Origin of the sequence: Pseudomonas sp. AMR01, assembly GCF_041946035.1 — a bacterium.
GTDB lineage: Bacteria > Pseudomonadota > Gammaproteobacteria > Pseudomonadales > Pseudomonadaceae > Aquipseudomonas > Aquipseudomonas antarctica_B.
Map to the genome: position 1 here is coordinate 224,925 of NZ_JAUTYR010000004.1, position 54,214 is coordinate 279,138.

Below are 54,214 nucleotides of genomic sequence, written 5' to 3' on the forward strand. Positions count from 1 at the left end.
CTCGCCTGTTTTTGCCTTGCCTGATCGCCGCTCGGCGAGTTTTATAACGCATTCCGGAACGCTATGGCCCGCCCGTCACATCAAACGCTTACGCTCGCTGGAAGGCGCGATCCCGAGGGACTCGCGGTACTTGGCGACGGTTCGACGGGCGACCTGAATGCCTTGTGCCTCCAGTAAACCAGCGATCTTACTGTCACTCAATGGCTTTTTCTGATTTTCCGCGGCAACCAGTTTTTTGATGATCGCGCGGATCGCCGTGGACGAGCATTCGCCGCCTTCGGAGGTGCTGACGTGGCTGGAGAAAAAGTATTTCAACTCATAAATACCGCGCGGGGTATGCATGAATTTCTGGGTGGTTACCCGGGAAATCGTCGATTCGTGCATGCCCACCGCTTCGGCGATGTCGTGCAGAACGAGCGGCTTCATCGCTTCGTCGCCATATTCCAGGAAGCCGCGCTGATGCTCGACGATCTGGGTAGCCACTTTCATCAATGTTTCGTTACGGCTTTGCAGGCTCTTGATGAACCAGCGCGCCTCCTGCAACTGGTTGCGCATGAAAGTGTTGTCGGCGCTGGTGTCGGCGCGGCGCACAAAACCTGCGTATTGCGGGTTGACCCGCAGGCGCGGCACCGATTCCTGATTCAGCTCCACCAGCCAGCGTTCGTTGTGCTTGCGCACGATCACATCAGGGACGACGTATTCGGCTTCGCTGGACTCAATCTGCGAGCCTGGGCGTGGGTTCAGGCTTTGTACCAGCTCGATAACCTGGCGCAGGTCATCTTCCTTGAGCTTCATGCGGCGCATCAACTGGCTGTAGTCACGGCTGCCCAGCAGGTCGATGTAGTCGGTAACCAGGCGCTGAGCTTCGCTGAGCCACCGCGTCTTGGCCGGCAGTTGGCGCAATTGCAGCAACAGGCACTCGCTGAGGGTGCGCGCGCCAATACCGGCGGGCTCAAATTGCTGGATGCGGTGCAGGACAGCTTCGATTTCGTCCAGCTCGATATCCAGTTCCGGGTCGAATGCCTCAAGAATTTCCTCAAGGGTTTCGTCCAGGTAACCCTGATTATTGATGCAGTCGATCAGGGTGACAGCGATCAGGCGATCAGTGTCCGACATCGGTGCCAGGTTCAGTTGCCACAACAAGTGGCTTTGTAGGCTCTCTCCGGCAGACGTACGGGTGGTGAAGTCCCACTCGTCATCATCATTGCTGGGCAGGCTGCTGGCGCTGGTCTGGTAAACGTCTTCCCACGCGGTGTCCACGGGAAGCTCGTTGGGAATGCGTTCGTTCCATTCGCCTTCCTCAAGGTTGTCCACCGTAGGGGCGGTTTCCTGGTAGGAGGGTTCCTGCACGTCGGGATTGGGTTTTTGCTCGATGTTGTCGGCCAGCGGGTCTGCATTATCGAAGTCGTCGCCTTCTTCCTGGCGTTCGAGCATCGGATTGGATTCCAAGGCCTCCTGGATTTCCTGTTGCAGGTCCAGGGTCGACAATTGGAGCAGGCGGATGGCCTGTTGCAGCTGCGGTGTCATCGTCAGCTGCTGGCCCATTCTCAGGACTAGCGATGGTTTCATGGCAGGGGCTTAACACCTTATTCGCCGGCGCAATGCGCCATCCACGACAGGGCGCGTGAGCGCCAAACATAAGCAAATTATATGCCTGATATCGGGTGCTTTGCCTAGAGCGCGGTAACAATAAAAAAACCGAGGTTTTTATTGACTCCCGCGCACTCCGGCAAACAACCGCAACACCACACTGCTTACAGGCGGAACTCGTGGCCCAGGTACACTTCCTTGACCAGTTCGTTGGCCAGGATAGTCGCGGAATCGCCTTCGGCGATCAGCTGGCCATCGTTGACGATGTAAGCCGTTTCACAGATATCGAGCGTCTCACGGACGTTGTGGTCAGTGATCAACACGCCGATGCCCTTGGCCTTGAGGTGATGGATGATCTGCTTGATGTCGCCGACCGAGATAGGGTCGACGCCGGCAAACGGTTCGTCCAGCAGGATGAACTTGGGTGCGGTGGCCAGGGCGCGGGCGATTTCCACACGGCGACGCTCACCGCCGGACAAGCTCATGCCGAGGTTGTCGCGAATGTGGTTGATATGGAATTCCTGCAGCAGGCTTTCCAGCTCCTGGCGACGGCCATCACGGTCGAGTTCCTTGCGGGTCTCCAGGATCGCCATGATGTTGTCGGACACCGAGAGCTTGCGGAAGATCGACGCTTCCTGAGGAAGATAGCCGATACCTGCGCGAGCACGACCGTGCATCGGCTGGTGGCTGACGTCCAGGTCGTCGATCAATACGCGACCTTGGTCAGCCTGCACCAAACCGACAATCATATAGAAGCAGGTGGTCTTGCCGGCACCGTTGGGGCCGAGCAGACCGACGATCTGGCCGCTGTCGATCGACAGGCTGACATCGCGCACGACTTGACGGCTTTTATAGGCCTTGGCCAGATGCTGGGCTTTCAGGGTTGCCATTAATTGGCCTTCTTCGCAGCGGGTTTAGGCGCGGGAGCAGCGCCTTCTTTCTGCTTCGGCTGGATAACCATGTCGATGCGCGGCTTCGGAGTACCGATTTTTGCGCCGGTGGCACGACCGGCCTGAGCAATCTGCTTCACGGTGTCATAGGTGATTTTTTCACCGTCAGTGGTGTTGCCATCACTGCTGACTACCCGGGCCTGATCGATCAGGATGATGCGGTTCTGCTGGGCGTGATACTGGATGGTCCTGCCGTAGCCCTTCATTGGCGCAGGGTCTGCAGCGGCCTGCTTCTGTTCGAAGTAGGCGAGGTTACCCACCGAGGTCACCACATCAATGTCGCCAGCCGGGGTGCGCGTGAGCGTCACTGTGTTGCCAGTGATTTTCATCGAGCCCTGGGTGATGATCACGCCGCCCGTGTAGGTCGCGACACCTTGCTTGTCATCCAGCTGAGCATCGTCAGCCTGAATGTGGATAGGTTGCTCGCTATCGTTCGGCAGAGCCCAGGCGCTCACGCTTCCCAGTGCTGCGCCCAGACTGAGCAAAATAGGGAGAGTTTTAACGAGCCTCATACTGTCCTCTTACGTTCGATAGCAGGTGTATCCTGCTTTCTTTCAAATACGCTTTCATTCCCTTGCCAGTCGATACACCGCCAGCGCCGTCGATTCTAACGTCTTGCTCGGTCTGCGCATATTGCTGTTGTGGGAAAACGGTCATGCGACTGCTGGTAATAATGGTGTCGCGGTTCTTCTCGTCGGTGCGCGCAACGCGAACCGAGTCAATCAGTTCAACCTGGGTACCGTCCGGGTTGACCTCGCCACGCTTGCTGGTGACGTGCCACGGAAATTCGGTGCCCTTGTACAGGTTCAGGTCCGGGTTGGTCAGTAAAGAGACCTCGGAGGACTTCACATGATCGACTCTATCGGCCGTCATTTCGTACTGAACCTTGCCGTCAGGCAGGAACTGCACGCTGTAGGCATTGGTGGCGTAATAGTCGATAACGCTTTCATCAACCTTTGCAACAGGCTTGTCGAGGAAGCGTTCCGGGCTGATATTCCAGTAGCCTACCGCCAGGAACAGCGCGGCGATGACTCCGAACAGCAGGAAGTTACGAATCTTTTTGCTCAGCATAAAACGCTCTATAGGTAGGCGGCGTGGGCCGCTTCAAGACTGCCTTGGGCGCGCAGGATCAACTCGCAGAACTCGCGTGCGGCGCCTTCACCGCCACGGGCGGTAGTGATGCCATGTGCGTGTTCGCGAACAAAAGACGCAGCGTTTGCAACGGCCATGCCCAGGCCCACTCGGCGAATCACCGGCAGGTCGGGCAGGTCGTCACCCAAGTAGGCGACCTGCTCATAGCTTAGATTGAGTTGGCCAAGAAGCTCGTCCAGAACCACCAGTTTATCCTCGCGGCCTTGATACAGGTGAGGAATCCCCAGGTTTTGTGCGCGACGTTCAACTACTGGTGTCTTTCGACCGCTGATAATCGCCGTTTGCACACCCGCCGCCATCAACATTTTGATGCCTTGGCCGTCGAGGGTATTGAACGTCTTGAATTCACTGCCATCTTCGAGGAAGTAAAGGCGGCCATCGGTCAGCACGCCATCCACGTCGAAAATCGCCAATTTGATGTGTTTGCCGCGTTGCAGCAGGTCGGCTGTCATTTACATCACTCCCGCACGCAGCAAGTCGTGCATGTTCAGGGCGCCAATCGGGCGGTCGTCGCGATCTACAACTACCAGCGCGAGAATTTTATGGTCTTCCATGATCTTCAAGGCTTCGGCCGCGAGCATGTCAGGGCGTGCGGTCTTGCCGTGCGGGGTCATGACCTCATCGATTCGGGCGGTTTGAATATCCAGGTTGCGGTCCAGGGCGCGGCGCAGGTCGCCGTCGGTGAACACCCCGGCGAGGCGGCCGTCGGCTTCCAGGATGGCGGTCATGCCCAGGCGCTTGAGGCTCATCTCCATCAAGGCCTCCTTGAGCAAGGCGCCGCGCTGCACATTGGGCAGTTCGTCACCGCTGTGCATCACATTTTCGACTTTCAGCAGCAGCCGACGGCCAAGGGCGCCGCCCGGGTGCGAAAACGCGAAATCTTCAGCAGTAAAGCCACGTGCGTCCAGCAACGCCACGGCCAGGGCGTCGCCCATGACCAGCGCGGCGGTGGTGGAGGAGGTCGGCGCCAGGTTCAAGGGGCAAGCCTCGTGGTCCACGTGAACGTTAAGGTTCACTTCGGCAGCCTTGGCCAGCGTTGAGTCGGGGTTGCCGGTGACGCTGATCATCTGGATGCCCAGGCGCTTGATCAGCGGCAGCAGGGTCACGATTTCATTGGTGGTGCCGGAGTTGGACAGCGCCAGGATGATGTCATCCTTGGTGATCATGCCCATGTCGCCGTGGCTGGCTTCGGCCGGATGCACGAAAAACGCTGTGGTCCCGGTGCTGGCCAATGTGGCGGCGATCTTGTTGCCGACGTGGCCGGATTTGCCCATGCCGACCACGACAACGCGGCCCTTGCTGGCCAGAATCATCTCGCAGGCACGTACGAAATCCGCGTCGATATGGGCCAGTAAACCTTCTACGGCTTCAAGCTCGAGGCGGATGGTGCGTTGTGCGGATTGAATGAGGTCGCTGGATTGGCTCATGTCTGGAATCGTATAGCCTGACGAAAAGTCGGCGATTATAGCGGTAATGAACAATTCCCTCACATAAGTTCGTCAGCCTTTATTCGGCACGTGTATTAGATTCATGATCTGTAACACAGTCAGCAACGTTTTTTCCCTGTCCAAAATCTGAACAAGCACAGTTCCGCCCTTGGGGGCTCTGCATCAGCAGTGATATAGTTCGCCGCCAGTTCGGCCCGCCCAACCCATGTCGCCAAATTATTGCGCATTCGTAACTAAACGAAAGTCGCACACATGGTGTCTGAGTGAAAGGCTGCATCCCAAGGAGATTAGATGAGTGCCGATAACGCCTACGCGGTCGAGCTGAAGGGCCTTACCTTCAAGCGCGGGACGCGCAGCATCTTCAATAACGTCGATATTCGCATTCCCCGCGGCAAAGTCACGGGCATCATGGGGCCTTCCGGTTGCGGCAAGACCACTCTGTTGCGCTTGATGGGCATGCAATTGCGGCCCAATGCCGGTGAAGTGTGGGTCAACGGCCAGAACCTGCCGACGCTGTCGCGCAGCGATCTGTTCGATGCCCGCAAGCACATGGGCGTGCTGTTCCAGAGCGGTGCGCTGTTTACCGACCTCGACGTTTTCGAAAACGTGGCTTTTCCGCTGCGGGTGCATACCCAGCTGTCCGATGAAATGATTCGGGACATCGTGTTGTTGAAGCTGCAGGCCGTGGGCCTTCGCGGCGCCATCGACCTGATGCCCGACGAGTTGTCCGGCGGGATGAAGCGCCGTGTGGCCCTGGCGCGAGCCATTGCCCTCGATCCGCAAATCCTTATGTACGACGAGCCGTTCGTAGGCCAGGACCCGATCGCCATGGGTGTGCTGGTGCGCCTGATCCGCCTGCTCAACGATGCGCTGGGAATTACCAGTATCGTGGTCTCCCACGACCTGGCCGAAACCGCGAGCATTGCCGACTACTTATATGTGGTGGGCGATGGTCAAGTGTTGGGGCAGGGCACGCCGCAAGAGCTGATGAACGCTGACAACCCGCGCATTCGCCAATTCATGACCGGCGATCCCGATGGCCCGGTGCCTTTTCATTTTCCGGCAGCGGACTACCGCTCAGATCTTCTGGGGAAGCGCTGATGCGCAAGAAATCTTTACTCGAGAAGGTGCGCCTTTTTGGTCGCTCCGGTATCGACTTGATCGAAGTGCTGGGGCGCTCGACCATATTCCTGTTTCACGCCTTGCTTGGCCGTGGCGGCATTGGCGGCGGTTTCGGCTTGCTGCTTAAACAGTTGCACTCAGTGGGCGTGATGTCCCTGGTCATTATTGTGGTGTCCGGGATTTTCATCGGCATGGTGCTGGCGTTGCAGGGGTTCAATATCCTCTCCAGCTACGGTTCCGAGCAGGCTGTGGGGCAGATGGTTGCCCTGACGCTGCTGCGAGAACTGGGTCCGGTGGTTACCGCCTTGCTGTTTGCTGGTCGCGCAGGTTCTGCACTGACGGCTGAAATCGGCAATATGAAATCCACCGAGCAGTTGTCCAGCCTTGAAATGATTGGCGTGGACCCGCTCAAGTACATTGTTGCCCCGCGCCTGTGGGCCGGCTTCATTTCCCTGCCACTGCTGGCGATGATTTTCAGCGTGGTAGGCATTTGGGGCGGTTCATGGGTCGCGGTTGACTGGTTGGGCGTCTATGACGGCTCTTACTGGGGCAACATGCAAAACAGTGTGACCTTCAGCGGCGACGTGCTCAACGGCATCATAAAAAGCATCGTTTTCGCCTTTGTTGTGACCTGGATCGCCGTATTCCAAGGCTACGACTGTGAGCCCACTTCCGAAGGGATCAGTCGTGCCACCACCAAGACCGTTGTGTACGCCTCGCTGGCGGTACTGGGCCTTGACTTCATTTTGACCGCCTTGATGTTTGGAGATTTCTGATGCAAAACCGCACTGTGGAAATCGGTGTCGGCCTTTTCTTGCTGGCTGGCATCCTGGCTTTACTGTTGCTGGCCCTGCGAGTCAGCGGCCTTTCGGCCAGCCCCACCGCCGATACTTATAAACTTTACGCGTACTTCGACAATATCGCTGGTTTGACTGTCAGAGCTAAAGTGACCATGGCCGGTGTAACCATCGGCAAGGTCACGGCAATCGATCTGGATCGCGACAGCTTCACCGGGCGAGTGACCATGCAAATAGACAAGAAGGTAGATAATCTGCCGACTGACTCTACTGCATCTATCCTCACTGCGGGTCTGCTGGGCGAGAAGTACATCGGTGTCAGCGTGGGTGGGGAAACAGCCCTGCTCAAGGATGGCTCGACAATCCACGACACACAGTCGTCGCTGGTGCTTGAAGACCTGATCGGTAAATTCCTGCTTAATACGGTCAATAAAGACGCCAAATGAGGAATCTGTTCATGATCTCTACCTTGCGACGTGGCCTGCTGGTACTGCTTGCAGCGCTGCCGCTGATGGCCAACGCGGCGGGTTCTGCGCACGATCTGGTGCAGGACACGACCAACAAAATGTTGGCTGACCTGACCGCCAATAAAGAGCAGTACAAGCAAGACCCCACCAGGTTTTACGAAGCGCTCAACACGATTGTTGGCCCTGTGGTCGATGCCGAGGGTATTTCCAAAAGCATCATGACGGTCAAGTATTCGCGCAAGGCTACCCCTGCGCAAATGCAAACATTCCAGGAAAACTTCAAAAAGGGCCTGTTCCAGTTCTACGGTAACGCCTTGCTGGAGTACAACAACCAGGGCATCACCGTTGCACCGGCTGGTGACGAGTCGGGTGATCGCACCAGCGTTAACATGACTGTTAAAGGCACCAACGGCGCGGTCTACCCTGTGCAGTACACGCTGGAGAAGGTCAACGGCGAGTGGAAACTGCGCAACGTGATCATCAACGGCATCAACATTGGCAAGCTGTTCCGTGACCAGTTTGCCGATGCGATGCAGCGTAATGGCAACGATCTGGACAAGACCATTAATGGTTGGGCCGGCGAAGTTGCCAAAGCCAAGGAAGAAACCGATAAGCAAGCTGCCGGGAAGCCTGCGCAATGACCGAGTCGGCTGTTCGTCTTGGCGACGCCGGTGAGTTGTTTCTCAGCGGCGTGCTCGATTACCGCTCCGGGCCTGATCTGCGCAAGCAGGGCCAGGCCCTGATCAATGCCAGTACCGCGCCTGCGCTGGTGCTGGATTGCTCAGCGGTGACCAAGTCGAGCAGCGTTGGCTTGTCTTTGTTGCTGTGCTTCATGCGTGACGCAGAGGCGGCAAAGAAGCCGGTCAGCATCCGCGCATTGCCCGAAGACATGCGTGAAATCGCAGAAGTTTCCGGTTTGACCGAGTTGTTGGCGCATCCTTAATACACATTATTAAAGAAGCCCCCCGTCAGAGTCCTGCTATGCGGGGTTCGCAGGCGCGGGGCTTTTTTGTATGATGTGCGACCCGCGCGCACTGGGCGCCCATAGAGGTTGATCATGCAGGCCCTAGAAGTTAAAAGCTTCCTTGAAGGAAAGCTGCCCGAAACCAAGGTTGAAGTTGAGGGCGAAGGCTGCAATTTCCAGCTGAACGTGATTAGCGATGAACTGGCGGCTTTGAGCCCGGTCAAGCGTCAACAGCAGATCTATGTCCATTTAAACCCGTGGATCACCGATGGCAGCATCCATGCGGTCACTATGAAATTTTTCAGCCGCGCGGCCTGGGCCGAGCGCACCTGAGCCCCCAAGGCGTCGAGATTCTTATGGATAAATTGATTATTACCGGCGGTGTTCGTCTTGATGGCGAGATCCGCATTTCCGGTGCTAAAAACTCCGCCCTGCCGATTCTGGCAGCGACCCTGCTGTGCGATGGCCCGGTAACCGTGGCCAACCTGCCGCACCTGCACGACATCACCACCATGATCGAGCTGTTCGGTCGCATGGGCATCGAGCCGGTGATCGACGAAAAACTTTCGGTCGAAATCGATCCGCGCACCATCAAGACCCTGATCGCTCCGTACGAGCTGGTGAAAACCATGCGTGCCTCGATCCTGGTACTCGGCCCAATGGTTGCCCGTTTCGGCGAGGCTGAAGTGGCTCTGCCTGGCGGTTGCGCCATCGGCTCGCGTCCGGTTGACCTGCACATCCGTGGCCTCGAAGCCATGGGCGCGACCATCGACGTGGAAGGCGGCTACATCAAGGCCAAGGCGCCGGAAGGCGGCCTGCGTGGCGCGAACTTCTTCTTTGATACCGTCAGCGTAACCGGTACCGAGAACATCATGATGGCGGCTGCATTGGCCAACGGCCGCAGCGTTTTGCAAAACGCTGCGCGCGAGCCGGAAGTGGTCGACCTCGCCAATTTCCTCATCGCCATGGGTGCCAACATCACTGGCGCCGGCACTGACACCATCACCATCGACGGTGTTAAACGCCTGCACTCGGCCACCTATAAAGTGATGCCGGACCGCATCGAGACCGGCACCTACCTGGTCGCTGCTGCTGTGACCGGTGGCCGCGTCAAGGTCAAGGACACTGATCCGACCATCCTTGAGTCTGTGTTGGAAAAACTCAAGGAAGCCGGTGCTGAAATCACCACGGGTGAAGACTGGATCGAGCTGAACATGCACGGCAAGCGGCCAAAAGCCGTCAACTTGCGTACCGCTCCGTACCCGGCGTTCCCGACCGACATGCAAGCGCAGTTCATTTCCCTGAACGCAATTGCCGAAGGCACCGGTGCGGTGATCGAGACTATCTTCGAAAACCGCTTCATGCACGTGTATGAACTGCACCGCATGGGCGCGAAGATCCAGGTTGAAGGCAATACGGCCATCGTTACCGGTATCGACAAGCTCAAGGGCGCGCCAGTTATGGCCACCGACCTGCGTGCTTCGGCCAGCCTGGTAATCTCGGCGCTGTGCGCTGATGGCGACACCTTGATCGATCGCATCTACCACATCGACCGTGGTTATGAGTGCATCGAAGAGAAGCTGCAGATGCTCGGCGCGAAAATCCGCCGCGTACCGGGCTAGTAACACTGTCATTGTGGCGCGGGAGAGAGCTCCCTCGCCACAGGACTGCGTTTGCTGCCAACGGATTTGTTTCAAATCGAGGCTGTAATGGCCTCGATCTGTGTCTGGCGCCGTTTGCGACCGGACAGCAATAGCCTGATGAAGGACTGACGTTTCCCATGTTGACCATCGCACTGTCCAAGGGCCGCATCCTTGACGACACTTTGCCGCTTCTGGCTGAATCGGGCATCGTGCCAACCGAGAATCCGGACAAGAGCCGCAAGCTGATCATCCCCACGACCCAGGACGACGTTCGCCTGTTGATCGTGCGGGCTACCGACGTACCGACCTACGTCGAGCACGGCGCGGCCGACCTTGGCGTCGCCGGTAAGGACGTGCTGATGGAATACGGTGGCCAGGGCCTCTACGAGCCTTTGGACCTGCGTATCGCCCTGTGCAAGCTGATGACTGCCGGCCGTGTAGGTGACGTTGAACCCAAAGGCCGCCTGCGCGTGGCCACCAAGTTCGTCAACGTTGCCAAGCGCTACTATGCCGAGCAAGGCCGCCAGGTCGACATCATCAAGCTCTACGGCTCGATGGAATTGGCCCCGCTGATCGGCTTGGCCGACAAGATTATCGACGTGGTCGACACCGGCAACACCCTGCGTGCCAACGGTCTCGAGCCCCAGGATTTCATTGCAGACATCAGCTCCCGTCTGATCGTCAACAAAGCATCGATGAAGATGCAGCACGCCCGTATCCAGGCGTTGATCGACACCCTGCGCAAGGCAGTGGAGTCTCGACACCGCGGTTGACTCACCCGCGTAGCTGAAAGGCTACGCCCGTCTATCCGCCGCATAGCCAGAATTCTCAGGTGCCCAAGCGGAGCAAACGGTAGTTTAGGGCGCCTGAGTTTTTGCCAATTCTATTGAGGCCCTCGCTATGACCACGTCCACTGCAATTGCCCGACTCAACGCTGCCGACCCGGATTTCGCCGATCATCTGGATCATCTGCTGAGCTGGGAAAGTGTGTCTGACGACTCGGTCAACGGGCGAGTCCTCGACATCATCAAGGCTGTGCGTGAGCGCGGCGATGCTGCTCTGGTGGACTTCACCCGTCAATTCGACGGCCTGGACGTAAAGTCCATGTCCGATCTGATTTTGCCGCGTGAACGCCTGGAGCTGGCCCTGACGCGCATCACCGCGCCGCAGCGCGAAGCCCTGGAAGTGGCGGCGGCTCGCGTACGCAGCTACCACGAAAAGCAGAAACAGGACTCCTGGAGCTACACCGAGGCCGACGGCACCGTGCTGGGCCAAAAAGTCACGCCGCTGGACCGTGCCGGGTTATACGTGCCCGGCGGCAAGGCCTCTTACCCGTCATCGGTACTGATGAACGCGATTCCGGCCAAAGTGGCGGGCGTGCTCGAAGTGGTCATGGTCGTGCCGACTCCGCGCGGTGAAATTAATGAGCTGGTATTGGCCGCGGCGTGCATCGCCGGTGTCGACCGCGTGTTCACCATCGGTGGCGCCCAGGCCGTTGCAGCCTTGGCCTACGGCACCGAAAGCGTGCCGAAAGTCGACAAGGTGGTTGGCCCTGGCAACATCTATGTCGCCACCGCCAAGCGCCATGTGTTTGGTCAGGTCGGTATCGATATGATCGCCGGTCCTTCGGAAATTCTGGTGGTGTGCGACGGCCAGACCGACCCGGACTGGATCGCCATGGACCTGTTCTCCCAGGCCGAGCACGACGAAGACGCCCAAGCGATTCTGGTCAGCCCTGATGCCGAGTTCCTCGACAAGGTCGCCGCCAGCATCGACAAGCTGCTGCCGACCATGGACCGCGCCGAGATCATCGAGAAGTCGATCAATGGCCGCGGCGCGCTGATCCTCGTGCGCGACATGGAACAAGCCATTGAAGTGGCCAACCGCATCGCCCCGGAACACCTGGAGCTGTCTGTCGCCGACCCACAAGCCTGGCTGCCGTCGATTCGCCACGCCGGTGCGATCTTCATGGGTCGCCACACCAGCGAAGCCCTGGGCGACTACTGCGCAGGTCCCAACCACGTGTTGCCGACATCCGGCACCGCGCGTTTCTCATCGCCGCTGGGCGTGTATGACTTCCAGAAGCGTTCGTCGATCATCTTCTGCTCGCCACAGGGCGCCTCCGAGCTGGGCAAGACCGCTTCGGTGCTGGCTCGTGGTGAATCGCTGAGCGCGCACGCGCGCAGCGCCGAATATCGCATTGTTAAGGGGGAATAAGGCATGAGCAGATTCTGGAGCCCTTTCGTCAAGGACCTCGTGCCTTACGTGCCCGGCGAGCAACCGAAACTGACCAAGCTGGTCAAGCTCAACACCAATGAAAACCCGTACGGCCCATCGCCCAAGGCGTTGGCCGCCATGCACGCCGAGTTGAACGACAACCTGCGCCTGTACCCGGACCCCAACAGCGACCTGCTTAAGCAAGCGGTCGCCAGGTACTACGGGATCGACGCAGGCAAGGTGTTCCTCGGCAACGGTTCCGATGAAGTCCTCGCGCATATTTTCCACGGCTTGTTCCAGCACGATTTGCCACTGTTGTTCCCGGACATCAGCTACAGCTTCTATCCAGTGTACTGCGGCCTGTATGGCATCAAGTCTGACCCGGTGCCGCTGGACGAGCATTTCCAGATCCGTGTGGCGGACTATGCCAGGCCCAACGGCGGGATCATCTTCCCCAACCCGAACGCGCCGACCGGCTGTGTGCTGGCGCTGGATGCGGTGGAACAGATCCTCAAGGCCAGCCCGGATTCGGTGGTCGTGGTCGATGAAGCCTATATCGACTTTGGCGGCGAAACGGCCATTAGCCTGGTGGATCGCTACCCGAACCTGCTGGTAACGCAGACCCTGTCCAAATCGCGCTCCCTGGCCGGTTTGCGCGTGGGCTTGGCCGTGGGCCATCCAGACCTGATCGAGGCGCTGGAGCGGGTCAAGAACAGCTTCAACTCTTACCCACTGGATCGCCTGGCGATTGTCGGCGCTGCGGCGGCGTTTGAGGACCGTGAGTATTTCGAGAAGACCTGCCAGTTGGTCATCGACAGCCGCAACACGGTGGTCGCGCAGCTGGAGGCCAAGGGGTTTGAAGTGTTGCCATCGGCGGCGAACTTTATCTTTGCGCGTCATCCGCAGCACGACGCTGCCGGCCTGGCGGCCAGGTTGCGAGAGAAAGGCGTGATCGTTCGGCACTTCAAGCAGGAGCGGATTGCCCAGTTCCTGCGGATCAGCATTGGTACGCCGGAGCAGAACCAGGCGCTGATTGATGGCCTGGGTGAGCTGTAACATCCGCTGAAAAGCAAATGTGGGAGGGGGCTTGCTCCCGATGGCGGAGTGTCAGTCGACATCTAATTGACTGATTTACCGTCATCGGGAGCAAGCCCCCTCCCACATTTGGTTTGCGGTGTTAGCTAGAGCAACGGTTCGTCAGGCTTCTTGTTCTTCCAGCCATCATTACCCGGCAGCAGCAGGTTCAGCGCAATCGCCACCACTGCACACAGGGCGATGCCCTTCAGGCCAAAGTCATCCGGGCCCGTGCCGGTGCCGACCAGCACGCCACCAATACCAAACACCAGGGTCACCGACACAATCACCAGATTGCGCGCCTCGCCGAGGTCGATCTTGTGGCGGATCAGCGTGTTCATCCCCACCGCGGCAATCGAACCAAACAACAGGCACAAAATGCCGCCCATCACCGGGATCGGAATGCTCTGCAGCAATGCGCCGAACTTGCCGATAAACGCCAGGCTGATGGCAAATACCGCCGCCCAGGTCATGATTTTCGGGTTGTAGTTCTTGGTCAGCATCACCGCGCCGGTGACTTCGGCGTAGGTGGTATTTGGCGGGCCGCCGAACAGGCCGGCTGCCGTGGTGGCGATGCCGTCGCCAAGCAAGGTGCGGTGCAGGCCAGGCTTCTTCAGGTAGTCGCGACCGGTCACGCTGCCGACCGCAATCACACCGCCGATATGTTCAATCGCCGGCGCCAGGGCCACCGGGACGATGAACAGAATCGCCTGCCAGTTGAATTCCGGCGCGGTGAAGTGGGGCAGGGCGAACCAGGGGGCGGCGGCAATCTTCGCCGTGTCGACCACGCCGAAGTAGAACGCCATGGCAAAACCCACCAGCACGCCGGAGATGATCGGCACCAGGCGGAAGATGCCTTTGCCGAACACCGCCACAATCAACGTGGTCAGCAGCGCCGGCATCGAGATCAGCATCGCGGTCTGGTAATGAATCAACTCGCTGCCGTCGCCGTTCTTGCCCATCGCCATGTTGGCGGCAATCGGTGCCATGGCCAGGCCGATGGAGATAATGACCGGGCCGATGACCACTGGCGGCAGCAGCCGGTCAATGAAACCGGTGCCCTTGATCTTCACCGCCAGGCCCAGAAACGTATAGACGAAACCCGCCGCCATCACGCCGCCCATGGTCGCCGCGAGGCCGAATTGGCCCTTGGCGAGAATGATCGGGGTGATAAAGGCAAAGCTCGACGCGAGGAAAACCGGTACCTGGCGACCTGTCACAACCTGGAACAACAACGTGCCCAGGCCCGCAGTAAACAATGCAACGTTTGGATCAAGACCTGTGATCAGTGGCATCAACACCAGCGCACCAAATGCTACGAAGAGCATTTGTGCGCCAGACAGGATCTGGCGCCAAAGCGGGTCGTTGAAATCATCCTGCATGCTCAAGCGTCCTTCTGCTTGGTACCGAAGATCTTGTCACCGGCATCGCCCAAGCCTGGGATGATGTAACCGTGTTCGTTCAAGCGTTCATCAATGGACGCGGTGTAGATCTGCACATCCGGATGCGCCTTTTCGACAGCGGCAATCCCTTCGGGGGCAGCCACCAGCACCATGGCGCGAATGTCTTTGCAGCCGGCTTTTTTCAGCAGGTCGATGGTGGCGACCATGGAGCTGCCGGTCGCGAGCATCGGGTCGATGATCATCGCCAGGCGCTCGTTGATTTCCGGAACGAGTTTTTCCAGGTAGGTGTGAGCCTGCAAGGTTTCTTCGTTGCGGGCCACGCCTACGGCGCTGACTTTGGCGCCGGGAATCAGGCTGAGCACGCCCTCGAGCATGCCGATACCGGCGCGCAGGATGGGCACGACCGTGATTTTCTTACCGGCGATTTTCTCGACCTGGACGGTACCGCACCAGCCCTCGATTTCGTAATTTTCCAGGGGCAAATCTTTGGTGGCTTCGTAAGTGAGCAACGCTCCGACTTCCTGAGCAAGCTCACGGAAATTCTTCGTGCTAATGTCGGCACGGCGCATAAGGCCGAGTTTGTGTCGGATCAGCGGGTGGCGGATCTCGCGAGTGGGCATGGGAAAGGCTCCGGCGGCGGGCAAAAAAACCGGCCTAGATTAATCTATCCGAGGGTGTTGTCCTATAGACATCTAGTACGTTAGTCCATTAAGGCTTGATCGTTGCGCCCCACATGCGTACCTTTGCCCGCTTTTCTTGCCACAGCATCCCCTTGGAGAGCGCCATGTCCGCTGATCTTGAGCATATCCGTCAAATCATGCGTGAGGCTGATTGCCTGTACACCGAAGCGCAAGTCGAAGAAGCGATCGCCAAGGTTGGCGCACACATCACTCGCGAAATGGCTGACACCAACCCGGTGGTCTTTTGCGTGATGAACGGCGGCCTGATTTTCGCCGGCAAATTGCTCACTCATCTGCAATTTCCGCTGGAAGCGTCTTACCTGCACGCCACGCGTTATCGCAACGAAACCACAGGCGGCGACCTGTTCTGGAAAGCCAAACCGGAAGTCTCGTTCATCGACCGCGACGTGTTGATCATCGACGACATTCTCGATGAAGGTCACACCTTGGGCGCCATCATCGACTTCTGCAAACACGCTGGCGCACGCAAGGTTCACACCGCCGTGTTGATCGACAAAGACCACGACCGCAAAGCCCGTCCGGACTTGAAAGCCGATTACGTCGGCCTGCCGTGCATCGACCGCTATATCTTTGGTTACGGTATGGACTACAAAGGCTACTGGCGTAACGCTAATGGCATCTACGCCGTTAAAGGAATGTAATTCATGACCCGCTTTCTTGATAACACGCTGTTTGCTGAACTGGCTGAGAAAGCGGGCGCAAGCCCCCGTGGCCGGCACCACCACAACTTTCATCAGATGGAAGAGCCTTGCCATCGGCTGGCGGTAAGTTTGCAACCCAATACCTATGTGCCGCCCCATCGGCACCTGAGTGCAGACAAAGCAGAAACGCTGTTGGTGCTCAAAGGCCGCCTGGGGCTGCTGGTATTCAGTGAGACTGGCGAGGTGCTTGCCAAGCGCGTGATGCAAGCGGGCGGCGAGTGTTCGGGCGTCGATCTGCCTCCGGGAGTATTCCATGGCCTGGTGGTGCTGGAGCCCGACACGGTGATGTTCGAATGCAAAGCCGGCCCTTATCGGCCGGTGGGCGAGGGCGAACTGGCTGATTGGGCGCCGCGCGAAGGCGACGCCGATGTGGCCGAGTATCAGCGCTGGATGCTTGCTCAGTTCGATTGAGCCACAGCTCGGCCACCTCTCACAGAGAGATTCGCCAGCCGCTAAAAGTTGTGTAGATACCTATGGCTATCGCAGGCAAGCCAGCTCCAACATGAGTTCGGCGTGGCTTCCGCCGCTCGCGCCCCACAGGTAGACTTCAAACCCCGTGTAAATGTCTGCAGGCTGGAGTCGGTAATGCGTAAAGATAAGAAACAGGTGATTGGCGACGAGATTGGCGACGATCAAATCAAGTTGTTCCTGGACTTCGAGCCGGTTGACGCAACTTCACCGTCCCTGCACAAACTGATCAAGGCCTACCGTGGCCTGCGTATCGACGACTTCGAGCGCTTCCTGGGCTTTTTCAAGGAAGCCGGTCTGGACATTGACGGCAAAGACGAGCACGGCCAAACCTTCGTCGACCTGATCAAGGACCAGCGCAACGCGCCGGATTACATCGAGCTGATCGACAAAACGCGCGGCTGATTATCCAGGCACAAAAAAACGCCCCGCTCTCATCACGAGAGCGGGGCGATCGTTTCTACGTGACGCTCTGCGTCACGACCTCAAGCGTAGCTCTCGGTCTCTGCGGCAGGCTCAACCAGTTCCAGGCTGATGTTGTTCTGCGCATTGATCTTGCGATACAGCTCGGCGTCGGTCTCCAGAACCTTTTCCCGCGCCGGGAAGATCTCGTGCAGCTTGGCTGCCCACTCACCCGCAGCTTTCTCGGGGAAGCAGCGCTCGATCAACTCCAGCATGATCGACACGGTCACAGAAGCCCCTGGAGACGCGCCCAGCAGGGCCGCCAACGAACCGTCCTGGGCCGCGACCAGCTCGGTGCCAAACTGCAGCACGCCGCCTTTTTTCGGGTCTTTCTTGATGATTTGCACCCGTTGGCCGGCCACTTCCAGGCGCCAGTCTTCGGCTTTCGCTTCCGGGTAGAAGCGACGCAGTGACTCCAGTCGCTGTTCCATGGACTGGCGCACTTCACTGACCAGGTACTTGGTCAAATCCATGTTGTCGCGGGCGACAGCCAGCATCGGGCCGATGTTGCCGGCACGGATCGACAGCGGCAGGTCGAGGAACGAGCCGTGCTTGAGGAATTTGGTGGTGAAACCGGCGTAAGGCCCGAACAGCAGGGACTTCTTGCCATCCACTACGCGGGTGTCCAAGTGCGGCACCGACATCGGTGGCGAGCCCACGGCGGCCTGGCTATAGACCTTGGCCTGGTGGTGCTTGACCACGTCCGGGTTGTCGCAACGCAGCCATTGGCCACTGACCGGGAAACCGCCGAAGCCTTTGCTTTCTTCAATGCCCGAGGCTTGCAGCAATGGCAGCGCCGCGCCGCCTGCGCCGAGGAAGACGAACTTGGCGTCCACCTCACGACTGTTGCCGCTGTTGACGTCCTTGACGCTCACGGTCCAGCCGGCGCCGTTGCGCTTGAGGCCGGTCACGCGCTTGCTGTACTTGACCTGGGTGTCGGGCGAGCTGGTCAGGTGGCTGAGCAACTGGTTGGTCAAGGCGCCGAAGTTGACGTCGGTGCCGTTCATGACGCGGGTGGCCGCAATTTTTTCGTCGAGCGGGCGGCCCGGCATCATCAGCGGCATCCACTCGGCCATCTCGCTGCGGTCTTCGGTGTAATGCATGTCCGAGAACGCATGGTGCTGGCTGAGGGTTTCAAAGCGCTTCTTGAGGAACGACACGCCTTTTTCGCCCTGCACGAAGCTCAGGTGCGGTACCGGGCTGATGAAGGATTTGGACGAGCCAAAGGTGCCTTTTTGGGTCAGGTACGCCCAAAACTGCTTCGACACCTCGAACTGAGTGTTGATGTGCACGGCTTTCTTGATGTCGATGGAGCCATCACCCGCCTGCGGGGTGTAGTTCAGCTCACACAGCCCGGCGTGGCCGGTACCGGCGTTGTTCCACGGGTTGGAGCTCTCCGCGGCACCCGAATCCATCAGCTCAACAACTTCCAGCGTCAGGCCGGGGTCGAGCTCTTTGAGCAGTACGGCCAGGGTGGCACTCATGATGCCGGCCCCTACCAGTACTACGTCGACTGCTTCGTTATGCGCCATTTAACGCGTCTCCAAAATCTGCAGCACCAAATTGACGGCATGGCTGCCAGGAGTGACGGGGCGGTTCACATGTTGCCCCAGATTACCCATGGCCAGGATCGCCATGTCCGATTCTTCGCAATTTTTTGCAACGTCAGCGCACGCTTCCTGCCGCTAATGTGCCTATGAACGCATTCATGGGCGCCTGTGGCAATTCGACTTATGGTCAAAGCGTGCAATTCGTGCAACCAAATCCGTAGCGGACAGGCTTCAAGCTCCGGTTTTTGAGGCCTGCTCGGTCCTGTGTGGTTGGGCTGTTCCAGACGCTGATGGTGCTTGTACAAACGCAAAACTATTCATTTGCTCGCCACACTCTTGTGAAGTTGTGAAAACCCGTTTTTTCACGCTCTTTTGAAGACGTGAACCTCAAAAAAGGGCTGCCCCAGCCTGGCACCTGGCCCGCAAAACCTTACCGACACGCGGCAAAACGGGCAAACAACACAAGTGGCCGAGCGCAATGGCAGCTCTGGCAGATTCGGTAAAGAGGGAGGTTTGCAAAGAAAACAGCAAGCGCGCCAGCTTCACTCGATCTGTGTGGGCGGCTCTCTGTGGGCGATTCTTGAAGTTATTGCCGAGGCATTAACGATGCTGCGAGGCCCGATCAGGAGACGTCCTTATAATCGGGGGGAGATTGTAGCGAAGAACGCCAAGGAAATGGGCGTGTTTTATGACTTTTATTAGTGCTTCGGTCAGGAGGCCAACGCGTGCCGCGAATGCGCGTGTGAAACCTTGGGGCTGAGCCGGGCGCTGGCCGGTAGCGGGCGGTGCATCCAGCCCAGATTTACCTCGGCAACTTCCACCCAGCCATCACCGACGGGCGGCAGGCTGCATCGCTTGAACGCCAGGCAATAGCCGCGGTTATCGAGCAGGGCGTAGTGGCGATGACGAGCATTTGTCATGAACAACGATTTGAGAAGGCGCATGGCTTTGTACCGGTTGCGTTACATGCTTGAAGATTGCCAGTGTGCCATGACACTGAAGTGACGAAATTATGTGAAATTGTAATTTGAGCCTGACTTCAGCTGCGGTTCAGGATTACTGGTGAGAGGCGCGCATGCACCGTTATACTGGCCGCCTGTTTGCACCCAGTCCTGGAGAAATGAGTATGTTGCAACGCCTGTTGTTCGGTTTGATCACTGTGACCAGTTTGACCTTGGTTGGCTGCGCCAACAGCCCGCAACAACTCAGCCCGCAACCTAAAGTTACCGCGCAGCTGGCGCCGGTAGGTCATGGTCAGCCGGTGTCGGTGCGTGTGGTCGATGGTCGTCCATCGCCAACCCTGGGTTCGCGCGGTGGCCTCTACCCGGAGACCGCGCTTATTTCGGTAACGGGCCAGGACGTGCTGCCCAAGCTGCAAGCCCAGGCCGAGGCCGCCGTGCGCCTGCTGGGCTTCACCCCGGCCAACTCGCCGGGCGCACCTCAACTGACCATCACCCTGGCAGAGCTTAAGTATCAGTCGCCTAAAAAAGGCCTGTACGTGACCGAAGCCTCGATCGGCGCGACGTTCAAGTCCGACGTGAGTGCCGGCACCCGTCGCTACAGCGGTCGCTACGCTGCCTCGCTGGACCAGCGCTTCGGCATGTCGCCGAACGAGGAAACCAACACCAAGCTGGTCAGCGATGTGTTGAGTGATGCCCTGACTCGCCTGTTCAAAGACCCAAGCATCGGCCAACTGCTCAGTTCGCAGTAACCTTCGCTCACAAAAAACCGGGCTCAGCGATGAGCCCGGTTTTTTTGTGCCTGGAGCATTCATGCAGCCGTTTCGACATAAAAGTCCAGCACACTCACACCGGTGAGAAAGTCCATTTCCGGCAGGTCGGCATGCTGGTGCCCACCAAGGGCGCAATACACCAGCCAGTGACGATCCTGGACGTTGAATGCAAGGGCGCCGACCAGCGCCTCTTGCTCATCGTTTTGGGCGATCAGGTACAGCCGATCCTGGTTTTGCGCATGCAACATGACAAGCTCCCGGGCGTTCGAAGGGCAACAGAGTGGCTTGTTAAGGTGACGTTCAGGTGACGCTGTAAATTACTGGATACATTAAGTGCACATGGGGGATGGAGCTTTTCCGGCGCAGGACGCGACTATTGTTCAGGTTTGTATCTGAATCGATACCAAGGCACTGATCGACCGAGGTTTGCGATGGCGCTTCCCGCACTGTTCATTAATGCTGTGGCTCTACTGGTGGCCTGCCCGGGTGCAGCGCTGCTGTTCATTACTCGCCTGCGCGAGCAACGCGCGATGGCCGACCTGACCGCTCAAAGCGAAGATCGCGCGATCGACCAACCCATGTTGTTTCTGGATGTGCGCACCGAACGGGCGCATCGTTTTGCTTATCGCGTCGGGTTCGCCTGCCTGATGCTGGCACTGGCCGTCTCCTGGCTCAGCACCCACCTGTAGTAACAACTCAAAACAAATGTGGGAGCGGGCTTGCTCGCGAACGCGGTGGTTCAGTCACTGATGTACTGAATGACACACTGCATTCGCGAGCAAGCCCGCTGCCACATTTTTTGCCTGTGTGTTACAGGGGAATCCCGGCCTTCACCCGGTATTGATTGCGCACGGGTGTCGCATACTGCACCACCAAAAACGGCCGATGCTCCGCCGGGCATTCATTCAATCGCCGCTCCCACTCCGCTTTGGCTTTGGCCAGCTCATCCGCCGGGAACACCTCGGCTGCCTTCGGCACCTGCAATTGCGGGTCGGCGTCGCTCCACTGCGCATAGGCCAGGTAATGCACCGGGAATAAGCGATAACCGCCGAGAATCTGCCGATCCATCTCCACCGCCAGCAATTTGGTGTCTTCAAAACGCTCGGTGATCGGCGGTGCAAAGTTCACGTGCACCCGGCCCTTGTAGCCGGTGATGCCCAGCGCAATACTCACGTCATCTTCGCCCGGCGCCTTGCTGTAGGTGCCGGTGGTGGCGCGGATGTAGAGTTCGCGCGCCTTGGCCGAATCGCACGGGTCGTACTCGTAACTGATCGACACCGGTGTCAGGTTCAGCGACTGAATCACCTCGGCAAACGGCTCGTCCTTGCGGCTGACATGGAACATCTTGAGGATCGCCGACTCGGTACGGTCATCCCCATCCTTGGCCCGGCCTTCGGCCTGGGCGATCCAGATCGACTGGCAGTCGTTGCGGATCGAATGGTTGATGTAGGCCGACAGCAGGTTGAACGCCGCCATCTTTTCCTTTCGCCCGGTGATCGAGCGGTGCACGATAAAGCTCTTGTTCAAGCGCATCAGGTCGCTGACAAACGGCTTTTGCAGCAGATTGTCGCCGATGGCGATGCGCGGCGTCGGCAGGCCGGCGTGGTACACGGCATAGTTGACGAAGGCCGGGTCCATCACGATATCGCGGTGGTTGGCCAGAAACAGGTAAGCGGTGCCAGACTTGAGCTGCTCGACGCCGGTGTAGGTTACGCCGTCAGTCGCTCGGTCGATGGTGTGGTCGACGTAATACTCGACCTTGTCCTGCAGCGTCGCCACGGTGGTGACGTCGGCGAACTCACGGCGTAACTTGCGAGCGATCATCGGCTTGAGCAGCCAGCCGAATGCGCCGGCAAAGCGCGGGAAGCGGAAGTGGGTCAGGATGTCCAGAAAGGCCTTGTCACTGAACAGACGCGCCAGCACTGCCGGGACTTCGCTGTCGTTGTAAGGTCGGATGGTATCGAATTCGCCCATCATGCTCTCTTGTTAGAAACGGCTAGGGTAAGTAAAGGAAATAGCAGGGTGCGGCCGCAGTATTGGCGTTGCCGAGAATAGCCCTGTAAATAGACCGGCGATTATACGCACAACTCACCTGGGAGACCGCGATGCTGGAAACCGAGTCGTACGATTGTCCTTATTGTGGCGAGCCCGCCGAGGCGGTGCTGGACCTTTCCGGCGGCGATCAGTCATACATAGAAGACTGCCCGGTGTGCTGCCGGCCGATCACTTTTGAGCTGCAGGTGGACGGTAGCGAATGGATGCTGAACGTTCGCAGCGAAAACGAATAACGGGGTCGCCCATGCAGCGAATCTACGAACCGGAAAACCTGATGGAAGGCGAGCTGCTGCAGCACATGCTCGCCAGCGAGGGCATCGAGGCGCATCTGGTGGGCCGCCATTTGCTCGGCGGCACCGGTGAACTGCCGATTTTCGGGGTGCTGGGGCTGGAAGTGGATAACGACCGGGCGGCCTACGCCCGCGAGCTGATTCTGGCTTACATCGGCGCGCAGCCGCTGCCCGGCGATGAACCCGACAGCTTGCCCGACGTGTTGGTCTGTTAGGCTGTCGGTCGGTTTATCCAAGAGTCGTGTTACCCCATGTGTGGACGTTATGCCCTGTTTCGCTGGAATCCTGCCTTTGCGGCCTTGCCCGGCTTCCCGGCTGATCAGCAGGCCCAGTGGAACATCTCCCCCAATGATTCGGTGCTGATCCAGCGCCTGAGCGAAGGCCAGCGCACTCTGGCCCGCGCCCGCTGGGGGCTGACACCGCCCTGGCTCACCGACCTTTCACGCACGCCGGCCCATGCCCGTGCTGAAACCCTGGCCGAGCAGCCGATGTTTCGCGAAGCCTTCCGTCAGCGCCGCTGCCTGCTGCCCGCCAATGGTTTTTACGAATGGCGCGGCACCCAGCGCAAACGCCCGTATTGGTTGACGCCGGGGGAGGGCTCCACGCTGTTTTTTGCGGCTATTTGGGAAGCGTATCCGGTGCAAGAGCAGGTGTGGCTGAGCACTGCAGTGGTGACACAGGCCGCGCAAAGCCAGCGCCGGCCGTTGATTCTGGATGCGGCGGGGCAAGAGGCCTGGTTGAACCCTGAAACGCCGTTGCATCAATTGCAGGCGCTGCTGGCCGGCGAGCCTGTGGCGTTGCGCGAGCGGGTGCTGGCCAATATGGTCAATGATCCCAAGCTTAATGGGCCTGAATGCCTGACCCCGGGTTGATTCAGTGAGTGTGCGGTTGGAGTGATGGGCCCCATCGCAGGCAAGCCAGCTCCAACAGTGAATTCAGTCTATGTGGGATGTATCTGAAACTAAGCGGTTACACGTCTGTTGTATCTGGCGCCGATACAAATGACCGCCTACGATACGCGCCATGTTTTCACGGCGTGGTATTCAGGGAGAGCTTCATGAAAAAGTCATTGGCGGTAAGTGGCTTGGTTGCAGCGATGCTGCTGGCGGGCTGCCAGTCGGTAAACACCACCAGCGGCGGCGCCGTTGGGGTCGAGCGCAAGCAGTACATGTTCAGCATGCTGTCGAGCCAGGAAGTCGACCAGATGTATGCGCAGTCCTACCAGCAGACGCTGGGTGAGGCGAGCGGCAAGGGCATGCTGGACAAGACCAGCGCCAACGCCAAGCGTGTGCAGGCGATTGCCAATCGCCTGATCGCCCAGGCCCCGACTTTCCGCCCGGATGCGGCGCAGTGGAAGTGGGAAGTGAACCTGATCAAGAGCGACGAGATGAACGCCAACTGCGGGCCTGGCGGCAAGATCTTCGTGTACAGCGCCTTGATCGATAAACTCAAACTCACCGATGACGAGCTGGCGGCGGTGATGGGCCATGAAATCGCCCACGCCTTGCGCGAGCACGGGCGTGAGGCCATGTCCAAGGCATACGGCATCCAGATGGCCAAGCAGGGCGCCGGTGCGTTGTTCGGCCTCGGCCAGGACAGCCTGGCGCTGGCCGATACCGTGGCCAACTACGGCATGACCTTGCCCAACAGCCGCGCCAACGAAAACGAAGCGGACCTGATCGGCCTGGAGCTGTCGGCCCGCGCCGGTTACAACCCGAATGCCGCCATCACGTTGTGGAACAAGATGGCCAAGGCGTCGGAAGGCTCGCCGCCGGAGTTCATGAGTACGCACCCGGCCTCCGACAGCCGAATCGCCTCGTTGCAAGCGGCGATTCCGAAGGTAATGCCGCTGTACCAGCAGGCGAAAAAATCCTGATATTCCAGATTCGCTGATGCTCCAAATGTGGGAGCTGGCTTGTGTGGGAGCTGGCTTGCCTGCGATGCAGACACTTCGGTATCTCAGGCAGACCCGGTTGATGCTATCGCAGGCAAGCCAGCTCCCACATGGGTTTGGGTTTACAGGTTTAGATCCACCCGCTGCTCTGCATGGCCTTGTACACCGCCACCACCGCCAGCACGAAAAACGCCGTGGCCGCCAATCGGCGAATCAGGGTCAGTGGCAGTTTGTCCGCCGCAAAATTCCCCGCCAATACCACCGGCACGTTGGCAATCAGCATGCCCAGCGTGGTGCCGATAATCACCAGCCACAATTCCGGATATTGCGCCGCCAGCATCACCGTGGCGATCTGCGTCTTGTCACCGATCTCCGCGAGGAAGAACGCAATCAGCGTGGTCAGGAACGGCCCGAACTTGCGCGAGGTACTGGCTTCGTCATCGTCGAGTTTGTCTGGCACCAGGGTCCACAACGCCGTGGCGCAGAAGCTCGCCGCGAGAATCCAGTGCAACACCGCATCCGAGAAGAAACTTCCGAACCAGGCCCCCACAGCACCGGCAGCCGCATGGTTGGCGAGGGTCGCGGCAACGATGCCGGCGATGATCGGCCAGGGTTTGCGAAAGCGTGCGGCAAGGATGAGCGCGAGCAGTTGCGTCTTATCGCCGATTTCGGCCAAGGCAACGATTGCGGTAGGAACGAGTAATGAATCCAGCATCAGGTAGGTTTCCAGGGGCGGGTCGACACGGCTATGACACGTACAGCCTTCCCGCCCCGGGTAAGGTGTTCGTGTCATAGGTCTTGTCAAACCCCGGTCCGTCTGTGCGGACTCCTGGGTCGCATACGCCATGGTCTGTTGACCAAGTATGTTGACGTATGCCGGACGAGCGTGGCGCTCGTGGGAGACTACTCCCCTAGGACGGAGCGGATTCTGCCTAGGCAAAATCCATTCGGCAAGCCTTCTTTTTCAAACGCGCGTCAGCTGCGCTTGGCACGGTAAATGCGGAACCCATTGCCTTCGGCCTTGACTGCACACACGCCCAGATGCTCTTCGATCAACGGCTGATACTTGAGGAAGCTGTTGGCAACCAAACGAAGTTCGCCGCCTTTTGCCAGGTGTTTCGCCGCTTTTCGCAACAAGTTCTCGGTGGCGAAATAATCGGTGTGCACCCCGACATGGAACGGCGGGTTGCTCAAAATAGCGTTTAAACCCATCGGCGCAGCATCAATACCATCACCGGTCAGCACCTCGGCTTCCAAGCCATTGGCAGCCAGCGTCAGGCGACTGCTGGCGGCGGCAAACGCGTCCACATCAAGCATCGTCACCGTGTTGTGCGGGTAGCGACGTTTCACCGCCGCGCCCAGTACGCCCGCGCCGCAACCGAAGTCCAGCAAATGGCCGCTGGGCAACTTGTCCAAGTGCTCAAGCAGCAATTCGGTACCGCGATCCAGGCGACCATGGCTGAACACGCCCGGCAAACTCACCACCTTCAGTGGCCCTTCTGCCAGCGGCACGTCGAAGACCTGCGCCAGGCTTTCCAGCTCAACCGCCTGCGGGGCGTTGGCCACGGTGATTTGCCACAGCTGGCAGTGGCGCGCGTTATCGAGCTTGCGCGGTTTGCCATAGGGCAGCATCTGCTTGGCAGCGCTTTCGATGCCGCCTTTTTTCTCGCCGACCAAAAACAGCTCGGCGCCTGGCAGGCGCGCGGCCACGGCGTTGAGCAGGTAATCGGTGAGGTCCTTGGACTTGGGCAGGAAGATCACCGCCGCATCGAACCCACGCTCCGGCACGTTTACGCCGAACTGGCTGCGCTCGGGGAAGCGCGCATCCAGCGCGGCCTGGTCGCCGGCATGCCAGCACCAGCCGTGAGCGTTGGGCAGGCGGCCAAGCAAATCATCGGCGGGCAGGCCGACCAACAGCACGTTGCCCTGAAAAAGTTCGGTCTGACGAAGCAGTACTTCACTGCGCGGATCCATGGTCTGCTCCTTGAAAAGGGGCGCAGTTTATCAACTGACGACGCGCAGCGGGGCGCCGCTGAAAAAGCCTCGGGCGTTTTCCGCCAGTTGGCCGACGATGCGCTGCCGCGCTTCGCGGCTACCCCAGGCATTGTGGGGCGTGACGATCAGGCGCGGAATGTCGCCCGCCAGCAGCGGGTTGCCATTTACCGGCGGTTCCACACTCAGCACGTCGGTCGCCGCGCCGCCCAAATGGCCGCTGCGCAAGGCATCCGCCAGGGCCTGTTCGTTGATCAAACCGCCGCGCGCCGTGTTGACGATGAACGCACCGGGCTTGAGCAGCGCCAGTTCGCGCGCGCCGATAAAGTCGCGGGTGTGCTCATTGAGCGGGCAGTGCAGGGTCAGTGCATCCACCTGCGCGAGCAATTCATCCAGCGGCACGCGGTCAGCGCGGGCAGGGCGCCCTGGAATCGCGCCGAGCAACACGCGCATCCCAAAGGCTTCCGCCAGGCGCGCCACGGCGCTGCCCAGTTCGCCATGGCCGAGCAAACCGAGGGTTTTGCCTTGCAGTTCGACAATCGGGTAATCCAGCAGGCAAAACTGTTTGGCCTGTTGCCATTTGCCCGCGTTGACATCCTGTTGATAGTCCTTCAACCGCGTCGCCAGGTTGAGCAACAGCATGATCGTGTGCTGCGCCACCGACGGCGTGCCGTAGCCCTGGCAATTGCTCACGGTAATGCCGTGGGCGCGTGCGGCGGTGAGGTCGACGTTGTTGGTGCCGGTGGCCGACACCAGAATCAGCTTGAGTTCGGGGCAGGCCGCCAGGGTTTCAGTGTTGAGTGCGATCTTGTTGCTGATGACGACCTGCGCACCTTGCAGGCGCTCGACCACATTCTGCGGCGTGGTATCCGAGAACAGTTCGAGTTCGCTGAAGCCGTTACGCAGCTCGCTGAGGTCGAGGTCTCCCAGGTCCAGGGACGGGTGATCAAGGAAGACGGCGCGGCGGTTGTTCGTCATCAACTGTACCTTTTGCGACTGAGGGTGAAGGCGTAATCTGCGGAGCCTATCAGATGAAATAATCAGTTACTTAATGGAGTGAGCATGTACGCCGCCGAGTTTTTGACCGTAGCTTTGATTCACTTGTTGGCGGTGGCCAGCCCTGGCCCGGATTTCGCCGTGGTTGTGCGCGAAAGCGTCACCCACGGCCGACGCGCCGGGACTTGGACGGCGCTGGGCGTCGGCTCGGCGATTTTCCTGCACGTGGGTTATTCGTTGCTGGGCATTGGCTTGATCGTGTCCCAGTCCATCGTGCTGTTCAACGCGTTGAAATGGGCGGCGGCGGCTTACCTGCTGTACATCGGCTTCAAGGCCCTGCGCGCGCAGCCGGCCAAGCCTGCCAGCGAAGAAGACCTGCACCGCGAAGTCGGCGAGCGCACGGCGCGCGGCGCCTTTACGTCGGGCTTCGTGACCAATGGTTTGAACCCCAAGGCCACGCTGTTTTTCCTGTCGCTGTTCACCGTGGTGATCAACCCGCACACGCCGCTGGCGATCCAGGCCGGTTACGGCGTGTACCTGGCGGTGGCGACGGCGTTGTGGTTCTGTCTGGTGGCGATGTTGTTCAGCCAACAGCGAGTGCGCGCCGGGTTTGCGCGCATGGGGCACTGGTTTGATCGGGCCATGGGCGCGGTGTTGATTGCGATTGGTGTGAAACTAGCCTTCACCAGCATGAAGTAAACACAGTACAAATGTGGGAGCGGGCTTGCTGTGGCGAGGGAGCTTGCTCCCGCTCGATCGCGCAGCGGTCGCCGGCTTTTTGGGGGCGCTTCGCACCCCAGCGCAAGCAAGCTTGCTCGCCACAGCAAGCCCGCTCCCACATTGGATCTCCATCGGGGCTGAGTGCTGGCCCAAAGCTAGCATTCATTGGCCGCAACAAATCATTCCTTTGGCTGATTTGACTGAAACATAAGGTCTCTAAAGTGCAGGTCTTCAAGCCAAGACCGTGCAGTCAGATAAGGGATTCGTATGTTGCAGACCCGTATTATCCCGCCCGCCGAAGGCGCGTACCGATACCCGCTGTTGATCAAACGCCTGCTGATGTCCGGGGCCCGTTACGAGAAAACCCGGGAAATCGTCTACCGCGACAAACTGCGTTACACCTACCCGACCCTGATGGAACGCGTCGCGCGCCTGGCCAATGTGTTGACCGAAGCCGGGGTCAAGGCCGGTGACACGGTTGCCGTGATGGACTGGGACAGCCACCGTTACCTGGAATGCATGTTTGCCATTCCGATGATCGGCGCGGTCATCCACACCATCAACGTGCGGCTGTCGCCGGAACAAATCCTCTACACCATGAACCACGCCGAGGACCGCTTTGTGCTGGTCAACAGCGAGTTCGTGGGCCTTTATCAGGCCATCGCCGAGCACCTGACCACCGTCGACAAAACCCTGCTGCTGACCGACGGCGAGTCCAAAACTGCCGAGCTGCCGGATCTGGTCGGTGAGTACGAAACCTTGCTGGCGGCCGCGAGCCCTGCGTACGACTTCCAGGACTTCGACGAAAACTCTGTCGCCACCACGTTCTACACCACCGGCACCACCGGCAACCCCAAGGGCGTGTACTTCACCCATCGCCAACTGGTGCTGCACACCATCGGCGTGGCGACGATCATGGGCAGCGTCGACAGCGTGCGCCTGCTGGGCACCAACGACGTGTACATGCCGATCACGCCGATGTTCCACGTTCACGCCTGGGGCCTGCCGTATGTGGCGACCATGCTCGGCTTGAAACAGGTCTACCCCGGCCGTTACGACCCGGAATACCTGGTGGAGCTGTGGCGCAAGGAGAAGGTCACGTTCTCCCACTGCGTGCCGACCATCCTGCAAATGGTGCTCAACGCCAAGGCCGCGCAGGGCGTGGATTTTGCCGGCTGGAAAATCGTCATCGGCGGCAGCGCGCTCAACCGCACGCTGTATGAAGCCTCCAAGGCGCGTGGGATTCAGCTGACCGCTGCGTACGGCATGTCCGAGACCGGGCCGTTGGTGTCCTGCGCCCACCTCAATGAAGAGTTGATGGCCGGCAGCGAAGACGAGCGCACTACTTACCGCATCAAGGCCGGTGTGCCCGGGCCGTTGGTGGAAGCGGCGATTGTCGACGGTGACGGCAACTTCCTGCCCGCCGACGGCGAGTCCCAGGGCGAACTGGTGCTGCGTGCGCCGTGGCTGACCGAGGGCTATTACAACGAACCGCTCAAAGGCGCCGAGCTGTGGGCCGGCGGCTGGATGCACACCGGCGACGTGGCGACCCTGGATGCCTTCGGCGTGATCGATATCCGCGACCGCATCAAGGACGTGATCAAGACCGGCGGCGAGTGGATCTCGTCCCTGGCGCTGGAAGATTTGGTCAGCCGTCACCCGGCGGTACGCGAAGTAGCGGTGGTGGGCATCGCCGACCCGCAGTGGGGCGAGCGCCCATTTGCGTTGCTGGTGGTCCATGATGGCCATGTGATAGGTGCCCGCGAGCTCAAGGAGCACCTCAAACCCTTCGTCGAATTGGGCCACTTGAGCAAGTGGGCCATTCCAAACCAGATCGCCGTTGTTACTGAAATTCCCAAGACCAGTGTCGGCAAACTCGACAAAAAACGTATCCGCGTTGACATCATTGAATGGCAGGCCAACAACAGCACGTTCCTGTCCACCCTCTGAAACCTCAAAGTGTGCCCTCAGGGGCACGCAATGCTCTATCTCGTGCCTTCACTTGTGATTTCCAGATTTTCAGCCATCCTTTGCGCGTCGACTGTCGTCGACGTGGCGAAAGGACTGTGGCAGACGGGTTGGTGATGCAAATCACACTTTAGAGGGATCAAGCGGTACCCCCTGCTGGCTATAGTCCCACTCTGAGTTTTTCAAGGATGTACCGCTTCGGGCCATGGGCGCTCGGTTGCCAGGCGGCATTGGAATCGTTGTATTCCGGCCGTTACATGCATCCAGAAAGAAAGAACTCACTGCCATAACAATAATGCACATGGAGTAGCGTCGATGACCTCAGTAAACCAGTTCTGGCGCCGGGCGAAATTGCCTCTGGCCGTCAGTCTCGCTTCTACGCTCGCCGGGCCCGCATTCGGCGTCAGTTTCAACATCGGTGAAATCGAAGGCAGCTTTGACTCATCCCTGTCGGTGGGGTCCAGCTGGTCGACTGCTGGTCGAAACAAAGACCTGATCGGTGCCAACAACGGAGGCAGGGGCCTGTCCCAAACCTCCGATGACGGCCACCTGAACTTCGACAAGGGCGATTCCTTTTCGAAGATCTTCAAGGGTATCCATGACCTTGAGTTGAAATACGGCGACACCGGCATCTTTGTGCGTGGCAAATACTGGTACGACTTCGCGCTGCAAAACGAAGACCTGGACTACAAGAACGTCAGCAATGACAACCGCAAAGAGGGCGCCAAGTCCTCCGGCGGGCAGATTCTCGACGCCTTCGTCTACCACAACTACACCATCGCAGATCAGCCGGGTAACGTGCGGTTCGGTAAGCAGGTGGTGAGCTGGGGTGAAAGTACCTTCATTGGCGGCGGCATCAACTCGATCAACCCGATCGACGTGTCCGCGTTCCGTCGCCCAGGTGCCGAAATCAAGGAAGGCCTGATTCCGGTCAACATGTTCTACGTGTCCCAGACCCTGACCGATAACCTCTCCGCCGAGGCGTTCTACCAGTTGGAGTGGGACCAGACCGTTGTGGATAACTGCGGGACGTTCTTCTCTCAGCCCGACGTAATCGCCGACGGTTGCGACAATAACCTGCGGGTGTTGAACAAGCGTTCCACCATTCCCGGCGCGGCCTTGCCAACCCTTAACGCCCTGGGCGTGGATGTAAACAGCGAAGGTGTGCTGGTACGCCGAGGCGGCGACCGTGATGCGCGGGACAGCGGCCAGTTCGGCGTGGCCATGCACTACAACTTCGAACCGCTGGATACGGAATTCGGCGCCTACTTCATGAACTACCACAGCCGTGCGCCGATTTTCAGTGCGACCGGTGCGCCGGCGTCGGCGTTTACCCGCCCACTGGGGCCACTGGCGGCATTGCGCCCATTGATCGTGGCGGGCAGCTCGCGGTACTTCGTCGAATACCCTGAAGATATCCGCCTGTACGGGTTGAGCTTCTCCACCACGTTGCCCACCGGCACCGCGTGGAGTGGTGAATTGAGCTATCGCCCGAATGCGCCGGTGCAACTGAGCACCACCGACATTCTGTTTGCGGGTGTTACGCCGATTCCGGGTTTTGGCAACGCGTCGGTACTCAAGGGCACGCCGGGCCAGGACTTGCATGGCTATAACCGTAAGGAAGTGACCCAGTTCCAGACCACCTTCACGCACTTCTTCGACCAGGTGATGGGCGCTACTCGCCTGACCACCGTGGGTGAAATCGGCGTGACCCATGTGGGCGGCCTGGAGAGCAAAAACGAGGCGCGATATGGCCGTGATCCGGTCTTCGGCCCCGGCACGCTGCCTGGCGGTTTTTGCAACGCACTCAACAACTCCACCGCTACCGGCGCGGGCTTGCCCAATGCCGCCGGCCTGAACACCAACTGCAACAACGACGGCTACACCACTGCAACGTCCTGGGGCTACCGCGCCCGGGCAATCTGGGAGTACCCGGATATGTTTGCCGGTGTGAACCTTAAGCCGAGCGTGGCCTGGTCCCACGACGTCAAAGGTTACTCGCCAGGCCCTGGCGCCAACTTTGAAGAAGGTCGCAAGGCCGTCAGCCTGGGTGTGGATGCCGAGTACCAGAACACCTACACCGTCGGCCTGAACTACACGAACTTCTTTGGTGGCAAGTTCAGCACCGTGGACGACCGTGATTTCATCGCCCTGAGCGCTGGCGTGAACTTCTAAGACTGTCTTTTTCAGATACATGCAATTCAGGAAGAACCAGAATATGAAAATAACTAAAAGTCTGTTGCATGTGGGTGTGCTCGGGCTGTCGATCCTGGCGAGCAACGTCATGGCGGCAGTCACGGCGGATGAAGCCGCCAAACTGGGCACCACCCTGACCCCGATGGGCGCTGAAATGGCCGGTAACGCGGCCGGCACCATCCCGAAATGGTCGCCACTGCCCACCAACGCCGGCGCCGTGGATGCCCGTGGTTTCCTCGCCAACCCGTATGCCAGCGAGCAACCGCAGTTCACCATCACCGCGAAGAACGTTGAACAGTACAAAGACAAGCTGGCTCCGGGGCAGTACGCGATGTTCAAGCGTTACCCGGACACCTTCAAGATGCCGGTCTACCCGACCCATCGCGGCGCTACCGTGCCGGCGGATGTGTTTGCCTCCATCAAGAAGAACGCCACCACCACCAACCTGGTGTCTGGCGGCAACGGCCTGGAAAACTTCGAAACCGCCGTGCCGTTTCCGATCCCTAAAACCGGTGTCGAGGTGATCTGGAACCACATCACCCGTTATCGCGGTGGCAGCGTGACCCGCCTGGTAACCCAGGCCACGCCGCAAACCAACGGCTCGTTCAGCCTGGTGTACTTCAAAGACCAGTTCGTGTTCCGTGACAAGATGAAAGACTTTGACCCGAAAAACCCGGGCAACGTGCTGTTCTACTTCAAGCAGCAAGTGACCGCGCCGGCCCGTCTGGCCGGTGGTGTGCTGCTGGTGCACGAAACCCTGGACCAGGTCAAAGAGCCGCGTTCGGCGTGGGTCTACAACGCCGGCCAGCGCCGTGTGCGCCGGGCGCCGCAAGTGTCCTATGACGGACCGGGTACTGCCGCTGACGGCCTGCGCACCTCCGATAACCTCGACATGTACAACGGCGCGCCGGACCGTTACGACTGGAAGCTGGAGGGCAAAAAAGAAATCTACATCGCCTCCAACAGCTACAAAATCGACGATCCGAAGCTCAAGTACGCTGACATCATCAAGGCCGGCCACATCAACCAGGACCTGGCACGTTACGAGTTGCGCCGCGTTTGGCATGTAGTGGCGACCCTGAAAGAAGGCCAGCGCCACATCTACGCCAAACGTGACTTCTTCATCGACGAAGACACCTGGCAAGCGGCCGTTATCGACCATTACGATGGTCGTGGCCAACTGTGGCGCGTCGCCGAAGCCCACGCCGAGAACTACTACGACAAGCAAGTGCCGTGGTACGCCATCGAAACCCTCTACGACCTGCAGTCCGGCCGCTACCTGGCACTGGGCATGAAGAACGAAGAGAAGCAGGCGTATGACTTCGGCTTCACCGCCAGCACCGCCGACTTCTCGCCTGCGGCCCTGCGTCAGGACGGTGTTCGCTAGGTTTCACGCGTAAACCCAATGTGGGAGGTGGTCAGTGTGGGAGCAGGCAAGCCAGCTCTCACACTGGCTTCCTCCCACATTTTTGTTTGGGGTGGGCATCGGGATATTTTTTGTCGCAGTTCTTTTTCAGGCAAATGTTGCAAAGATCTACAACCTCGCCGCTTTTACCGCTAGTCTGCGGACATCTGCAATGCCGACAACAGCCTTCTACAAGAGCCCGGCGATGACTGATCTGTCCCGAATCCAAGGGCCTGCCAGCGCGGTTATTCCATCATTGGAAGCACGCTTTTACAGGCCACCGCTGCCCGACGGCTACGTGCTGCGCCCGCGCCTGTGCGAGCGGCTGAGCGCTGGCCTGGAAGGGCGATTGCTGCTGGTCAGCGCACCGGCAGGGTTCGGCAAAAGTTCGTTGGCGGTGGAGTTCTGCCAAAGCCTGCCCGCCCATTGGCACAGCCTGTGGCTGGGCCTGAGCCCTCGGGACAACGACCCCGGCCGTTTTCTTGAGCGCCTGCTCGACGGTTTGCAACAGTATTTTCCTCAAATCGGAGCCCAATCCCTGGGCTTGCTGAAAATGCGTCAGCGTCATCAGCCCTTTGCCTTTGAAGAGTGGCTCGACGGCTTGCTCGACGAGCTGGCTGAGCACCTGTCCACGCGCGCGCCCTTGCTGCTGGTGCTGGATGACTACCACCTCGCCCAAGGCCCGGTGCTGGATCGCTGCCTGCAATTTTTCCTCAATCATTTGCCCGATGGTCTGGTGGTGTTGGTCACCAGCCGCCAGCGCCCCGACTGGCACCTGGCGCGGCTGCGGCTCTCGCGGCACCTGCTGGAGCTGCACGAACAAGACCTGCGCCTGACCCACGATGAGTCGCTGGCCGTGCTGGACAAGCACAGCAACTCGCTGCGCGGCGAGGCATTGGAAAACCTCATCCGCCGCAGCGAAGGGTGGGTGGCGGGCCTGCGCTTCTGGCTATTGGCGATCTCCGAAGCGGGCACTGAAGGCGCGCTGCCACACAACCTGCACGGTGGCGAAGGGTTGATTCGCGATTATCTGCTCGAGGAAGTCATCGACTGCCTGCCCGCAGAAGTCCAGGCGTTCCTCTACGACACCGCCCCGCAGGAGCGTTTTTGCAGCGAACTGTGCGACGCGGTGCGCGATGCTCACGACAGCGCAGAAATCCTGCGTTACTTGAAGGCCCATCAGGTTTTTCTGGTGCCGCTGGACGACAGTGGCCACTGGTTCCGCTACCACCACCTGTTCTCCGATTTGTTGCGTACCCGCCGGGCGAGCAGTGCAACCTTGCCGATCGCCAGCCTGCACCTGCGCGCCTGCCGTTGGTTCAATGCTCAGGGCTTGATCGATGAAGCAGTGGAGCAGGCGTTGCGTGCGGGTCATCTGGATGTGGCAGCCAACCTGGTGCAAAACCTGTCGGAGGAGCAACTGCTCGCCGAACAGAATGTCGGCATGTTGCTGCGCTGGAAGATGGACCTGCCCGACAGCCTGCTGATCAGCACGCCGCGCTTGATCGTGCTCTACAGCTGGGCCTTGGGCCTGGCCTGCCAGTTGGATGCGGCGGAAGAACTTTCCGGTTATCTGAGCCGCTTTCTGCCGGCGCCGTCAGCCACCGCGCAAAAATCCATGCTGGCCCAATGGCTGGCGCTGAGCGGGATCATCGCCCGGGGCCGTGGGGATCGTGAATTGACCCAGCGCTATTGCAGCGAGGCGCTGGAAAGCCTGCCGCAAAAGCGCTATGGCCAGCGTCTGATGTGCCTGTCGACCCTGTCCAATCTGGCTATTGTGGATGCCGACCTGTGGCGTGCCCGCGGCTTGAACCGCGAATCCCTGGAACTGGCGCAGCGCGTCGGCAATCCGCTGTTTGAAGCACTGGCCCATTACGACCGCGCACGCGTCCTGCAAGCCCGGGGCGAAATTCTGCGCGCCCTCGATGAAGTGCACCAAGGCCTGCAGCGCTTGCACGGCCTGGCGCCCCAGCGGCTGTACGCGGTTCGCGCGCGCTTATCTCTTTACGAAGGCTTTTTGCTGTTGGTGCGCTGTCAGCCAGAAGCCGGCCTTGCCCGCTTGCGCGCGGGGCTCACCGAAGCCCGAGCCTGCCGGGACATCAGCGTGCTGATCGGGCATTGCGTGATCGCCAACTTCGAAGGGCGGCGCAATGATTTCGCCAAGGCGTTCGCCGAACTCGCCGAAGCAGAGCGCCTGATGCACATCTGGGACGTGCCGCCGATCTACTACCTGGCGATGATCACCCTGATCAAATGCGAGCTGTGGCTGGCCCAAGGGCGCACCGACCTGGCCGATGCCTGGCTGACGCGGCTTGGGCAAACCTACAACGGCGAACATGCCGCCGCCGCACCGGAGTTTCATCCACACCTGCCGCAACACATCGGGTTGCAACAAGCCGCGCTGGACGCCACCCTTCATCAGCCCGGCGCAGCGCTGCAACGTCTTGAAGAACTGGCGCAGCAAGCGCAGAACAGTGGCCGCCAGATGATTGCCTTGATGGCCCTGACCCAGCAGGCGCATTTATTGTTGGCGTGTGGCCACGAAGCCAAGGCGCGGCCGATTCTGGCACAGGCACTTGAGGCCGGAGCGGGTGGCGCGCTGCAACCGTTCCAGCGCTTGCTGGAAAGTTACCCCGACTGGATGCGCGAACACCTAGCCAAACACCCGCACAGCGTGCTCAACCAAAGCCTGTTGGCGCTGCTGCCGGCAGTTGCGGCCATCGAGACTCCGCCCACCCACGAAACCCTCAGCACCCGCGAGCTGGCGGTGCTGCAACTTATCGCTCAAGGTTGCTCAAACCAGGAGATCAGCAATCAGTTGTTTATTTCGCTGCACACAGTGAAAACCCACGCCAGCCACATCAACAGCAAGCTGGGCGTGGAGCGGCGCACCCAGGCAGTGGCGCGCGCCAAGTCGATGGGTTTACTGACCTGATGTCCTGTGGGAGCTTGCCTGCGATGGCATCAACTCTGTACGCCTGATGTACCCAGCCAGCTCCCACCTGTTTACTGCGGCGCAGTTGGGCACGTTGTCAGCGACGTGTCAGCGGTTTTGCTGACCAAGGCGGCGAAGCGCTTGAGATTGTTCTGATGGGCAGCCACCACGTCATCAATCGTCGGGCCAGCCGGCGACTGCAAGGTACTGCGGCACGTCAGCGGCGCGCGAGCACTATCACCCGTTTGCCGCAACCGCCATTTCACGTCGAGCAGCGCGTACTGACCGGGCACCGAGTCAAAGCGTTGTACCTCAACGCGCAACGACACGGGTTGCCGGGCATGACTGTTTGCCAACTGATCCACCAGCGCGCTTTTCAGCTCATCGGCCAAGGTTGCAGCCCACCACTGGGTTTCAAGAATCGCCACGCCACTATCACCTTGGCGAATCACGATCTGTGCGCGGTCGACTTGGGGCGGCACGCTGATGCTTTCAATGCGGATATCGCTTGCCTGTGCTTGAGTGCTGTTATTCCAGTGCACTGGGGTCAGGGTGTGGAACGCAATCGGCTCACTGCGGCAGGCCGCAAGTAGCAGCACCGCACTGACCAGGGTGATCTTCAACGGAAATGTCATGGCTGCTCCAATGCTCATTTGCGGGGTGGCCCTTGCAGGTCAGAGGGCGCGGCGTTGTCCGGCCGACCGCGAATCAGCGACTCTGGGTGGCGGCCAAGGTAGTCCGACAGCTCGCGCAAGGAGCGCGACATGCGTGCCAGTTCGTCCAAGGTTTGCGTCAGTTGTTCGCGTTGCGGCGAATCTTCGGCCAGGGTCGAGTTGGCCGATTGCAAGGTCTTGCTCACCTCACCCAAGGTGCTTTGCACGCCGGGCAGGGTCTTGGCGTTGAATTGGCCGAGGCCTTTGCGCAACTCGACGAGACTGCCGTCAAGGTTGCCGGCGATGCGCTCGATCGGCAGTTGGTTGAGCTTGTTGACGATGCCTTCCAGTTTTTCCTGCAACTGCTCCAGGTTGCCGGGGATCGTCGGAATGCTGACCGGGCGCAGGCTCGGGTCAAACGCGACTTTTTCGGCTTTCGGGTAAAAATCCAGGGCGATGTACAGCTGGCCGGTCAGCAGGTTGCCGCTGCGGGCCTGAGCGCGCAGGCCGTTTTCGATAAAGGAGCCGATCAAGCGCACACCGCCCGCTTCATCGTTGGGGTCATGGTTCGTGGCCTTGAGCAGCTTGGTGTTGGCCTCCCCGAGCAACTGTGGATAAATCACGATGCCGACGTCGATGGGAAAGCTGCGTTTCTTGGCGTCGAAATCCAGATTGATCGACACGACTTTGCCGAATTCGACGCCGAGGAATTCTACCGGCGCGCCGACTTTCAGACCGCGCAGTGCCTGATCAAAGCGCAAACTCATGTACTGCCCTTGGCCGTTCGGCGGGGCGAGGGCGCTTTGCTGGTCGTCGAACAGCTCGTAGGCGTGATCTTCGGCGGCCGGCGTGTCATTGGGGCTGTAGGGCGGCGCCTGAAACGCGATGCCCCCGGCCAGCATCGACGACAACGACTCGGTTTTCAGCGCAAACCCATTGGCGCCGACGCTGAGATCAATACCGCTGGCATTCCAGAACCGCGTGTTGTCGGTGACATACACATCATTCGGTGCATGCACGAAGATTTCGATATTCACGCCTTTACCATCGTCATCCAGCTCATAGGCCACGACCTGGCCGACCTGAATTTTGCGGTAATACACCGGTGAGCCGATATCCAGGGAACCCAGGCCCTGGGTATGCAGGGTGAAACGTTTGCCCGGCTCGCCATAGGTGATGGGCGGCGGGTTTTCCAGGCCTTTGAACTGTTTGGCGCGAGTGTCGGATTGGCCGATGTCGGCACCGATATAGTCGCCGGACAGCAAGGTATCGATGCCCGACACGCCGCCTGCGCCGATACGCGGCCGGACTACCCAGAACTTTGAATCTTCGCGAGTGAAGCTTTCAGCCTGCTTGGCCAGCTTGATGGTGGCGTTGACGCTTTTCTGGTCATCGCTCAAGGCCACGTCGGAGACTTGGCCGATCACCACGCTGCGGTATTTGACTTCGGTTTTGTTGGCGACCAGGCCGCTGCCGGTCTTGAAGTTGAGCACAATGGTCGGGCCTTGTTGCAGCACGCTGTGCACCACCAGCGAAATACCCACCAGCACCGCAACAATCGGCACGATCCACACCAGCGAAACGCTGAAGCGCCGCGTCTTGATCGCGGGAGTTCCTGGGCGGGGTTCAGTGTTGGGCGACGTCATCCGAGAGTTCCTTATTGTGTGGGTTTTCCCAGATCAGCCGTGGGTCGAAACTCATGGCCGCCAGCATCGTAAACACGACCACCAAGCCAAAAAACAGAATACCCAGGCGGGGCTCGATGGTGCCCAGCGCCTGGAACTTTACCAGTGCGGCCACCAGCGCCACCACGATCACATCGAGCATCGACCAGTAGCCAATAAGTTCGACGAATCGGAACAGCTTCGAACGCTGCTTGCGCGCCCAGAGGCTGTTGCGCTGCACGGTGACCAGCAGCAGCGTGAGCGACACGAACTTGATGCCCGGCACCGCAATGCTCGCGATGAAAATGATCAGCGCGATGTCCCAGGCGCCATGCTGCCAGAACTCCAGCACGCCGCTCATGATGGTGCTGTCAGCGCCTGAACCGAGCATCGTAGTGTTCATCACCGGCAACAAATTCGCCGGGACATAAAAGGCCAGTGCCGTGAGCATGTAGGCCCAGGTGCGCGTCAGTGACTGCACCTTGCGCCGGTGCAGCGGTGCGCCGCAGCGGTCGCACTCGGTAGGTTCGGCGCTCATGTCGCAGGGTTGGCCGCACGCGTGGCACAGGCACAGGTTCAGCTCGCGGGCGGTCGGCGGCGCGTTCATACGGTGTCCCACAAATCGCGCACATCGCGCCCCGCAATGCGGATCAGCAACAGGCTCAGAACGGCCAATGCGAACAGGCCGATACCGGGCACTACCTCGAGCATGCCAGCCAGCTTGAACACGGCGACCATCGCGCCGAGCAGGCAGACCTCCAGCATGCTCCACGGCCTGAGTGCTTCCAGCCAGCGCATGCACACTTTGAACGCCGGTGAGCGCCGGCCGGTCAGGGCAAAGCTCAACACCCAGGCCAGCAACAGCAGTTGAAACACTGGCGCGATGATGATGGAAATGGCCGCCACCAAAGCGATAAAGGTGATCGGCCCCAGGCTCAGCGCAACCACCGAATCCCACAGGGTCGCGCTGTTTCTCAGGCCCTGCAGGCTGATGCTCATCACCGGGTAAAAATTGGCAAAGGTCCACAGCACCGCAGCGGTGACCGTCAGGGCGAGACGCTGCTGCACCGACAGACCGTTGTAGCGCTGAATGACGCCCTCGCAACGTACGCATAGGGCTTTTTGATGTTTGGCGAGCGTGACTTTGTCGTACACGCAGTCGCAGTGTTCGCAGATGACCCGTTGATTCGCCATATGTCTTGCTCCAGGCGCGACGCGCTGCGGACGTTGATTGCTGTGGGTTCAATGGCGCCTGAACAGCTTAGCAGCTGGTTTGATCCCTTCCGAAGCGGGGGCAACCTCAACCATACTGCGTCAGGAATGTGCCATAGAGCTTGCAGGAACGCCCATGATTCTTGAAAAAACCGCGCTGATTCGCGAAACCTTTCCCGTCGGCCCGTTGCAGTGCAACTGCACCATCATCGGTGACCCCGTTACTAAAAAGGCCATTGTGGTCGATCCGGGCGGCAACCACGAGCTGATCCTGGCCCGTCTCGATGCGCTGGGGCTCAAGGTGGTGAGCATCATCCATACCCATGCCCATCTGGATCACTTCCTGGCCTCAGGCCAGCTGAAGGAGAAGACTGGCGCCACGTTGCATCTGCACAAGGAGGACCAATTCCTTTGGGACAATCTGGAGATGCAATGCCAGATGTTTCGAGTGCCCTACACGCCGGTACCTTCGCCGGACCGTTGGCTGGAAGATGAAGAAGAACTCGCATGCGGTTGCGGCGTGGCCTTGCATACGCCGGGGCACACGCCGGGGTCGATGAGTTTCTGGTTCGCCGATGCCAAGCTATTGATCGCCGGCGACACGTTGTTCAAGCGGGGCGTGGGGCGTACCGACCTGTGGGGAGGTGACCAGGCGACGATCGTGCGTTCGATCAAGCAACGTCTGTACACGCTGGACGAGGGCGCGACGGTGGTTACCGGGCACGGGCCGGACACCCGTCTGGGCGATGAGATGCGTGAGAACCCGTTTGTTCGGGCGTAGGGAATAACCACGGCGGCAGGGTATGTTCTATACAAAGAATCGTCGTAGCAGCTCGCGTTCAGCCTGCGTCTGCTACGGTTTCTGTAGCGGTCATACTGGCTCATGTTTTGTAACAGTCGGGAAAGTGGCCACGGAATTTTTACCCTTTGTCGCGTTCCAAACTCGGCACAGGCCCATTGCCAATGTCCTTTGCACCACAGAATGCAAAAGTAGGAGCTCCCTTCATGTTCACTCCGCGTCGTCTTCTTGTTGTTGCAACCGCCGTAGCCTTGTTGTCGGGCTGCGCTTCACCTAATCCTTATGACGGCAGCCAGGGGCAGGCGAATAACGGTTCCCAAGGCGGCATCAGCAAAACCGCTAAATACGGCGGGCTGGGTGCTCTGGCCGGTGCGTTGGCCGGTGCCGCCATCGACCATAACAACCGTGGCAAGGGCGCACTGATCGGTGGTGCTATCGCAGGCATCGGCGCCGCCGGTTATGGCTACTACGCCGACCAGCAGGAAAAGAAACTGCGCGAGAGCATGGCCAACACCGGGGTTGAAGTGCAGCGTCAGGGCGACCAGATCAAACTGATCATGCCGGGCAACATCACCTTCGCCACCAACTCTGATGCTATCGCGAGCAGCTTCTACACGCCGCTGAACAACCTGGCGGGCTCGCTCAAGCAGTTCAACCAGAACACCATCCAGATCGTGGGTTACACCGACAGCACCGGCAGCCGTCAACTGAACATGGACCTGTCCCAGCGCCGTGCGCAGAGCGTGGCCAACTACCTGACTTCCCAAGGCGTCAGCCCGACCAACCTGAGCGCGCGCGGTGCCGGCCCGGATAACCCGATTGCCAGCAACGCCGACGTAAATGGTCGCGCCCAGAACCGCCGCGTAGAGGTCAACCTCGGCCCGATCCCTGGCCAGCAATATGGCCAACCCGCTGGCCAACAGCAGCAACAGCAAGCGCCACAGCAAAATAACCAGTACCAGGGCAACCCGTACCAGCAGTATCAATAAACGCTGGCCACTAAAAAGGGCGCCGTGCAGTCAATGCACGGCGCCCTTTTTTATGGCTGCGGTTTACATCAGTCGATGTATTCGAACAGCTTCACAATTTTTTGTACCCCGGACACGCCCTGTACCAGGTTGGATGCGCGGGTGGCTTCCGCCTGAGTCAAAAGGCCCATCATGTAGACGATGCCGTTATCGGTGACGATTTTGATCCGTGAGCCTGGAACAGCGCTGTCGGTGAGCATCTGCGTCTTGATCTTGGTGGTCAGCAATGCATCGTTGCTGATAGCCAGCAGCGTGATCGGGTCCATGACCTGCAATTCATTGTTGACCTTTTTCACCCGTTGTACGCTCGAGGCTGCTTGTTCAGCCTGGGCCTTGAGGTCGGCACGCGGGGTTTGGCCGGCGAGCAATACCACGCCGTTGAAGCTGGTTACCACAATGCGTGACGCACCATTACCCAAATCGGTAGCGGCCTTGGCGACGTTGACCTTGACCTTGGTTTCGATCAGCGAGTCATCAATGGTGCTGCCGAAGGTGCGTGTGCCCTTGTCGTCCTGGATGGGGGTGTCACGTGTGGCGGTGATTGCCGTGCTGCAGCCGCTGATGGCGACGCACAGCGTAATGGCCAAAAGGCTGAGGCGGTTAACGGTCATTCTTCACTCCCGAACAGTTGGCTGTCGATCAGATCGCACAGGCAGTGGATCGCCAGCAGGTGGACTTCCTGGATACGTGCGGTGACGTTGGCCGGGACGCGAATCTCCACGTCCTCAGGCAGCAACAGCGAGGCCATGCCGCCGCCGTCGCGTCCGGTCAATGCTACGACAATCATTTCGCGATCATGTGCGGCCTGGATCGCTTGAATAATATTGGCCGAGTTGCCACTGGTGGAAATCGCCAGCAGCACATCGCCTGGTTGACCCAGGGCGCGAATCTGCTTGGAGAAGATTTCGTTGTAGCTGTAGTCGTTGGCGATCGAGGTGATCGTAGACGAGTCAGTGGTCAAGGCAATGGCCGGCAGGCTCGGGCGCTCGCGCTCGAAGCGGTTGAGCAGCTCGGAGGAGAAGTGCTGGGCATCACCGGCCGAACCGCCGTTGCCGCACGAAAGCATTTTGCCCTCGTTGAGCAAGGCATTGACCATGACCTGACTGGCTTGCTCGATGTGCGGTGCAAGTACGTCCATCGCCTGTTGCTTGGTGTCGATGCTGGCCTGGAAAAGCTGGCGAATTCGGGATTGCATGTCCATCTGTGTGACCTTAAGTAGCGCGGCTGTTTGGCACAGGAATGTGCAGCCCGCAAAGCAAAGAGCAAAAGTGTGTGGTGAAGATGTCCGGTGAATCAGCTGTCGAAGGCATTTTTGAGCCAGTTCAGATCAGCTGTGCCAGACGGTGTGCTTTCTATGGCAACCACATCGAAACGGCAGGGTGAGTCAGCCCAGCGATGCTCTTTCAGCAAAAAATACTGCGCGGCGAATATCAGCTTCTGACGCTTGCGCCCGTCGATACTGGCGAGCGCGCCACCCCATTGTGCGTGTTTTCTGTAGCGCACTTCGACGAATACTACTGTATCGCCGTCAAGCATGACCAGATCAAGCTCACCGCGTTTACACAACCAGTTCTGCGCCAGAAGGCGCAGACCTTGGCTTTGCAGATACGCGAGCGCTTGAAGTTCGGCGTCCTTGCCGGTTTGCGCGCGGGACCGCTCGGGCATTAGCGCGGGGTGTCCGGCAGGCGCTGGATATCGCCGCCGACGAACTTGGCCCATGGCAACTGGCGGTCAACGCGCTGGTTGGCGTTGATGCCCAGGCTGCCCGAAAGACCGTCAATGCGCGTATCCGGCAGCGCCTTCAGTTGACCCAGGCGCGGAGCCAGGCGGTAGGCGTCAACGCCCATCGCGTACAGACGGCCGAGGCTGCCATTGGCCTGCGGCCATTGTGCGGCAACCTGGTTACGCAGCGGGTCAGTGGTGTTAAGCAGCCAAGGGGTTTCGCAGAACATGACGTTGGTCATGTCCAGGTACTGGTTCTTGTCGCCGCTGGCGCTGAATACGTGTGAGGTGGCGTACACAGGCACATCACCGGCGTACTGGAAGTTCAGGGTCGGCTTGATCTGCTGGGCCAGTTGCGGCGGCACGGCCATGAAGATGAACTCGATGTCCTGGCGACGTGAAGGTTGCGCGGCTACGTCAGTACCGACGGCGCTTTGCAGGCTCTTGGCGCGGCCTTCGCTTTTACGCAGTTGGAACAGGTCGGCAATCTGCTGGGCGAGGGCCACCGGCTGGTCAACGTATTCAACGCCAACAACGGTGCCACCATTTGCTTCCCAATCCTGACGGAAAGCCTTGTAGACACGCTCGCCCCACTCACCACGCGGCACCATGGCAGCGGCGCGGTGCAGGCCGTCGGCGCGGGCGCGGCGCGACACTTCACGGGCTTCGTCTTCAGCCGCCAGGCCGAACTGGAACAGCTGCGGCGGGTTTTGTTCGGCTTCGCTGTAGTTCAGCGCCAGGGTCGTGATGGGCAGTTGTGGGCGTGCGCTCAGCTGTTTGACCAGCGGTTTTTCCAGCGGGCCGACGACCAGTTGCACACCGGCGGCCTGGGCCTTGGCGTAGAAATCATCAAGGGACGTCAGGCGCGAGCTGTCAAAGAACTCAATAACTGGCGGTTTCTGCCCGGCTTGTTCGGCCTGGAAGTGCGCGGCCATAAAGCCTTCGCGCAATGCCTTGCCGACCGATGCCAGCGGGCCATCTTGTGGCAGCAGCACGGCAATCTTGTTCAGGGGCTGGCTGGCCAGTTCCTTGAGTTTGGTCAGCGGGGAGGGCAGGTTCACTGCCGCCGGATGCCCTGGGTTCTGCGCGCGCCAGGTATCAATGGCGGCTTGCTGTTGCTCCAGGGTGCCGGCGCCTTTGATCGCTTGGGCCAGGCTGATCCAGCCATCAAGAATCTGATTGCCGCTGGCTTGCAGCTGTTCGGCTGGCAGTGCGGCAATCAGTGTCCAAATGGCTTCGTGGTTGCTCGCGGCAGCCTCGCCAGTGAGCAGTGGCGCCAGGGCAACACGCTCGCGAGCGGCGGCCAGGGTCTGACCATCGGCTTCATAAGCGCGGGCATGCACGGTGCCAGTACGGATCTGCTGGTCAGTCGGCAGTTCCTTCAGGCTTTGCAGGCTTGGGTGGTTCAAGGCCGCCAGCGCGGCTTTTGGCTGGTTGCGCGCCATGGCCAATTCGGCGGCCAGGGTGCTGGCGAAGATTTGCGCGGCCGGCTTCAGGGTAACCAAGGGAACCTGCGCAAGAATCTGCGACGAGCGGCCAGGGTTGTTCTGGTGGAACGCCAGGTCGGCCGCACTCAGGCGCAGTAACGCTGCCTTTTCCGGGGTACTGGCGGAGGCAGCCTGTTCAAGCAGTTGCTCGATACTGGCATCCGGGGTCCGTGGAAGGTCGCCAAGGCTCGACGAGGGCGAGCTGGCACACGCGGCCAGTAAGGCAGCGAGGCAGAGGGCGGAGAGCAGCCGCAGGCAAGCGATCATGTAAGCGTTCCTGATACCGAACAAATTAGCGTGGAAGTGTACCCAAGCACTGGCCCAGGCGCGATGTTAGTGGCGTGAAACCGTTGATTTAGATCGTGCAATTGTTACGAGCGTGCATCCACGGTTGATCTCGAGGGCATGGTATCGAAGCGCCTACGCGCTACAATGCGATTTTTCTCAACCATCGAGGTGTGCGTTTTGACTGCTCCAGGTCCTTTGAATTCCACTGCAGGCTCGCTTTTTGTCGTGGCGACGCCCATTGGCAACCTGGACGACATCAGTGCTCGGGCGTTGAAAGTGTTACGCGACGTTAAACTGGTCGCGGCGGAAGACACTCGGCATTCCCAGCGGTTGATGCAGCATTTTGGTATCAGCACGCCACTAGCCGCGTGCCACGAGCATAACGAGCGCGAGGAAGGCAGCCGTTTTATCACCCGCCTGTTGGCAGGCGACGACGTGGCGCTGATCTCCGATGCCGGTACACCGCTGATTTCCGATCCGGGTTACCACTTGGTCCGCCAAGCGCGGGCCGCAGGTATCAATGTAGTGCCTGTTCCGGGGGCGTGCGCGCTGATTGCAGCATTATCCGCTGCCGGCTTGCCGTCGGACCGCTTCATTTTTGAAGGTTTCCTGCCCGCCAAGGCCGTGGGGCGCCGCGCGCGCCTTCAGGCCCTCAAGGAAGAGCCGCGCACCCTGATCTTCTACGAAGCGCCGCATCGCATCCTTGAATGCCTGCAGGACATGGAGCTGGTGTTCGGTGGCGAGCGCCTGGCGCTGCTGGCGCGTGAGTTGACCAAGACCTTTGAAACCCTCAAGGGCTTGCCGCTGGAAGCGCTGCGCGCCTTCGTCGAAGGTGACAGCAATCAGCAGCGTGGCGAATGTGTGGTGCTGGTGGCGGGCTGGACCGCACCTGAAAATGAAGATGCGGTTGGTAGCGAAGCCCTGCGCATCCTGGATCTGCTGCTTAAGGAAATGCCGCTCAAGCGTGCCGCCGCCCTTGCCGCAGAGATTACTGGCCTGCGCAAGAATGTGTTGTATCAAGTGGCGCTGGATAAACAGAAAGGCGAATAGTTCCGGGGTCAGACCGGCATTCCGTCTGGACGTGATGGCATTAGTACTTGTCCTGAGGCCGCCGTGCCGTTAACCTGCGCGGCGGAGAGTCGATTGGACAGTCGCTGCCCTCTATGAAAATTAGGGGGGGGAGGAAAGTCCGGGCTCCATAGGGCGAAGTGCCAGGTAATGCCTGGGAGGCGTGAGCCTACGGAAAGTGCCACAGAAAATAACCGCCTAAGCACTTCGGTGCCGGTAAGGGTGAAAAGGTGCGGTAAGAGCGCACCGCACGACTGGCAACAGTTCGTGGCTAGGTAAACCCCACTTGGAGCAAGACCAAATAGGGTCCCAAGGCGTGGCCCGCGCTGGGACCGGGTAGGTTGCTAAAGATGTCCAGTGATGGCCATCGTAGACGAATGACTGTTCAAGACAGAACCCGGCTTACAGATCGACTCTCCACCTTTTTTCCTTCTGTCCGAGTCTCGGGCAGAAACCCGGTAGTAACGCAAGAATCCCTCCCTGCCAAATCATTGGCAGATGCATCTTCGTAATACCAAAAAAATCTTACTCTTAAGAAATTACTTTAACTTCAAGCTATAGCTCGCTGAGCTAGCTGCGGTTACTGAGTCAAAAACATCGTCAAACTCTCGTTTCTCCTCCTTTTACGCTCCTAAATCTCCGTTCTGTAAGGCTTTTCCTTGAATCCGCGCCTTGACGGTGTGGTGGGCGCATTCCTATAGTGTGCGCAAGTGGCGGAAAGTGGCACAAAGTGGGTTTTTTGAACTTGAAATGCTAAAAATTGGAGAAACGCATCTGTGTTTCGCGGAGCTAACGCTATCAGTCTCGATGCAAAAGGCCGTCTCGCTATGCCGAGCCGGTATCGTGACGAGCTCGTTTCGCGAAGTTCGGGCCAGTTAATCATCACGATTGACGCCGTTGATCCTTGTTTGTGTGTTTATCCACTCGATGAGTGGGAGTTGATTGAAACCAAATTGCGCGCTCTGCCTTCATTGCGTGAAGAAAACCGCCGCCTTCAGCGTTTGCTGATCGGTAATGCCGTCGACCTTGAGCTTGACGGCAGTGGTCGTTTCCTGGTGCCGCCGCGTCTGCGCGAGTACGCCAAGCTGGATAAGCGCGCAATGCTGGTGGGCCAACTGAACAAGTTCCAATTGTGGGACGAAGATGCCTGGGATGCTGTGTCTGCAGCTGACCTGGCTGCTATTCAACAACCGGGCGCCATGCCTGATGAACTGCGTGATTTGATCCTGTGACTATTGATAGCGGCTTTAACCACATCACCGTACTGCTTGACGAAGCCGTTGAGGCTCTCGCCGTACGCGCGGATGGCTGCTATTTGGATGGCACCTTTGGCAGGGGCGGGCATAGCCGGTTGATACTCAGCCAGCTCGGGCCCGCCGGTAAACTTCTCGGGTTCGACAAAGACCCCCAAGCGATTGCCACCGGGCAAGCGCTAGCGGCCGAAGACGGCCGCTTTGTCGTTGTGCAGCGCAGCTTTGCCGAGCTGGGCGCCGAAGTCGCCGAGCGCGGCATGGCAGGCAAGGTGGCCGGGGTTTTGCTCGACCTGGGCGTGTCTTCGCCGCAGCTCGATGACCCGGAGCGCGGCTTCAGTTTCATGAACGACGGCCCGCTCGACATGCGCATGGACCCAACCCGTGGCGTCAGTGCAGCCCAGTTCATCGCCACCGCGCCCCATGAAGAAATCACCCGCGTGTTCAAGGAATACGGTGAAGAGCGCTTCGCCGGCCGCATGGCCCGTGCCGTGGTCGAGCGTCGCGAAATACAGCCGTTTGAGCGCACCGCCGACCTGGCCGAAGTGCTGAAAGTCGCCAACCCTGCGTGGGAAAAGGGCAAGAACCCGGCGACCCGCGCGTTTCAGGGCCTGCGCATTCACGTGAACAACGAATTGGGCGATCTGGAAGCCGGCCTCGAGGCCGCTCTGGAAGCCCTGGAAGTGGGCGGGCGCCTGGTGGTGATCAGCTTCCACTCCCTGGAAGACCGCATTGTTAAGCTGTTCATGCGTCGGCTGGTGAAGGGCGAGTCCGATAACCTGCCGCGCAACCTGCCGGTGCGTTTCGAAGCCTTTGTGCCAAAAATCAAAATCCATGGCAAAGCACAGTTCGCTTCCGAAGCCGAACTCAAAGCCAACCCTCGTTCCCGTAGCGCCGTTATGCGCGTCGCGGAGAAGTTGCGGTGAGCAAGCTTTTCGCCAAGCCCCTGCCGGGCGGCAGCTTCTTTATGTTGCTGTTGTTCATCGGCGTACTGGTCTCCGCGATTGCGGTGTCGTACAGCGCGCACTACAACCGCCAATTGCTCAATTCCCTCTATGGGGAACTGAGTGTGCGTGACAAAGCGCAGGCGGAATGGGGCCGGTTGATCCTTGAGCAAAGCACCTGGACGGCGCACAGCCGTATCGAGACGCTGGCCACCGAACAACTGAAAATGCACATCCCTGGCGCGGCCGACGTACGCATGGTGGCGCCATGATGAAACTTGAGGGTGCACTCTACCCATGGCGCTTTCGCCTGATGATCGGCTTGCTGGCCTTGATGGTCGGCGCGATTGTATGGCGCATTATCGACCTGCAAGTGGTTGACCGTGACTTCCTGATCGGCCAGGGCGATGCCCGTAGCCTGCGTCATATTCCGATTCCTGCGCACCGCGGCCTGATCACTGACCGTAACGGCGAGCCTCTGGCTGTCAGTACGCCGGTGACCACCCTGTGGGCCAACGCCAAAGAGCTGCAAACTGCCAAGGAAAAATGGCCTGAACTGGCGGCTGCGCTGGGCCAGGATCCGAAAGCCCTGGCTGAGCGTCTCGAAGCCCAGGCCAATAAAGAATTCATCTACCTTGTTCGTGGCCTGACGCCTGAGCAGGGTCAGCAAGTGCTTGACCTTAAAGTCCCCGGTGTCTATGGCATCGAGGAATTTCGTCGTTTCTACCCGGCCGGTGAAACCACCGCGCACATGGTCGGCTTTACCGACATCGATGACCACGGTCGCGAAGGCGTAGAGCTGGCCTACGATGAATGGCTCGCCGGGGTTCCGGGCAAGCGCCAGGTCATCAAGGATCGGCGCGGCAGACTGATCAAGGATGTGCAGGTCACCAAAAACGCCAAGGCCGGTAAGCCCTTGGCGTTGTCGATTGACCTGCGTCTGCAGTACCTGGCCAACCGCGAGCTGCGTAACGCGATCATCGAGAACGGCGCCAAGGCCGGCAGCCTGGTGATCATGGACGTGAAGACCGGCGAGATTCTGGCCATGGTCAACCAGCCGACCTACAACCCGAACAACCGTCGCAACCTGCAACCGGCGATGATGCGCAACCGCGCGATGATCGACGTGTTCGAGCCTGGTTCGACCATGAAAGCCATCTCCATGAGTGCCGCCCTCGAAACCGGGCGCTGGAAACCCAGCGACAAAGTCGAGGTTTACCCTGGCACCCTGCAGTTGGGCAAATACACCATTCGTGACGTGTCCCGCAGCGAAGGTCCAGTGCTGGATTTGACAGGCATCCTGATCAACTCCAGTAACGTGGGCATGAGTAAAGTCGCCTTTGATATCGGCGGCGAAACCATTTATCACCTGGCGCAAAAAATCGGCTTGGGCCAGCCCACCGGTCTGGATTTCCCGGGCGAGCGCGTGGGTAACCTGCCGAACTACCGCGACTGGAAAAAAGCCGAGACCGCCACGCTTTCCTATGGGTACGGCCTGTCGGTGACCGCGATCCAGCTGGCCCACGCCTTCTCTGTATTGGCCAATAACGGGCGCATGGTTCCGCTGAGCCTGATCCATATCGACGAAGCGCCGAAAGCCACTCAGGTTATTCCGGAAAACGTCGCCAAAACCATGCAAGGCATGCTGCAACAAGTGATCGAAGCACCGCGCGGTGTATTCCGTGCCCAGGTGCCGGCGTATCACGTGGCAGGCAAGTCGGGTACCGCACGTAAAACGTCGGTGGGCACCAAGGGCTACGCCGAAAACTCGTACCGCTCGCTGTTTGCCGGTTTCGGCCCGATGAGCGACCCGCGCTACGCCATCGTCGTCGTGATCGACGAGCCAAGTAAGGCCGGCTACTTCGGTGGCCTGGTATCGGCGCCGGTGTTCAGCAAAGTGATGTCCGGCACCCTGCGCCTGATGAACATCACGCCGGACAACCTGCCGCCGACTCAACAAGCGAACGCCGGACCACCGGCCGCTGCGGTAAAAGCCAATGGAGGGCGCGGCTGATGTCTCTTAGCCTGAACAAGATTTTTGCCCACGCCGGTCGCGATCTGTTGATCCGCGAGCTGAGCCTGGACAGCCGTAATGTACGTGCCGGTGACCTGTTCCTGGCAGTGCCTGGCGGCAAATACGATGGCCGTGCGCACATCGCCGATGCCCTGCAACGCGGCGCTGCAGCCGTGGCGTATGAAGTGGAAGGCGCCACCGTGCTGCCGATCACTGACGTGCCGTTGATTCCGGTCAAGGGCTTGGCGGCGCAACTGTCGGATATCGCCGGGCGCTTTTATGGTGACCCGAGCCGTCATCTGAATGTGGTTGGCGTGACCGGCACCAACGGCAAAACCAGTGTGACCCAATTGGTCGCCCAGGCCCTTGACCTGCTGGGTCAGCATTGCGGCATTGTCGGCACCCTGGGTACCGGCTTTTACGGCGCGCTGCAAAGCGGCCTGCACACCACGCCAAACCCGATTGCCGTGCAAGCTACCCTGGCCGACCTGAAAAAGGCCGGTGCCAAGGCGGTTGCCATGGAAGTCTCGTCTCACGGCCTGGATCAGGGCCGCGTCACTGCCCTGGCATTCGACGTGGCGGTGATGACCAACCTGTCCCGCGACCACCTGGACTACCACGGCACCATGGAAGCGTACGCCGCTGCCAAGGCCAAGCTATTCGCCTGGAATGACTTGAAGTGCCGGGTGGTCAACCTCGATGACGCGTTCGGTCGCCAATTGGCCGCCGAAGACAGCGAAGCGCGCCTGATCACCTACAGCCTGGAAGATTCCAGCGCGTACCTGTATTGCCGCGAAGCCCAGTTTAATGATGAAGGCGTACTCGCCACCTTGGTTACGCCTCAGGGCCAGCACCACTTGCGCAGCGCTTTGCTCGGTCGTTTCAACCTGAGCAACGTCCTGGCCGCCATTGGCGCATTGCTCGGCCTGGATTACGCCTTGGACGAAATCCTGCGCGTGCTGCCAAAACTCGAAGGCCCAGCCGGTCGCATGCAGCGCCTTGGCGGCGGCACTCAGCCGTTGGTGGTGGTCGATTACGCCCATACCCCGGACGCCCTGGAAAAGGTATTGCTAGCCTTGCGCCCACACGCCAAGGGCAAGTTGCTGTGCCTGTTCGGCTGCGGCGGTGACCGCGATCGCGGCAAGCGCCCACTGATGGCTGAAATCGTTGAGCGCTTGGCCGATGGCGTGCTCGTCACCGACGACAACCCGCGCAGCGAAGCGCCGAGTCAGATCTTTGACGACATCCGTGCCGGCTTCAAAGACGCGTCCAAAGTGACCTTCGTCGCCGGTCGCGGCGCCGCCATCGCGCAATTGATCGCCAGTGCCAGCGCTGACGACGTGGTAGTGCTGGCCGGTAAAGGTCACGAGGACTACCAGGAAATCAACGGCGAGCGCCATGCCTTTTCCGACCTGGTTGAGGCGGACCGTGCCTTGACCGCCTGGGAGATCGCCCATGCTTAAAACGATGACGTTCAGCGAACTGACCCAGGCCCTTTCGGCCCGCGTGCTGTCGAGCGATTGCAGCTTCGACGGCGTCAGTATCGACAGTCGCAACATCACACCGGGCCAGTTGTTCGTCGCACTGGCAGGCCCGCGTTTTGATGGTCACGACTACCTGAACGATGTCGCCGCCAAAGGTGCCGTTGGCGCGTTGGTACAGCGGGAAGTAACGGATTCCACGTTGCCGCAGTTGCTGGTCACCGACACGCGCCTGGCACTTGGCCAATTGGGTGCACTCAACCGCGCCGCTTTTGACAAGCCCGTTGCAGCCATCACCGGCTCCAGCGGCAAGACCACGGTCAAGGAACTGCTCGCCGGTGTACTGCGCACGCGCGGGCCGGTACTCGCGACCCGTGGCAACCTGAACAATGATTTCGGCGCTCCGCTGACCCTGCTCGAACTGGCCCCGGAACACACGGCGGCGGTCATTGAGTTGGGTGCTTCGCGCGTCGGCGAAATCGCCTACACCGTGGCGCTGACCAAGCCCCACGTTGCGATCATCAACAATGCCGGTACCGCCCATGTTGGCGAGTTCGGCGGCCCGGAAAAAATCGTCGAAGCCAAGGGCGAAATCCTTGAAGGCCTCGATGCTTCGGGCACTGCTGTATTGAATCTTGACGACAAGGCCTTCGAAACCTGGCGTGTACGCGCCGCCGGTCGCAAGGTCCTGACGTTTGCTGTGCTGAACGCGGCCGCAGACTTTCATGCTTCCAACATCACCGTCGATGCCCGTGGCTGCCCGTCGTTCAACTTGCACACCCCGCAGGGCAGTGAGCATGTGCAGTTGAATTTGCTCGGCAACCATAACGTCGCCAATGCCTTGGCCGCCGCCGCTGCTGCGTACGCCCTGGGCGTGTCGCTGTTCGGTATCGCCACCGGTTTGGGCGCGGTGCAGCCGGTCAAAGGCCGCACCGTGGCGCAACTGTCGACCAACGGCATGCGCGTGATCGATGACACCTACAACGCCAACCCGTCCTCCATCAATGCCGCGGTTGACCTGCTCAAAGGCTTTGCCGGGCGCAAGGTGCTGGTGCTGGGCGATATCGGCGAGCTGGGCGACTGGGCCGAACAAGGCCATCGCGAAGTCGGCGCTTATGCCGCCGGCAAAGTCGACGCGCTGTATGCCGTCGGCCCGAACATGGCGCACGCCGTCGACGCCTTCGGTCTCGGTGCGCGGCATTTCGCGACCCAGGCCGAGTTGATCCAGGCACTGATGGCGGCTGAACAAAACAAAAACACATCCATTTTGATCAAGGGATCGCGCAGCGCGGTGATGGAAAACGTCGTCGCGGCCTTGTGTGGCTCAAGTACGGAGAAACATTAATGCTGCTGCTGCTGGCTGAGTATCTGCAACAGTTCCACAAAGGCTTCGCGGTCTTTCAGTACCTGACCCTGCGCGGGATTCTGGGTGTGCTGACCGCGCTGACTCTGTCGCTGTTCCTGGGGCCGTGGATGATCCGCACCCTGCAGAACCTGCAAATTGGGCAATCGGTTCGTAATGACGGCCCGCAGTCGCACTTGTCCAAATCCGGCACTCCGACCATGGGCGGCGCGCTGATCCTGTCGTCCATCGGTATCAGCACCTTGCTGTGGGCGGACCTGCACAACCGTTATGTCTGGACGGTGCTGCTGGTAACCCTGTTGTTCGGCGCCATCGGCTGGGTCGATGACTACCGCAAAGTGATCGAGAA

General features: G+C 59.7%; 58 protein-coding genes, 1 other RNA gene and 1 riboswitch (1 of these 60 running past the window's edge). Of the genes, 36 read left to right on the forward strand and 23 right to left on the reverse strand.

What is annotated here, in order from left to right:
- Positions 1–75 precede the first annotated feature (75 nt).
- The 6 genes from Q7C20_RS06180 to Q7C20_RS06205 all read right to left on the reverse strand — a co-directional run bounded on the left by Q7C20_RS06180 (position 76) and on the right by Q7C20_RS06205 (position 5,119).
- Positions 76–1,569 carry an RNA polymerase factor sigma-54 gene (locus tag Q7C20_RS06180; protein ID WP_375066342.1) on the reverse strand — a complete coding sequence of 498 codons (1,494 nt, stop codon included), beginning with the start codon at positions 1,567–1,569 and terminating at the stop codon, positions 76–78.
- 185 nt (positions 1,570–1,754) lie between these two features.
- Positions 1,755–2,480 (reverse strand): LPS export ABC transporter ATP-binding protein, encoded by a 726-nt coding sequence (gene lptB / locus Q7C20_RS06185; RefSeq protein ID WP_029291791.1) that lies wholly within the window; start codon positions 2,478–2,480, stop codon positions 1,755–1,757.
- On the reverse strand, positions 2,480–3,052 hold the full coding sequence (gene lptA / locus Q7C20_RS06190; RefSeq protein WP_348057521.1) for a lipopolysaccharide transport periplasmic protein LptA: 573 nt from the start codon (positions 3,050–3,052) through the stop codon (positions 2,480–2,482). Before lptA ends, lptB begins: the two co-directional genes overlap by 1 nt.
- On the reverse strand, positions 3,039–3,611 hold the full coding sequence (gene lptC / locus Q7C20_RS06195) for an LPS export ABC transporter periplasmic protein LptC (protein WP_348057522.1): 573 nt from the start codon (positions 3,609–3,611) through the stop codon (positions 3,039–3,041). The genes lptA and lptC overlap by 14 nt, the downstream gene beginning before the upstream one ends.
- 8 nt (positions 3,612–3,619) lie before the next feature.
- On the reverse strand, positions 3,620–4,144 hold the full coding sequence (locus Q7C20_RS06200; RefSeq protein ID WP_348057523.1) for an HAD family hydrolase: 525 nt from the start codon (positions 4,142–4,144) through the stop codon (positions 3,620–3,622).
- Positions 4,145–5,119, reverse strand: a complete 975-nt coding sequence (locus tag Q7C20_RS06205) for a KpsF/GutQ family sugar-phosphate isomerase (RefSeq protein WP_348057524.1) — start codon at positions 5,117–5,119, stop codon at positions 4,145–4,147. It abuts the gene before it with no gap.
- A gap of 312 nt (positions 5,120–5,431) precedes the next feature.
- On the opposite strand from Q7C20_RS06205, the gene Q7C20_RS06210 reads away from it, so the two are divergent.
- The 10 genes from Q7C20_RS06210 (at position 5,432) to hisC (ending at position 13,406) form a co-directional block, all read left to right on the forward strand.
- A complete protein-coding gene (locus Q7C20_RS06210) occupies positions 5,432–6,241 on the forward strand; it encodes an ATP-binding cassette domain-containing protein (protein WP_375066347.1) in 810 nt (269 codons plus the stop codon).
- Complete coding sequence (gene mlaE / locus Q7C20_RS06215; RefSeq protein ID WP_375066348.1) at positions 6,241–7,038, forward strand: lipid asymmetry maintenance ABC transporter permease subunit MlaE; 798 nt, start codon at positions 6,241–6,243, stop codon at positions 7,036–7,038. Before Q7C20_RS06210 ends, mlaE begins: the two co-directional genes overlap by 1 nt.
- A complete protein-coding gene (gene mlaD, locus Q7C20_RS06220; RefSeq protein WP_248748882.1) occupies positions 7,038–7,505 on the forward strand; it encodes an outer membrane lipid asymmetry maintenance protein MlaD in 468 nt (155 codons plus the stop codon). The genes mlaE and mlaD overlap by 1 nt, the downstream gene beginning before the upstream one ends.
- 11 nt (positions 7,506–7,516) lie before the next feature.
- Positions 7,517–8,167, forward strand: a complete 651-nt coding sequence (locus Q7C20_RS06225; protein ID WP_348062663.1) for an ABC transporter substrate-binding protein — start codon at positions 7,517–7,519, stop codon at positions 8,165–8,167.
- Positions 8,164–8,469 carry an STAS domain-containing protein gene (locus Q7C20_RS06230; protein ID WP_348062662.1) on the forward strand — a complete coding sequence of 102 codons (306 nt, stop codon included), beginning with the start codon at positions 8,164–8,166 and terminating at the stop codon, positions 8,467–8,469. The genes Q7C20_RS06225 and Q7C20_RS06230 overlap by 4 nt, the downstream gene beginning before the upstream one ends.
- A 114-nt stretch (positions 8,470–8,583) precedes the next feature.
- Positions 8,584–8,823 carry a BolA family protein gene (locus tag Q7C20_RS06235; protein WP_375066351.1) on the forward strand — a complete coding sequence of 80 codons (240 nt, stop codon included), beginning with the start codon at positions 8,584–8,586 and terminating at the stop codon, positions 8,821–8,823.
- Between the two features lie 23 nt (positions 8,824–8,846).
- The gene (gene murA, locus Q7C20_RS06240; protein ID WP_375066353.1) at positions 8,847–10,112 is read left to right on the forward strand and encodes a UDP-N-acetylglucosamine 1-carboxyvinyltransferase; all 1,266 of its coding nucleotides are present in this window, start codon (positions 8,847–8,849) and stop codon (positions 10,110–10,112) included.
- Positions 10,113–10,270: 158 nt separating this feature from the next.
- Positions 10,271–10,906, forward strand: coding sequence for an ATP phosphoribosyltransferase (hisG, locus tag Q7C20_RS06245; protein ID WP_375066355.1), 636 nt, complete (start codon positions 10,271–10,273; stop codon positions 10,904–10,906).
- A gap of 127 nt (positions 10,907–11,033) precedes the next feature.
- On the forward strand, positions 11,034–12,350 hold the full coding sequence (hisD, locus tag Q7C20_RS06250; RefSeq protein WP_375066357.1) for a histidinol dehydrogenase: 1,317 nt from the start codon (positions 11,034–11,036) through the stop codon (positions 12,348–12,350).
- 3 nt (positions 12,351–12,353) lie between these two features.
- The gene (gene hisC / locus Q7C20_RS06255; RefSeq protein WP_375066359.1) at positions 12,354–13,406 is read left to right on the forward strand and encodes a histidinol-phosphate transaminase; all 1,053 of its coding nucleotides are present in this window, start codon (positions 12,354–12,356) and stop codon (positions 13,404–13,406) included.
- 125 nt (positions 13,407–13,531) lie between these two features.
- Here the strand turns inward: hisC and Q7C20_RS06260 are convergent, their stop codons facing one another.
- The gene (locus Q7C20_RS06260) at positions 13,532–14,806 is read right to left on the reverse strand and encodes a uracil-xanthine permease family protein (RefSeq protein WP_348062102.1); all 1,275 of its coding nucleotides are present in this window, start codon (positions 14,804–14,806) and stop codon (positions 13,532–13,534) included.
- Between the two features lie 2 nt (positions 14,807–14,808).
- Complete coding sequence (gene upp, locus Q7C20_RS06265) at positions 14,809–15,447, reverse strand: uracil phosphoribosyltransferase (protein WP_078740754.1); 639 nt, start codon at positions 15,445–15,447, stop codon at positions 14,809–14,811.
- A gap of 164 nt (positions 15,448–15,611) precedes the next feature.
- On the opposite strand from upp, the gene Q7C20_RS06270 reads away from it, so the two are divergent.
- From Q7C20_RS06270 to Q7C20_RS06280, 3 genes are all read left to right on the forward strand, one after another.
- On the forward strand, positions 15,612–16,169 hold the full coding sequence (locus tag Q7C20_RS06270) for a hypoxanthine-guanine phosphoribosyltransferase (protein ID WP_159933036.1): 558 nt from the start codon (positions 15,612–15,614) through the stop codon (positions 16,167–16,169).
- Positions 16,170–16,172: 3 nt separating this feature from the next.
- The gene (locus tag Q7C20_RS06275; RefSeq protein WP_348062103.1) at positions 16,173–16,640 is read left to right on the forward strand and encodes a WbuC family cupin fold metalloprotein; all 468 of its coding nucleotides are present in this window, start codon (positions 16,173–16,175) and stop codon (positions 16,638–16,640) included.
- 174 nt (positions 16,641–16,814) lie between these two features.
- Positions 16,815–17,102 carry a PA4642 family protein gene (locus tag Q7C20_RS06280; RefSeq protein WP_375066363.1) on the forward strand — a complete coding sequence of 96 codons (288 nt, stop codon included), beginning with the start codon at positions 16,815–16,817 and terminating at the stop codon, positions 17,100–17,102.
- 80 nt (positions 17,103–17,182) lie between these two features.
- On the opposite strand, the gene mqo is transcribed toward Q7C20_RS06280, so the two are convergent.
- Entirely contained in the window at positions 17,183–18,691 is a 1,509-nt protein-coding gene (mqo, locus tag Q7C20_RS06285) for a malate dehydrogenase (quinone) (protein ID WP_375066365.1), read from the reverse strand.
- Positions 18,692–19,174: 483 nt separating this feature from the next.
- Between mqo and Q7C20_RS06290 the strand changes: the two genes are divergently transcribed.
- Complete coding sequence (locus Q7C20_RS06290) at positions 19,175–19,411, forward strand: hypothetical protein (protein ID WP_375066367.1); 237 nt, start codon at positions 19,175–19,177, stop codon at positions 19,409–19,411.
- Between the two features lie 8 nt (positions 19,412–19,419).
- On the opposite strand, the gene Q7C20_RS06295 is transcribed toward Q7C20_RS06290, so the two are convergent.
- Positions 19,420–19,653, reverse strand: a complete 234-nt coding sequence (locus Q7C20_RS06295; RefSeq protein ID WP_375066369.1) for a hypothetical protein — start codon at positions 19,651–19,653, stop codon at positions 19,420–19,422.
- A gap of 182 nt (positions 19,654–19,835) precedes the next feature.
- Here Q7C20_RS06295 and Q7C20_RS06300 point away from each other — a divergent pair, with 182 nt between their 5' ends.
- A complete protein-coding gene (locus Q7C20_RS06300; RefSeq protein WP_375066371.1) occupies positions 19,836–20,420 on the forward strand; it encodes a YajG family lipoprotein in 585 nt (194 codons plus the stop codon).
- Positions 20,421–20,479: 59 nt separating this feature from the next.
- On the opposite strand, the gene Q7C20_RS06305 is transcribed toward Q7C20_RS06300, so the two are convergent.
- The gene (locus Q7C20_RS06305) at positions 20,480–20,689 is read right to left on the reverse strand and encodes a hypothetical protein (RefSeq protein WP_348062123.1); all 210 of its coding nucleotides are present in this window, start codon (positions 20,687–20,689) and stop codon (positions 20,480–20,482) included.
- Between the two features lie 183 nt (positions 20,690–20,872).
- On the opposite strand from Q7C20_RS06305, the gene Q7C20_RS06310 reads away from it, so the two are divergent.
- Positions 20,873–21,130 carry a hypothetical protein gene (locus Q7C20_RS06310; RefSeq protein WP_375066373.1) on the forward strand — a complete coding sequence of 86 codons (258 nt, stop codon included), beginning with the start codon at positions 20,873–20,875 and terminating at the stop codon, positions 21,128–21,130.
- 121 nt (positions 21,131–21,251) lie between these two features.
- Here the strand turns inward: Q7C20_RS06310 and Q7C20_RS06315 are convergent, their stop codons facing one another.
- Positions 21,252–22,415 (reverse strand): 1-acyl-sn-glycerol-3-phosphate acyltransferase, encoded by a 1,164-nt coding sequence (locus tag Q7C20_RS06315; protein WP_375066375.1) that lies wholly within the window; start codon positions 22,413–22,415, stop codon positions 21,252–21,254.
- Between the two features lie 131 nt (positions 22,416–22,546).
- Between Q7C20_RS06315 and Q7C20_RS06320 the strand changes: the two genes are divergently transcribed.
- The 4 genes from Q7C20_RS06320 (at position 22,547) to Q7C20_RS06335 (ending at position 24,662) form a co-directional block, all read left to right on the forward strand.
- A complete protein-coding gene (locus tag Q7C20_RS06320; protein ID WP_375066377.1) occupies positions 22,547–22,729 on the forward strand; it encodes a CPXCG motif-containing cysteine-rich protein in 183 nt (60 codons plus the stop codon).
- Positions 22,730–22,740: 11 nt separating this feature from the next.
- Positions 22,741–23,001, forward strand: a complete 261-nt coding sequence (locus Q7C20_RS06325) for a putative signal transducing protein (protein WP_375066379.1) — start codon at positions 22,741–22,743, stop codon at positions 22,999–23,001.
- 36 nt (positions 23,002–23,037) lie between these two features.
- On the forward strand, positions 23,038–23,658 hold the full coding sequence (locus Q7C20_RS06330; protein WP_348062118.1) for an SOS response-associated peptidase: 621 nt from the start codon (positions 23,038–23,040) through the stop codon (positions 23,656–23,658).
- A 185-nt stretch (positions 23,659–23,843) separates the two neighbouring features.
- Complete coding sequence (locus tag Q7C20_RS06335) at positions 23,844–24,662, forward strand: M48 family metalloprotease (protein WP_375066381.1); 819 nt, start codon at positions 23,844–23,846, stop codon at positions 24,660–24,662.
- A 148-nt stretch (positions 24,663–24,810) separates the two neighbouring features.
- On the opposite strand, the gene Q7C20_RS06340 is transcribed toward Q7C20_RS06335, so the two are convergent.
- From Q7C20_RS06340 to Q7C20_RS06350, 3 genes are all read right to left on the reverse strand, one after another.
- Entirely contained in the window at positions 24,811–25,395 is a 585-nt protein-coding gene (locus Q7C20_RS06340) for a TMEM165/GDT1 family protein (protein ID WP_375066383.1), read from the reverse strand.
- Positions 25,396–25,484: 89 nt separating this feature from the next.
- Positions 25,485–25,604, reverse strand: a riboswitch (yybP-ykoY riboswitch).
- Between the two features lie 51 nt (positions 25,605–25,655).
- Positions 25,656–26,654 carry a methyltransferase gene (locus tag Q7C20_RS06345; protein ID WP_375066385.1) on the reverse strand — a complete coding sequence of 333 codons (999 nt, stop codon included), beginning with the start codon at positions 26,652–26,654 and terminating at the stop codon, positions 25,656–25,658.
- Positions 26,655–26,684: 30 nt separating this feature from the next.
- Entirely contained in the window at positions 26,685–27,650 is a 966-nt protein-coding gene (locus Q7C20_RS06350; protein WP_375066387.1) for a 2-hydroxyacid dehydrogenase, read from the reverse strand.
- Positions 27,651–27,734: 84 nt separating this feature from the next.
- On the opposite strand from Q7C20_RS06350, the gene Q7C20_RS06355 reads away from it, so the two are divergent.
- From Q7C20_RS06355 to Q7C20_RS06375, 5 genes are all read left to right on the forward strand, one after another.
- The gene (locus tag Q7C20_RS06355) at positions 27,735–28,367 is read left to right on the forward strand and encodes a LysE family translocator (RefSeq protein ID WP_375066389.1); all 633 of its coding nucleotides are present in this window, start codon (positions 27,735–27,737) and stop codon (positions 28,365–28,367) included.
- A 288-nt stretch (positions 28,368–28,655) separates the two neighbouring features.
- Entirely contained in the window at positions 28,656–30,338 is a 1,683-nt protein-coding gene (locus Q7C20_RS06360; RefSeq protein WP_375066391.1) for a fatty acid--CoA ligase, read from the forward strand.
- Between the two features lie 333 nt (positions 30,339–30,671).
- Positions 30,672–32,531, forward strand: coding sequence for a DUF1302 domain-containing protein (locus Q7C20_RS06365; RefSeq protein WP_375066393.1), 1,860 nt, complete (start codon positions 30,672–30,674; stop codon positions 32,529–32,531).
- Between the two features lie 43 nt (positions 32,532–32,574).
- On the forward strand, positions 32,575–33,939 hold the full coding sequence (locus Q7C20_RS06370; protein WP_348062581.1) for a DUF1329 domain-containing protein: 1,365 nt from the start codon (positions 32,575–32,577) through the stop codon (positions 33,937–33,939).
- A 223-nt stretch (positions 33,940–34,162) separates the two neighbouring features.
- Positions 34,163–36,892: a LuxR C-terminal-related transcriptional regulator gene (locus Q7C20_RS06375; protein WP_375066395.1), complete on the forward strand. Its 2,730-nt coding sequence runs from the start codon at positions 34,163–34,165 to the stop codon at positions 36,890–36,892.
- A gap of 71 nt (positions 36,893–36,963) precedes the next feature.
- Here the strand turns inward: Q7C20_RS06375 and Q7C20_RS06380 are convergent, their stop codons facing one another.
- From Q7C20_RS06380 to Q7C20_RS06395, 4 genes are read right to left on the reverse strand one after another with little or no spacing between them, the layout of a single operon-like run.
- A complete protein-coding gene (locus Q7C20_RS06380) occupies positions 36,964–37,527 on the reverse strand; it encodes a membrane integrity-associated transporter subunit PqiC (protein ID WP_375066397.1) in 564 nt (187 codons plus the stop codon).
- A gap of 14 nt (positions 37,528–37,541) precedes the next feature.
- Positions 37,542–39,191, reverse strand: a complete 1,650-nt coding sequence (locus tag Q7C20_RS06385; RefSeq protein WP_375066399.1) for an intermembrane transport protein PqiB — start codon at positions 39,189–39,191, stop codon at positions 37,542–37,544.
- The gene (locus Q7C20_RS06390) at positions 39,172–39,816 is read right to left on the reverse strand and encodes a paraquat-inducible protein A (RefSeq protein ID WP_375066401.1); all 645 of its coding nucleotides are present in this window, start codon (positions 39,814–39,816) and stop codon (positions 39,172–39,174) included. Before Q7C20_RS06390 ends, Q7C20_RS06385 begins: the two co-directional genes overlap by 20 nt.
- A complete protein-coding gene (locus Q7C20_RS06395) occupies positions 39,813–40,403 on the reverse strand; it encodes a paraquat-inducible protein A (RefSeq protein ID WP_348061906.1) in 591 nt (196 codons plus the stop codon). The genes Q7C20_RS06390 and Q7C20_RS06395 overlap by 4 nt, the downstream gene beginning before the upstream one ends.
- A 154-nt stretch (positions 40,404–40,557) precedes the next feature.
- Between Q7C20_RS06395 and Q7C20_RS06400 the strand changes: the two genes are divergently transcribed.
- Both Q7C20_RS06400 and Q7C20_RS06405 read left to right on the forward strand, forming a co-directional pair.
- The gene (locus tag Q7C20_RS06400; RefSeq protein WP_348061905.1) at positions 40,558–41,202 is read left to right on the forward strand and encodes an MBL fold metallo-hydrolase; all 645 of its coding nucleotides are present in this window, start codon (positions 40,558–40,560) and stop codon (positions 41,200–41,202) included.
- 224 nt (positions 41,203–41,426) lie between these two features.
- Complete coding sequence (locus tag Q7C20_RS06405; protein WP_348061904.1) at positions 41,427–42,209, forward strand: OmpA family protein; 783 nt, start codon at positions 41,427–41,429, stop codon at positions 42,207–42,209.
- 68 nt (positions 42,210–42,277) lie between these two features.
- On the opposite strand, the gene Q7C20_RS06410 is transcribed toward Q7C20_RS06405, so the two are convergent.
- From Q7C20_RS06410 to Q7C20_RS06425, 4 genes are all read right to left on the reverse strand, one after another.
- Positions 42,278–42,859 carry a BON domain-containing protein gene (locus Q7C20_RS06410; RefSeq protein WP_375066404.1) on the reverse strand — a complete coding sequence of 194 codons (582 nt, stop codon included), beginning with the start codon at positions 42,857–42,859 and terminating at the stop codon, positions 42,278–42,280.
- Positions 42,856–43,449, reverse strand: coding sequence for a phosphoheptose isomerase (locus tag Q7C20_RS06415; RefSeq protein ID WP_007904374.1), 594 nt, complete (start codon positions 43,447–43,449; stop codon positions 42,856–42,858). Before Q7C20_RS06415 ends, Q7C20_RS06410 begins: the two co-directional genes overlap by 4 nt.
- A gap of 92 nt (positions 43,450–43,541) precedes the next feature.
- Positions 43,542–43,913: a YraN family protein gene (locus Q7C20_RS06420; RefSeq protein ID WP_375066410.1), complete on the reverse strand. Its 372-nt coding sequence runs from the start codon at positions 43,911–43,913 to the stop codon at positions 43,542–43,544.
- Positions 43,913–45,724: a penicillin-binding protein activator gene (locus Q7C20_RS06425; RefSeq protein WP_375066412.1), complete on the reverse strand. Its 1,812-nt coding sequence runs from the start codon at positions 45,722–45,724 to the stop codon at positions 43,913–43,915. The genes Q7C20_RS06420 and Q7C20_RS06425 overlap by 1 nt, the downstream gene beginning before the upstream one ends.
- A 165-nt stretch (positions 45,725–45,889) precedes the next feature.
- Between Q7C20_RS06425 and rsmI the strand changes: the two genes are divergently transcribed.
- The 9 genes from rsmI to mraY form a co-directional block, all read left to right on the forward strand.
- Positions 45,890–46,795 (forward strand): 16S rRNA (cytidine(1402)-2'-O)-methyltransferase, encoded by a 906-nt coding sequence (gene rsmI, locus Q7C20_RS06430; RefSeq protein ID WP_348061365.1) that lies wholly within the window; start codon positions 45,890–45,892, stop codon positions 46,793–46,795.
- Positions 46,796–46,880: 85 nt separating this feature from the next.
- Positions 46,881–47,234, forward strand: an RNA gene (gene rnpB / locus Q7C20_RS06435) — RNase P RNA component class A.
- 355 nt (positions 47,235–47,589) lie between these two features.
- Positions 47,590–48,045: a division/cell wall cluster transcriptional repressor MraZ gene (gene mraZ, locus Q7C20_RS06440; RefSeq protein WP_064450756.1), complete on the forward strand. Its 456-nt coding sequence runs from the start codon at positions 47,590–47,592 to the stop codon at positions 48,043–48,045.
- Positions 48,042–48,989 (forward strand): 16S rRNA (cytosine(1402)-N(4))-methyltransferase RsmH, encoded by a 948-nt coding sequence (rsmH, locus tag Q7C20_RS06445; protein ID WP_375066415.1) that lies wholly within the window; start codon positions 48,042–48,044, stop codon positions 48,987–48,989. The genes mraZ and rsmH overlap by 4 nt, the downstream gene beginning before the upstream one ends.
- Positions 48,986–49,279 (forward strand): cell division protein FtsL, encoded by a 294-nt coding sequence (ftsL, locus tag Q7C20_RS06450; RefSeq protein WP_348061363.1) that lies wholly within the window; start codon positions 48,986–48,988, stop codon positions 49,277–49,279. Before rsmH ends, ftsL begins: the two co-directional genes overlap by 4 nt.
- Positions 49,279–51,021: a penicillin-binding protein 2 gene (locus tag Q7C20_RS06455; protein WP_348061372.1), complete on the forward strand. Its 1,743-nt coding sequence runs from the start codon at positions 49,279–49,281 to the stop codon at positions 51,019–51,021. The genes ftsL and Q7C20_RS06455 overlap by 1 nt, the downstream gene beginning before the upstream one ends.
- Positions 51,021–52,484, forward strand: a complete 1,464-nt coding sequence (locus Q7C20_RS06460; RefSeq protein WP_375066417.1) for a UDP-N-acetylmuramoyl-L-alanyl-D-glutamate--2,6-diaminopimelate ligase — start codon at positions 51,021–51,023, stop codon at positions 52,482–52,484. Before Q7C20_RS06455 ends, Q7C20_RS06460 begins: the two co-directional genes overlap by 1 nt.
- Entirely contained in the window at positions 52,477–53,847 is a 1,371-nt protein-coding gene (murF, locus tag Q7C20_RS06465) for a UDP-N-acetylmuramoyl-tripeptide--D-alanyl-D-alanine ligase (RefSeq protein WP_375066419.1), read from the forward strand. The genes Q7C20_RS06460 and murF overlap by 8 nt, the downstream gene beginning before the upstream one ends.
- A protein-coding gene (mraY, locus tag Q7C20_RS06470; protein ID WP_375066421.1) for a phospho-N-acetylmuramoyl-pentapeptide-transferase crosses the window boundary here: on the forward strand, positions 53,847–54,214 show its 5' portion. The gene runs 715 nt beyond the window's last position; 368 of the gene's 1,083 nt are visible here — the first part of the coding sequence; the start codon lies at positions 53,847–53,849; its stop codon lies off the right edge, out of view. Before murF ends, mraY begins: the two co-directional genes overlap by 1 nt.

What these genes read in the sequence shown, in the direction of transcription:
- Q7C20_RS06315 (WP_375066375.1), bottom strand. Translation starts at nt 22,415, where the DNA reads ATGGGCGAATTCGATACCATCCGACCTTACAACGACAGCGAAGTCCCG.
- Q7C20_RS06225 (WP_348062663.1), top strand. Translation starts at nt 7,517, where the DNA reads ATGATCTCTACCTTGCGACGTGGCCTGCTGGTACTGCTTGCAGCGCTG.
- murF (WP_375066419.1), top strand. Translation starts at nt 52,477, where the DNA reads ATGCTTAAAACGATGACGTTCAGCGAACTGACCCAGGCCCTTTCGGCC.
- Q7C20_RS06380 (WP_375066397.1), bottom strand. Translation starts at nt 37,527, where the DNA reads ATGACATTTCCGTTGAAGATCACCCTGGTCAGTGCGGTGCTGCTACTT.
- lptB (WP_029291791.1), bottom strand. Translation starts at nt 2,480, where the DNA reads ATGGCAACCCTGAAAGCCCAGCATCTGGCCAAGGCCTATAAAAGCCGT.
- Q7C20_RS06200 (WP_348057523.1), bottom strand. Translation starts at nt 4,144, where the DNA reads ATGACAGCCGACCTGCTGCAACGCGGCAAACACATCAAATTGGCGATT.
- hisD (WP_375066357.1), top strand. Translation starts at nt 11,034, where the DNA reads ATGACCACGTCCACTGCAATTGCCCGACTCAACGCTGCCGACCCGGAT.
- Q7C20_RS06260 (WP_348062102.1), bottom strand. Translation starts at nt 14,806, where the DNA reads ATGCAGGATGATTTCAACGACCCGCTTTGGCGCCAGATCCTGTCTGGC.
- Q7C20_RS06340 (WP_375066383.1), bottom strand. Translation starts at nt 25,395, where the DNA reads ATGCTGGATTCATTACTCGTTCCTACCGCAATCGTTGCCTTGGCCGAA.
- Q7C20_RS06210 (WP_375066347.1), top strand. Translation starts at nt 5,432, where the DNA reads ATGAGTGCCGATAACGCCTACGCGGTCGAGCTGAAGGGCCTTACCTTC.
- Q7C20_RS06280 (WP_375066363.1), top strand. Translation starts at nt 16,815, where the DNA reads ATGCGTAAAGATAAGAAACAGGTGATTGGCGACGAGATTGGCGACGAT.
- Q7C20_RS06325 (WP_375066379.1), top strand. Translation starts at nt 22,741, where the DNA reads ATGCAGCGAATCTACGAACCGGAAAACCTGATGGAAGGCGAGCTGCTG.
- Q7C20_RS06295 (WP_375066369.1), bottom strand. Translation starts at nt 19,653, where the DNA reads ATGCGCCTTCTCAAATCGTTGTTCATGACAAATGCTCGTCATCGCCAC.
- Q7C20_RS06410 (WP_375066404.1), bottom strand. Translation starts at nt 42,859, where the DNA reads ATGACCGTTAACCGCCTCAGCCTTTTGGCCATTACGCTGTGCGTCGCC.
- lptC (WP_348057522.1), bottom strand. Translation starts at nt 3,611, where the DNA reads ATGCTGAGCAAAAAGATTCGTAACTTCCTGCTGTTCGGAGTCATCGCC.
- Q7C20_RS06405 (WP_348061904.1), top strand. Translation starts at nt 41,427, where the DNA reads ATGTTCACTCCGCGTCGTCTTCTTGTTGTTGCAACCGCCGTAGCCTTG.
- mlaD (WP_248748882.1), top strand. Translation starts at nt 7,038, where the DNA reads ATGCAAAACCGCACTGTGGAAATCGGTGTCGGCCTTTTCTTGCTGGCT.
- Q7C20_RS06365 (WP_375066393.1), top strand. Translation starts at nt 30,672, where the DNA reads ATGACCTCAGTAAACCAGTTCTGGCGCCGGGCGAAATTGCCTCTGGCC.
- Q7C20_RS06415 (WP_007904374.1), bottom strand. Translation starts at nt 43,449, where the DNA reads ATGGACATGCAATCCCGAATTCGCCAGCTTTTCCAGGCCAGCATCGAC.
- mlaE (WP_375066348.1), top strand. Translation starts at nt 6,241, where the DNA reads ATGCGCAAGAAATCTTTACTCGAGAAGGTGCGCCTTTTTGGTCGCTCC.
- Q7C20_RS06270 (WP_159933036.1), top strand. Translation starts at nt 15,612, where the DNA reads ATGTCCGCTGATCTTGAGCATATCCGTCAAATCATGCGTGAGGCTGAT.
- Q7C20_RS06275 (WP_348062103.1), top strand. Translation starts at nt 16,173, where the DNA reads ATGACCCGCTTTCTTGATAACACGCTGTTTGCTGAACTGGCTGAGAAA.
- Q7C20_RS06375 (WP_375066395.1), top strand. Translation starts at nt 34,163, where the DNA reads ATGACTGATCTGTCCCGAATCCAAGGGCCTGCCAGCGCGGTTATTCCA.
- Q7C20_RS06360 (WP_375066391.1), top strand. Translation starts at nt 28,656, where the DNA reads ATGTTGCAGACCCGTATTATCCCGCCCGCCGAAGGCGCGTACCGATAC.
- hisG (WP_375066355.1), top strand. Translation starts at nt 10,271, where the DNA reads ATGTTGACCATCGCACTGTCCAAGGGCCGCATCCTTGACGACACTTTG.
- Q7C20_RS06355 (WP_375066389.1), top strand. Translation starts at nt 27,735, where the DNA reads ATGTACGCCGCCGAGTTTTTGACCGTAGCTTTGATTCACTTGTTGGCG.
- Q7C20_RS06305 (WP_348062123.1), bottom strand. Translation starts at nt 20,689, where the DNA reads ATGTTGCATGCGCAAAACCAGGATCGGCTGTACCTGATCGCCCAAAAC.
- Q7C20_RS06370 (WP_348062581.1), top strand. Translation starts at nt 32,575, where the DNA reads ATGAAAATAACTAAAAGTCTGTTGCATGTGGGTGTGCTCGGGCTGTCG.
- Q7C20_RS06330 (WP_348062118.1), top strand. Translation starts at nt 23,038, where the DNA reads ATGTGTGGACGTTATGCCCTGTTTCGCTGGAATCCTGCCTTTGCGGCC.
- Q7C20_RS06420 (WP_375066410.1), bottom strand. Translation starts at nt 43,913, where the DNA reads ATGCCCGAGCGGTCCCGCGCGCAAACCGGCAAGGACGCCGAACTTCAA.
- lptA (WP_348057521.1), bottom strand. Translation starts at nt 3,052, where the DNA reads ATGAGGCTCGTTAAAACTCTCCCTATTTTGCTCAGTCTGGGCGCAGCA.
- Q7C20_RS06205 (WP_348057524.1), bottom strand. Translation starts at nt 5,119, where the DNA reads ATGAGCCAATCCAGCGACCTCATTCAATCCGCACAACGCACCATCCGC.
- mqo (WP_375066365.1), bottom strand. Translation starts at nt 18,691, where the DNA reads ATGGCGCATAACGAAGCAGTCGACGTAGTACTGGTAGGGGCCGGCATC.
- Q7C20_RS06300 (WP_375066371.1), top strand. Translation starts at nt 19,836, where the DNA reads ATGTTGCAACGCCTGTTGTTCGGTTTGATCACTGTGACCAGTTTGACC.
- upp (WP_078740754.1), bottom strand. Translation starts at nt 15,447, where the DNA reads ATGCCCACTCGCGAGATCCGCCACCCGCTGATCCGACACAAACTCGGC.
- Q7C20_RS06345 (WP_375066385.1), bottom strand. Translation starts at nt 26,654, where the DNA reads ATGGATCCGCGCAGTGAAGTACTGCTTCGTCAGACCGAACTTTTTCAG.
- hisC (WP_375066359.1), top strand. Translation starts at nt 12,354, where the DNA reads ATGAGCAGATTCTGGAGCCCTTTCGTCAAGGACCTCGTGCCTTACGTG.
- Q7C20_RS06320 (WP_375066377.1), top strand. Translation starts at nt 22,547, where the DNA reads ATGCTGGAAACCGAGTCGTACGATTGTCCTTATTGTGGCGAGCCCGCC.
- Q7C20_RS06335 (WP_375066381.1), top strand. Translation starts at nt 23,844, where the DNA reads ATGAAAAAGTCATTGGCGGTAAGTGGCTTGGTTGCAGCGATGCTGCTG.
- Q7C20_RS06235 (WP_375066351.1), top strand. Translation starts at nt 8,584, where the DNA reads ATGCAGGCCCTAGAAGTTAAAAGCTTCCTTGAAGGAAAGCTGCCCGAA.
- murA (WP_375066353.1), top strand. Translation starts at nt 8,847, where the DNA reads ATGGATAAATTGATTATTACCGGCGGTGTTCGTCTTGATGGCGAGATC.
- Q7C20_RS06350 (WP_375066387.1), bottom strand. Translation starts at nt 27,650, where the DNA reads ATGACGAACAACCGCCGCGCCGTCTTCCTTGATCACCCGTCCCTGGAC.
- Q7C20_RS06395 (WP_348061906.1), bottom strand. Translation starts at nt 40,403, where the DNA reads ATGGCGAATCAACGGGTCATCTGCGAACACTGCGACTGCGTGTACGAC.
- Q7C20_RS06460 (WP_375066417.1), top strand. Translation starts at nt 51,021, where the DNA reads ATGTCTCTTAGCCTGAACAAGATTTTTGCCCACGCCGGTCGCGATCTG.
- Q7C20_RS06310 (WP_375066373.1), top strand. Translation starts at nt 20,873, where the DNA reads ATGGCGCTTCCCGCACTGTTCATTAATGCTGTGGCTCTACTGGTGGCC.
- rsmI (WP_348061365.1), top strand. Translation starts at nt 45,890, where the DNA reads ATGCGATTTTTCTCAACCATCGAGGTGTGCGTTTTGACTGCTCCAGGT.
- Q7C20_RS06425 (WP_375066412.1), bottom strand. Translation starts at nt 45,724, where the DNA reads ATGATCGCTTGCCTGCGGCTGCTCTCCGCCCTCTGCCTCGCTGCCTTA.
- Q7C20_RS06390 (WP_375066401.1), bottom strand. Translation starts at nt 39,816, where the DNA reads ATGAACGCGCCGCCGACCGCCCGCGAGCTGAACCTGTGCCTGTGCCAC.
- Q7C20_RS06385 (WP_375066399.1), bottom strand. Translation starts at nt 39,191, where the DNA reads ATGACGTCGCCCAACACTGAACCCCGCCCAGGAACTCCCGCGATCAAG.
- Q7C20_RS06180 (WP_375066342.1), bottom strand. Translation starts at nt 1,569, where the DNA reads ATGAAACCATCGCTAGTCCTGAGAATGGGCCAGCAGCTGACGATGACA.
- Q7C20_RS06400 (WP_348061905.1), top strand. Translation starts at nt 40,558, where the DNA reads ATGATTCTTGAAAAAACCGCGCTGATTCGCGAAACCTTTCCCGTCGGC.
- Q7C20_RS06230 (WP_348062662.1), top strand. Translation starts at nt 8,164, where the DNA reads ATGACCGAGTCGGCTGTTCGTCTTGGCGACGCCGGTGAGTTGTTTCTC.
- Q7C20_RS06455 (WP_348061372.1), top strand. Translation starts at nt 49,279, where the DNA reads ATGAAACTTGAGGGTGCACTCTACCCATGGCGCTTTCGCCTGATGATC.